The 55,272-nt window shown below is 73.0% G+C and carries 52 protein-coding genes and 2 pseudogenes (1 of these 54 only partly in view); 17 read left to right on the top strand and 37 right to left on the bottom strand.

Annotated elements, in window-relative coordinates:
• Positions 1–620 carry the 5' portion of a glycerophosphodiester phosphodiesterase gene (locus tag IF88_RS0100270; RefSeq protein WP_030706196.1) on the bottom strand. Its footprint begins 544 nt before the window's first position, so only the first 620 of its 1,164 coding nucleotides appear in the window; it begins with the start codon at positions 618–620; its stop codon lies off the left edge, out of view.
• A gap of 326 nt (positions 621–946) precedes the next feature.
• Here IF88_RS0100270 and IF88_RS0100265 point away from each other — a divergent pair, with 326 nt between their 5' ends.
• Complete coding sequence (locus tag IF88_RS0100265) at positions 947–1,576, top strand: lysophospholipid acyltransferase family protein (RefSeq protein WP_037805411.1); 630 nt, start codon at positions 947–949, stop codon at positions 1,574–1,576.
• 13 nt (positions 1,577–1,589) lie between these two features.
• Here IF88_RS0100265 and IF88_RS0100260 read toward each other — a convergent pair whose 3' ends face one another.
• The 3 genes from IF88_RS0100260 to IF88_RS0100250 all read right to left on the bottom strand — a co-directional run bounded on the left by IF88_RS0100260 (position 1,590) and on the right by IF88_RS0100250 (position 5,227).
• Positions 1,590–3,065, bottom strand: a complete 1,476-nt coding sequence (locus IF88_RS0100260; protein ID WP_030706191.1) for a hypothetical protein — start codon at positions 3,063–3,065, stop codon at positions 1,590–1,592.
• Between the two features lie 69 nt (positions 3,066–3,134).
• Complete coding sequence (locus IF88_RS0100255) at positions 3,135–4,679, bottom strand: MFS transporter (RefSeq protein ID WP_030706190.1); 1,545 nt, start codon at positions 4,677–4,679, stop codon at positions 3,135–3,137.
• Positions 4,676–5,227 (bottom strand): TetR/AcrR family transcriptional regulator, encoded by a 552-nt coding sequence (locus IF88_RS0100250; RefSeq protein ID WP_030706189.1) that lies wholly within the window; start codon positions 5,225–5,227, stop codon positions 4,676–4,678. The genes IF88_RS0100255 and IF88_RS0100250 overlap by 4 nt, the downstream gene beginning before the upstream one ends.
• A gap of 90 nt (positions 5,228–5,317) precedes the next feature.
• On the opposite strand from IF88_RS0100250, the gene IF88_RS0100245 reads away from it, so the two are divergent.
• Positions 5,318–5,851 carry an HAD domain-containing protein gene (locus IF88_RS0100245; protein ID WP_030706188.1) on the top strand — a complete coding sequence of 178 codons (534 nt, stop codon included), beginning with the start codon at positions 5,318–5,320 and terminating at the stop codon, positions 5,849–5,851.
• 119 nt (positions 5,852–5,970) lie between these two features.
• Here the strand turns inward: IF88_RS0100245 and argH are convergent, their stop codons facing one another.
• Together argH and IF88_RS0100235 are read right to left on the bottom strand one after the other, a co-directional pair.
• Entirely contained in the window at positions 5,971–7,398 is a 1,428-nt protein-coding gene (gene argH / locus IF88_RS0100240) for an argininosuccinate lyase (protein WP_030706186.1), read from the bottom strand.
• Positions 7,399–7,504: 106 nt separating this feature from the next.
• Complete coding sequence (locus IF88_RS0100235) at positions 7,505–8,698, bottom strand: argininosuccinate synthase (protein ID WP_030706184.1); 1,194 nt, start codon at positions 8,696–8,698, stop codon at positions 7,505–7,507.
• Between the two features lie 164 nt (positions 8,699–8,862).
• Here IF88_RS0100235 and IF88_RS0100230 point away from each other — a divergent pair, with 164 nt between their 5' ends.
• Genes IF88_RS0100230 through IF88_RS0100220 form a run of 3 tightly spaced genes read left to right on the top strand, consistent with a single transcriptional unit; the run spans position 8,863 to position 11,675 of the window.
• Positions 8,863–10,395 carry a hypothetical protein gene (locus tag IF88_RS0100230; protein ID WP_051836215.1) on the top strand — a complete coding sequence of 511 codons (1,533 nt, stop codon included), beginning with the start codon at positions 8,863–8,865 and terminating at the stop codon, positions 10,393–10,395.
• Between the two features lie 5 nt (positions 10,396–10,400).
• Positions 10,401–10,982, top strand: coding sequence for a pyridoxamine 5'-phosphate oxidase family protein (locus IF88_RS0100225; protein ID WP_030706180.1), 582 nt, complete (start codon positions 10,401–10,403; stop codon positions 10,980–10,982).
• 6 nt (positions 10,983–10,988) lie between these two features.
• Positions 10,989–11,675, top strand: coding sequence for a L,D-transpeptidase family protein (locus IF88_RS0100220; RefSeq protein WP_030706178.1), 687 nt, complete (start codon positions 10,989–10,991; stop codon positions 11,673–11,675).
• Here IF88_RS0100220 and IF88_RS0100215 read toward each other — a convergent pair.
• From IF88_RS0100215 to IF88_RS0100175, 10 genes and pseudogenes are all read right to left on the bottom strand, one after another.
• A complete protein-coding gene (locus IF88_RS0100215; RefSeq protein WP_030706177.1) occupies positions 11,662–12,561 on the bottom strand; it encodes a hypothetical protein in 900 nt (299 codons plus the stop codon). The genes IF88_RS0100220 and IF88_RS0100215 overlap by 14 nt on opposite strands.
• A gap of 65 nt (positions 12,562–12,626) precedes the next feature.
• Entirely contained in the window at positions 12,627–13,163 is a 537-nt protein-coding gene (locus IF88_RS0100210; protein ID WP_030706175.1) for an arginine repressor, read from the bottom strand.
• A gap of 7 nt (positions 13,164–13,170) precedes the next feature.
• Positions 13,171–14,376 carry an acetylornithine transaminase gene (locus IF88_RS0100205; protein ID WP_030706173.1) on the bottom strand — a complete coding sequence of 402 codons (1,206 nt, stop codon included), beginning with the start codon at positions 14,374–14,376 and terminating at the stop codon, positions 13,171–13,173.
• Positions 14,373–15,317 carry an acetylglutamate kinase gene (gene argB, locus IF88_RS0100200; RefSeq protein WP_030706170.1) on the bottom strand — a complete coding sequence of 315 codons (945 nt, stop codon included), beginning with the start codon at positions 15,315–15,317 and terminating at the stop codon, positions 14,373–14,375. Before argB ends, IF88_RS0100205 begins: the two co-directional genes overlap by 4 nt.
• On the bottom strand, positions 15,314–16,471 hold the full coding sequence (gene argJ, locus IF88_RS0100195) for a bifunctional glutamate N-acetyltransferase/amino-acid acetyltransferase ArgJ (protein WP_030706169.1): 1,158 nt from the start codon (positions 16,469–16,471) through the stop codon (positions 15,314–15,316). The genes argB and argJ overlap by 4 nt, the downstream gene beginning before the upstream one ends.
• Positions 16,468–17,496 (bottom strand): N-acetyl-gamma-glutamyl-phosphate reductase, encoded by a 1,029-nt coding sequence (gene argC, locus IF88_RS0100190; RefSeq protein WP_030706167.1) that lies wholly within the window; start codon positions 17,494–17,496, stop codon positions 16,468–16,470. Before argC ends, argJ begins: the two co-directional genes overlap by 4 nt.
• A gap of 164 nt (positions 17,497–17,660) precedes the next feature.
• Positions 17,661–18,134: a hypothetical protein gene (locus IF88_RS39875; RefSeq protein WP_420710886.1), complete on the bottom strand. Its 474-nt coding sequence runs from the start codon at positions 18,132–18,134 to the stop codon at positions 17,661–17,663.
• Positions 18,131–18,325 (bottom strand): hypothetical protein, encoded by a 195-nt coding sequence (locus tag IF88_RS49500; protein WP_051836213.1) that lies wholly within the window; start codon positions 18,323–18,325, stop codon positions 18,131–18,133. Before IF88_RS49500 ends, IF88_RS39875 begins: the two co-directional genes overlap by 4 nt.
• Before the next feature lie 41 nt (positions 18,326–18,366).
• Positions 18,367–18,943: pseudogene (locus IF88_RS39870) on the bottom strand (histidine phosphatase family protein).
• Between the two features lie 71 nt (positions 18,944–19,014).
• Positions 19,015–20,442 (bottom strand): PLP-dependent aminotransferase family protein, encoded by a 1,428-nt coding sequence (locus tag IF88_RS0100175; RefSeq protein WP_030706164.1) that lies wholly within the window; start codon positions 20,440–20,442, stop codon positions 19,015–19,017.
• Here IF88_RS0100175 and IF88_RS0100170 point away from each other — a divergent pair.
• Both IF88_RS0100170 and IF88_RS0100165 read left to right on the top strand, forming a co-directional pair.
• Positions 20,441–21,346 (top strand): DMT family transporter, encoded by a 906-nt coding sequence (locus IF88_RS0100170; RefSeq protein WP_030706162.1) that lies wholly within the window; start codon positions 20,441–20,443, stop codon positions 21,344–21,346. The genes IF88_RS0100175 and IF88_RS0100170 overlap by 2 nt on opposite strands.
• Before the next feature lie 57 nt (positions 21,347–21,403).
• A complete protein-coding gene (locus IF88_RS0100165) occupies positions 21,404–21,601 on the top strand; it encodes a DUF1918 domain-containing protein (protein ID WP_030706161.1) in 198 nt (65 codons plus the stop codon).
• Position 21,602: 1 nt separating this feature from the next.
• Here the strand turns inward: IF88_RS0100165 and IF88_RS0100160 are convergent, their stop codons facing one another.
• Positions 21,603–22,850 (bottom strand): glycoside hydrolase family 10 protein, encoded by a 1,248-nt coding sequence (locus IF88_RS0100160; RefSeq protein ID WP_030706159.1) that lies wholly within the window; start codon positions 22,848–22,850, stop codon positions 21,603–21,605.
• A 159-nt stretch (positions 22,851–23,009) separates the two neighbouring features.
• On the opposite strand from IF88_RS0100160, the gene IF88_RS0100155 reads away from it, so the two are divergent.
• Positions 23,010–23,882: a 3-hydroxybutyryl-CoA dehydrogenase gene (locus IF88_RS0100155; protein WP_030706157.1), complete on the top strand. Its 873-nt coding sequence runs from the start codon at positions 23,010–23,012 to the stop codon at positions 23,880–23,882.
• Between the two features lie 16 nt (positions 23,883–23,898).
• Here the strand turns inward: IF88_RS0100155 and IF88_RS0100150 are convergent, their stop codons facing one another.
• The 10 genes from IF88_RS0100150 to infC form a co-directional block, all read right to left on the bottom strand.
• Positions 23,899–24,426 (bottom strand): NUDIX hydrolase, encoded by a 528-nt coding sequence (locus IF88_RS0100150; protein WP_376619435.1) that lies wholly within the window; start codon positions 24,424–24,426, stop codon positions 23,899–23,901.
• Between the two features lie 62 nt (positions 24,427–24,488).
• Positions 24,489–25,829 carry a hypothetical protein gene (locus IF88_RS0100145; RefSeq protein WP_030706154.1) on the bottom strand — a complete coding sequence of 447 codons (1,341 nt, stop codon included), beginning with the start codon at positions 25,827–25,829 and terminating at the stop codon, positions 24,489–24,491.
• A gap of 308 nt (positions 25,830–26,137) precedes the next feature.
• Positions 26,138–27,115 carry a PP2C family protein-serine/threonine phosphatase gene (locus IF88_RS0100140; RefSeq protein WP_078892611.1) on the bottom strand — a complete coding sequence of 326 codons (978 nt, stop codon included), beginning with the start codon at positions 27,113–27,115 and terminating at the stop codon, positions 26,138–26,140.
• 139 nt (positions 27,116–27,254) lie between these two features.
• Positions 27,255–29,783, bottom strand: coding sequence for a phenylalanine--tRNA ligase subunit beta (gene pheT, locus IF88_RS0100135; protein WP_030706152.1), 2,529 nt, complete (start codon positions 29,781–29,783; stop codon positions 27,255–27,257).
• Positions 29,783–30,910, bottom strand: a complete 1,128-nt coding sequence (gene pheS, locus IF88_RS0100130; RefSeq protein WP_030706150.1) for a phenylalanine--tRNA ligase subunit alpha — start codon at positions 30,908–30,910, stop codon at positions 29,783–29,785. Before pheS ends, pheT begins: the two co-directional genes overlap by 1 nt.
• Before the next feature lie 151 nt (positions 30,911–31,061).
• Positions 31,062–32,423: a sensor histidine kinase gene (locus IF88_RS0100125; protein ID WP_078892639.1), complete on the bottom strand. Its 1,362-nt coding sequence runs from the start codon at positions 32,421–32,423 to the stop codon at positions 31,062–31,064.
• 55 nt (positions 32,424–32,478) lie between these two features.
• On the bottom strand, positions 32,479–33,339 hold the full coding sequence (locus tag IF88_RS0100120) for a TrmH family RNA methyltransferase (RefSeq protein ID WP_030706146.1): 861 nt from the start codon (positions 33,337–33,339) through the stop codon (positions 32,479–32,481).
• A gap of 172 nt (positions 33,340–33,511) precedes the next feature.
• Positions 33,512–33,898: a 50S ribosomal protein L20 gene (gene rplT / locus IF88_RS0100115; protein ID WP_007263143.1), complete on the bottom strand. Its 387-nt coding sequence runs from the start codon at positions 33,896–33,898 to the stop codon at positions 33,512–33,514.
• 101 nt (positions 33,899–33,999) lie between these two features.
• A complete protein-coding gene (gene rpmI / locus IF88_RS0100110; RefSeq protein ID WP_030012385.1) occupies positions 34,000–34,194 on the bottom strand; it encodes a 50S ribosomal protein L35 in 195 nt (64 codons plus the stop codon).
• Between the two features lie 104 nt (positions 34,195–34,298).
• Complete coding sequence (gene infC / locus IF88_RS0100105) at positions 34,299–35,018, bottom strand: translation initiation factor IF-3 (protein ID WP_037805393.1); 720 nt, start codon at positions 35,016–35,018, stop codon at positions 34,299–34,301.
• A gap of 325 nt (positions 35,019–35,343) precedes the next feature.
• Between infC and IF88_RS0100100 the strand changes: the two are divergent.
• A pseudogene (locus tag IF88_RS0100100) lies at positions 35,344–35,589 on the top strand (DUF1844 domain-containing protein); the annotation flags it as partial.
• A gap of 43 nt (positions 35,590–35,632) precedes the next feature.
• On the opposite strand, the gene IF88_RS0100095 reads toward IF88_RS0100100, so the two are convergent.
• The 3 genes from IF88_RS0100095 to IF88_RS0100085 are packed head-to-tail and all read right to left on the bottom strand — an operon-like array spanning position 35,633 to position 38,418.
• A complete protein-coding gene (locus tag IF88_RS0100095) occupies positions 35,633–36,373 on the bottom strand; it encodes an SseB family protein (protein ID WP_030706139.1) in 741 nt (246 codons plus the stop codon).
• Between the two features lie 21 nt (positions 36,374–36,394).
• Positions 36,395–37,618, bottom strand: a complete 1,224-nt coding sequence (gene mycP, locus IF88_RS0100090; RefSeq protein WP_051836209.1) for a type VII secretion-associated serine protease mycosin — start codon at positions 37,616–37,618, stop codon at positions 36,395–36,397.
• Positions 37,615–38,418 carry a hypothetical protein gene (locus tag IF88_RS0100085; protein WP_030706130.1) on the bottom strand — a complete coding sequence of 268 codons (804 nt, stop codon included), beginning with the start codon at positions 38,416–38,418 and terminating at the stop codon, positions 37,615–37,617. The genes mycP and IF88_RS0100085 overlap by 4 nt, the downstream gene beginning before the upstream one ends.
• A 143-nt stretch (positions 38,419–38,561) precedes the next feature.
• On the opposite strand from IF88_RS0100085, the gene IF88_RS0100080 reads away from it, so the two are divergent.
• Entirely contained in the window at positions 38,562–39,764 is a 1,203-nt protein-coding gene (locus IF88_RS0100080) for an amino acid deaminase/aldolase (protein WP_030706128.1), read from the top strand.
• A gap of 12 nt (positions 39,765–39,776) precedes the next feature.
• On the opposite strand, the gene IF88_RS0100075 is transcribed toward IF88_RS0100080, so the two are convergent.
• The 4 genes from IF88_RS0100075 to IF88_RS0100060 form a co-directional block, all read right to left on the bottom strand.
• A complete protein-coding gene (locus tag IF88_RS0100075; protein WP_030706126.1) occupies positions 39,777–41,060 on the bottom strand; it encodes a haloacid dehalogenase-like hydrolase in 1,284 nt (427 codons plus the stop codon).
• A 117-nt stretch (positions 41,061–41,177) separates the two neighbouring features.
• Positions 41,178–41,972, bottom strand: coding sequence for a 3-oxoacyl-ACP reductase (locus IF88_RS0100070; RefSeq protein ID WP_030706124.1), 795 nt, complete (start codon positions 41,970–41,972; stop codon positions 41,178–41,180).
• Between the two features lie 5 nt (positions 41,973–41,977).
• Positions 41,978–43,357 carry an aldehyde dehydrogenase family protein gene (locus IF88_RS0100065; RefSeq protein ID WP_030706122.1) on the bottom strand — a complete coding sequence of 460 codons (1,380 nt, stop codon included), beginning with the start codon at positions 43,355–43,357 and terminating at the stop codon, positions 41,978–41,980.
• Positions 43,358–43,406: 49 nt separating this feature from the next.
• A complete protein-coding gene (locus IF88_RS0100060; protein WP_030706119.1) occupies positions 43,407–44,771 on the bottom strand; it encodes a glutamine synthetase family protein in 1,365 nt (454 codons plus the stop codon).
• Between the two features lie 77 nt (positions 44,772–44,848).
• Between IF88_RS0100060 and IF88_RS0100055 the strand changes: the two genes are divergently transcribed.
• The 3 genes from IF88_RS0100055 (at position 44,849) to IF88_RS0100045 (ending at position 47,984) form a co-directional block, all read left to right on the top strand.
• Entirely contained in the window at positions 44,849–45,595 is a 747-nt protein-coding gene (locus tag IF88_RS0100055; protein ID WP_030706118.1) for a FadR/GntR family transcriptional regulator, read from the top strand.
• A gap of 148 nt (positions 45,596–45,743) precedes the next feature.
• Entirely contained in the window at positions 45,744–47,225 is a 1,482-nt protein-coding gene (eat, locus tag IF88_RS0100050; RefSeq protein WP_030706116.1) for an ethanolamine permease, read from the top strand.
• Positions 47,226–47,270: 45 nt separating this feature from the next.
• Positions 47,271–47,984 carry a gamma-glutamyl-gamma-aminobutyrate hydrolase family protein gene (locus IF88_RS0100045; protein WP_030706114.1) on the top strand — a complete coding sequence of 238 codons (714 nt, stop codon included), beginning with the start codon at positions 47,271–47,273 and terminating at the stop codon, positions 47,982–47,984.
• Between the two features lie 340 nt (positions 47,985–48,324).
• Here the strand turns inward: IF88_RS0100045 and IF88_RS0100040 are convergent, their stop codons facing one another.
• Positions 48,325–49,248, bottom strand: a complete 924-nt coding sequence (locus IF88_RS0100040; protein WP_030706113.1) for a LysR family transcriptional regulator — start codon at positions 49,246–49,248, stop codon at positions 48,325–48,327.
• 70 nt (positions 49,249–49,318) lie between these two features.
• Between IF88_RS0100040 and IF88_RS0100035 the strand changes: the two genes are divergently transcribed.
• A complete protein-coding gene (locus IF88_RS0100035) occupies positions 49,319–50,434 on the top strand; it encodes a TDT family transporter (protein WP_051836207.1) in 1,116 nt (371 codons plus the stop codon).
• Between the two features lie 39 nt (positions 50,435–50,473).
• Here the strand turns inward: IF88_RS0100035 and IF88_RS0100030 are convergent, their stop codons facing one another.
• Both IF88_RS0100030 and IF88_RS0100025 read right to left on the bottom strand, forming a co-directional pair.
• A complete protein-coding gene (locus IF88_RS0100030) occupies positions 50,474–51,190 on the bottom strand; it encodes a helical backbone metal receptor (RefSeq protein ID WP_030706109.1) in 717 nt (238 codons plus the stop codon).
• A gap of 4 nt (positions 51,191–51,194) precedes the next feature.
• Complete coding sequence (locus IF88_RS0100025; RefSeq protein WP_030706107.1) at positions 51,195–51,743, bottom strand: helix-turn-helix domain-containing protein; 549 nt, start codon at positions 51,741–51,743, stop codon at positions 51,195–51,197.
• A gap of 282 nt (positions 51,744–52,025) precedes the next feature.
• Between IF88_RS0100025 and IF88_RS0100020 the strand changes: the two genes are divergently transcribed.
• The 3 genes from IF88_RS0100020 to IF88_RS0100005 all read left to right on the top strand — a co-directional run bounded on the left by IF88_RS0100020 (position 52,026) and on the right by IF88_RS0100005 (position 55,130).
• Positions 52,026–52,931, top strand: coding sequence for a 5'-3' exonuclease (locus IF88_RS0100020; RefSeq protein WP_030706106.1), 906 nt, complete (start codon positions 52,026–52,028; stop codon positions 52,929–52,931).
• A gap of 49 nt (positions 52,932–52,980) precedes the next feature.
• On the top strand, positions 52,981–53,820 hold the full coding sequence (locus tag IF88_RS0100015; RefSeq protein ID WP_030706104.1) for a siderophore-interacting protein: 840 nt from the start codon (positions 52,981–52,983) through the stop codon (positions 53,818–53,820).
• A gap of 350 nt (positions 53,821–54,170) precedes the next feature.
• Entirely contained in the window at positions 54,171–55,130 is a 960-nt protein-coding gene (locus IF88_RS0100005; protein WP_030706103.1) for an RluA family pseudouridine synthase, read from the top strand.
• The last annotated feature ends 142 nt before the right edge of the window (positions 55,131–55,272 follow it).

The following is a 55,272-nucleotide window of genomic DNA, read 5'->3' as shown; positions in this document are numbered from 1 at the left end:
GGCTCCTCCAGGCCGAGGCCGAGGCCGCGGAAGTGGCTGGGGTGCTTGGTCTCGACGTGCAGCCAGACCCGCTTGCCGCGCCGCTTGCCCTCGCGGTCGGCCCAGCGCAGCACCTCCTCGAAGGTGGGCACGGCCCACTGGCCGTCGTAGAGCGTGTTGCGCTGGCGGACGGCGGGGATGCGTTCCTTCGCGCGCAGGGTCTTCAGCTCGGCGAGGGTGAAGTCCTCGGTGAACCAGCCGGTGACGGAGACCCCGTCGACGGACTTGGTGGTGCGCCGGGCGGCGAACCCGGGGTGGTCGGCGACGTCCGTGGTGCCGCCGATCTCGTTCTCGTGCCGGCACACCAGGTGCCCGTCCTTCGTCGGGACCAGGTCCTGCTCCACGACGTCGGCGCCCAGGTCGAGTGCCAGCTGGTAGGAGCCGAGCGTGTGCTCCGGCCGGTAGCCGCTGGCACCGCGGTGGCCGATGACCGTGGGGTGGGGGAGGTCCCGGTACCCTCCGTCGCCGTGCCCGCCGCTCGTGGCGGACGCGGATCCCGCCGCGAGTCCGGCCATGCCGCCCCCGGCCGCCAGGACGGCCGCCCCCAGGACCGTGCGCCGTGCTGCCCCACCCTGTGTCATGAGTGCCACTCCTCGTCGTCGTGACGGGCCCGCGGTCCCGGGATCTCTGATGTCCCGGCATCTCGCGGCCCGTGACCGGCCTGCCGATGGTAGGCAAAACGCGGTGGCCGGAGGGGGTGCGGCGACGGCACATCCGGGGAACTTGGCGGAAACCTGTGTCAACACTCCGTATCCGACACGTGAACCCGATGTGCGCTCGGACGTGACCCGCGAGTATCGTCCTCACCTGCACCACCGTCGTGTGGTGGGTGCCAGAACCGCTTTTCGATGCCGGAGGGCCCACGTTGTTCCGTACGCGCCTCATCAAAGCCACTGTCGGACCGGTCATGCGCATGATGTTCCGCACCCGTGTGGAGGGCATCGAGAACATCCCCGGCGACGGCCCGGTGATCCTGGCGGGCAACCACCTCACCTTCATCGACTCCATGATCCTTCCGCTGGTGTGTGACCGTACGGTCCACTTCATCGGCAAGGACGAGTACGTGACGGGCAAGGGCATCAAGGGCCGCGCGATGGCCTGGTTCTTCACCGGCTCCGGCATGATCCCCGTCGACCGTGACGGCGCCAACGGCGGAGTCGCGGCCCTGATGACCGGCCGCCGGATCCTCGAAGAGGGCAAGATCTTCGGCATCTACCCCGAGGGCACCCGCTCCCCCGACGGCCGCCTCTACCGCGGCCGCACCGGCATCGCCCGCCTGACCCTGATGACCGGCGCCCCCGTGGTGCCGTTCGCGATGATCGGCACCGACAAGCTCCAGCCCGGCGGCGCCGGCATGCCGCGCCCGGGCCGGGTGACCGTCCGCTTCGGCGAGCCGATGGAGTTCTCCCGCTACGAGGGCATGGACCGCGACCGCTACGTGCTGCGCGCCGTCACCGACTCCGTGATGGCCGAGGTCATGCGGCTCTCGGGCCAGGAGTACGTGGACATGTACGCCACCAAGGCGAAGGCCGCGTAGTCCCCCGTCGTTCCTACTGCCGCTGGAGTGACCGGCTGACGCCCGCCGCCGTGGTGGTGGCGAGGATCCAGCCGGTCACGATCAGCAGGTACGACAACCACTGGTACCAGCCGCTCGGCGCGTAGGCGGACTCCTGCCCGAAGCCGATGATCGGCAGCATCAGGTCGATCGTGTAGAAGACCGCGTTGAAGTCCGGCGCCTCGCCCTGCTTGAGCGGGCGGGGCGGGGCGAGCGAGTAGGCGATCGTCCCGGTCAGCAGCAGCGCCAGCAGCCAGCCCGCCGCGCGCAGCGGCCGGAAGCCGTAGCCGACGGTGACGTCCTGGAGCAGCCCCCAGAGCCGGGCGGGCCGGGGCAGGGTGCGGCGGTGCCTGCGCAGCTTGGCGAGCAGCACCGTGCGGGCGGCCGGCTCGTCGCCCGCCGTACGGTAGGCCGCGGCGAGCTGTTCGTAGGCGTACGGGACGTACCCCGACTCCTCGCGCTCCAGAGCGGGCAGCCGCTCCTCCGCGGGCAGGTGCGGGGCGAGCGTGCGGTAGGTGAGCCCGTCGATGCGGATCGTTTCCGGCCAGGTTTCGGGCTGCATGTGCAGCATGTCGAACTGGGAGCGCCGCAGGTTCACCCCGCCCCGGAGGGTCTCGCAGTGCCTCAGCCACACCTCGCCGACGACACAGCTGGAGGCGCGCAGGGCGATCCCGTCGGGGTTGTCGAAGACGGCGCGGCTGAGGTAGAGCTGGCCCGGTATGCGCGAGCCCGTGAGGTTGACCAGGCCGCGGGCCTCCAGCCGGTGACCCCGCAGGTCGGTGCCGACGCTGAGGTTCTCGGCGTGCAGGGCGATGCCGCCGGGGGCGAGCAGGCGGGACTCGTTGAGGTTGACCTGGCCGCCGACGGTGGCTCCGTTCATGCGCGTCTGGCCGTGGACGGTGAGGTCCATGGCGATGATGTCCGTGCCGATGTCGACGTGGTTGAGCTGGAGCGCCGGCTCGTCCGCCTCCTCACCGGCCGAGGGGCCGATCACCGCCCCCTGGAGGAAGAGTCCGCCGGAGATCCTGGCACCCTGCAGGCGGACGGGGCCCGTGATCCGGCAGCAGGAGAGCCGCAGGACCACGTCGACGCGCAGGGTGGCCGCGGTGAGGCCGGGGAGGGTGGAGTAGCCGAGCACGAGGGCGCGCAACTGGGCGCCGTACAGCAGGGGTTTGCGCTCGAACCAGCAGTCGCGCAGCCGGATGGGATGGTCGACGACGGCGTACCGCAGGTCGAGCTTCCCGACGATCTTCGCGCCCTTGACCTTGAGTCCGGCGACCCGGCCCTCCTCGACGCGGCCGGCGCCCAGCAGCAGGGCGCGCAGCACCTCGGCGCGGACGGTCCGGTCCGGCCCCCAGCCGGCTCCGTCCACGGAGCTGTCGTCGGGCTGTTCGCGGAAGTCGACGCCCTCGCCGCGCGGGAAGGCGTCCCATATGCGGCGCTCGGCCGGGGTCAGGTCGTTGATCTCCATCGCCGGGATGGTGTCCCGCGGTTCGACGGACTGTCAACCACGGCCGGGACACCACCCGCTGGCGGGGCGTCAGTGCTCGATGCCGTCCTGGAGCCGCTGGCCCTTCAGCAGGAACCAGGCGGCCGCGGCGGTGGCCAGCAGTACGGCGGCACCGACGCCGGAGGCGAGACGCAGGCCGTCGACGAAGGCGTCCTGGGCGGCGTCCACCATCTGCGTGGCGGTGGCCGGGTCCAGTGACCTGGCGGCTTCGACGGCCCCGCCGAGGGACTCGTGCGCGGCGTCGGCCACCGGCCCCGCGGCGCCGGCCGGGGCGGTGAAGCCCTGGTAGACGCCGGTGACGACGGAGCCGAGCAGGGCGATGCCGAGGGCGGCGCCGAGTTCGTACGCGGTCTCGGAGACGGCGGAGGCCGAACCGGCCTGCTCCTTGGGCACGCTGGAGAGGATGACGTCGGCGGTGACGGTGAAGGAGAAGCCGGCGCCGAGGCCGACGACGAGCAGCGCCGCGCCGAGCACCGGGTAGCCGCTCTCCTTGTGGATCACGGTCAGGACGGCCAGGGCCAGGCCGATGGCGGCGAGGCCGCCGGCCACGACGGACCGTACGGAGTACTTGCGGGCGTACCTGCCCGCGATCAGGCCGGTGACCACCGCGCCGACAGCGGCGGGCAGTTCGGCGAGGCTGGCCTCCAGCGGGCCGCGGCCCTGCACGAGCTGGAGGAACTGCGAGAGGAAGAAGACCAGTCCGGATAGGCCGAAGACGGTGAGCAGGTCGGCGAGGACCGCGCCGGAGAAGCCGCGGTGCTTGAAGAGCCGCATGTCGAGCAGCGGGGACGGCAGGGTGAACTGGCGGCGGACGAAGGCGTACAGGGCGCCCGCGCCGAGCCCGGCGGTGGCCACGACCTCCCAGGTCAGGCCGTGGGTGGCGACTTCCTTGACGGCGTAGACCACGCTGATGACGCCGACGAGGGAGAGGCCGACGCTGACCAGGTCCCAGGGGCCGGCGACCGGGTTCTTGGACTCCGGCAGCAGCTTGATGCCGACGAGGACCAGGGCGATCATCACGGGCAGGTTGATGAGGAAGACCGAGCCCCACCAGAAGTGCTGGAGCAGGGCTCCGCCGACGACGGGGCCGACGGCCGCGCCGGCCGAGGCGGTGGCGCCCCAGATGCCGATGGCGAGGCTGCGCTCCTTGGGGTCGTGGAAGATGTTGCGGATCAGCGCGAGGGTGGACGGCATCAGGGTGGCGCCGGCCACGCCGAGCAGGGCCCGGGCGACGATCATCATCTCGGGGCTGGTGGCGTAGGCGTTGAGGACCGAGACGGCGCCGAAGGCGGTGGCGCCGACGAGGAGCAGCTTCTTTCGGCCGATGCGGTCGCCGAGGCTGCCCATCGACACCAGGAGTCCGGCGATGACGAAGGAGTAGATGTCGCCTATCCACAGCAGCTGGGTGCCGGACGGCTTGAGGTCCTCGCTGAGGGAGGGGGTGGCGAGGCCGAGTACGGTGGCGTCGACCGCGACCAGCAGCACGGCCAGGACGAGCACGGAGAGCGCGAGCCAGCGTCCCCTGCTCTTCTCCTCCGTCCCCGTCCGCCTGCTCAGCTGTTCGGTACGGCTCATTTCTCCACACTCCGTCTGGCGCCACCGAGCAGCAGCTCGATGATCATGTACTGAAAGTCCTTGGCGGCGACCCGGCCGTCCATGACGGCCCAGGCGCAACTGCCGATGAGGCCGTAGAGGGCCTCGGTCAGCCATGCGGGGCTCAGGTCGATCCGGATGTCGCCCTCTTCCTGGCCGCGCCGGAACAGGGCGGTGACGCGGGCGTCGAGCCGGGACCATCCCTCGTTGATCTGGTCGCCTTCGAAGAGCTGGTTCTCGGTGACGAGGAAGGCCAGCAGTTCGGCGTTGGGCTCGGCTTCGGCGACGAGGCGTCTGAGCGCCTCCACGGCCGTGCCCTCGTCGAGGCGGGCGTTGTCGAACGCCACCTCGAACTCCCGGATGCCGAGCTCTTCGAGGGCCCGTACGAGGGCGTCGCGCCCGGCGAAGTGCCGGTGGAGGGTCGCGCGCCCGATTCCGGCGGCGCGGGCGACCTCGTCCATCGTGGCGGTCGATTTGCGGGAGAGCAGGGCGGCCGCGTCGCGGAGCACCTGGTCACGATCCATGGCCATGAGACAAGCATACCCCGAATGAGACGTCAATGTCTCATTCGGCTCGAAAAATGCGCTGCCCTAGGGCGGCCGGAACGGAATCCTGCCGTGATGAAGCCACTCCTGCTGATCGACGTCGACGGACCACTGAACCCCTACGCGGCCAAGGCCCAGCGCCGCCCCGAGGGCTACACCACCCACCGGATGCGGCCGACGGGCTGGCGTGAGGCGGAGAGCGCGAAGCCGTTGCGGGTCTGGCTGAATCCCGCCCACGGGGAGGAACTGCTCGCCCTGGCGGACGCGTACGAACTGGTGTGGGCCACGACCTGGAAGGACGAGGCGAACGACTGGATAGGCCCCCACCTCGGCCTGCCCCGGCTGCCGTTCATCGACTGGCCGTCGATGCACGGCCGGGCGCCGCGCGGCACCTTCTGGAAGACGCAGTACATCCTCGAATACGCGGGCGAGCGGCCCTTCGCGTGGATCGACGACGACATCGGGGCCATGGACCGCGAGTACGTCGAGCGCCACCACCCGGCGCACGCGCTGCTGCTGCGGATCGACGAGCGGATCGGCCTGGTCCGCGAGGACTTCGACGCCCTGGCCGCATGGGCGGCTCCACAGCCGGACGGACGCGCATGGTGATTCGATCACCGCTGCCCGCGGCCGTTCTCGATCACCGCCGTCTGCCTGTAACGCCGAAGGGGCGGGGGAGCCCATCCGCTCCCCCGCCCCCGGCCGCGCTCGGGACCACCGCTCGTCGGCTACTGCTTGTGGATCGCCCAGGCGTGCTGGATGACCAGGTCGGCCTTCAACTCGGTCAGCTGGACCGCTACCGCCGAGGGGGCGGTACCGCCGCGGCCGTTGCGGGAGGCGAGGGCGCCCTTGACGTCGAGGACGGTGCGGACCTCGGGGGTCAGGTGCTCCGAGATCTTCGCGAACTGCTCGTCCGTGAGCTCGTCCAGCTCGATGCCGAGCGCCTCGCACTCCTTGACGCACTCGCCGGCCACCTCGTGCGCCACCCGGAACGGCACGCCCTGCTTGACCAGCCACTCCGCGATGTCGGTGGCGAGCGAGAAGCCCGCCGGGGCCAGCTCCTCCATCCGCTCCCGGTTGACCGTGAGGGTGGCCATCATGCCGGTGAAGGCCGGCAGCAGGACTTCGAGGGTGTCGCAGGAGTCGAAGACCGGCTCCTTGTCCTCCTGGAGGTCCCGGTTGTACGCCAGCGGCAGCGCCTTGAGCGTGGCGAGCAGACCGGTCAGGTTGCCGATGAGGCGGCCCGACTTGCCGCGCGCCAGCTCCGCGATGTCCGGGTTCTTCTTCTGCGGCATGATCGACGAGCCGGTGGAGAAGGCGTCGTGCAGGGTCACGAAGGAGAACTCCTTCGTGTTCCAGATGATGATCTCCTCCGCGATCCGGGACAGGTTGATCCCGATCATCGCGGTGACGAAGGCGAACTCCGCGACGAAGTCGCGCGAGGCCGTGCCGTCGATGGAGTTGCCGACCGAGCCCCGCTCGAAGCCCAGGTCGGCGGCGACCGCCTCCGGGTCCAGGCCCAGCGAGGAGCCGGCCAGCGCCCCCGATCCGTACGGGGAGACCGCGGTCCGGGTGTCCCACTGCCGCAGCCGCTCCGCGTCCCGGGACAGGGACTGCACGTGGGCCAGTACGTGGTGGGCGAAGAGCACCGGCTGCGCGTGCTGGAGGTGGGTCCGGCCCGGCATGGCCACGTCCGCGTGGGTCTCGGCGAGGCCGACCAGCGCGTCCTGGAGGTCCGCGATCAGACCGCCGATGATCCGGGCGTGGTCGCGCAGGTACATCCGGAAGAGGGTGGCCACCTGGTCGTTGCGGGAGCGCCCGGCGCGCAGCTTGCCGCCGAGGTCGGCGCCGAGCCGCTCCAGCAGGCCCCGCTCCAGGGCGGTGTGCACGTCCTCGTCGGCGATGGTGCCGGTGAAGGAGCCGTCGGCCACGTCGGCCTCCAGCCGGTCCAGTCCGGCGATCATGCGGTCGAGCTCTTCGGCCGTGAGCAGGCCCGCCTTGTGGAGCACGCGGGCGTGGGCGCGCGAGCCGGCGATGTCGTAGGGCGCGAGGCGCCAGTCGAAGTGGACCGACGCGGACAGCTTCGCGAGGGCCTCGGCGGGACCGTCGGCGAACCGGCCGCCCCAGAGCCGGACGTCACCGTTGTTGCTGCTCACAGCTACTGCTCCTCAAGACTGCATGGCATGTACGGCATGCTTCTGGATGTGAAACCGCCTCCCCGCCGCGGAGGAAACGGGGAGGCGGTCACGTACTGCTGAACGGTCAGGCGAGGTCGCGCCGCGCCGCGATCTTCGAGGAGAGGCCGAAGATCTCGATGAAGCCCTGCGCCTTGGACTGGTCGAAGGTGTCGCCCGAGTCATAGGTCGCGAGGTTGAAGTCGTAGAGCGACTCGTCCGACCTCCGGCCGGTGACGACGGCGCGCCCGCCGTGCAGCGTCATCCGGATGTCACCGGTGACGTGCTGGTTGGCCTCGTTGATGAAGCCGTCCAGCGCCCGCTTGAGCGGGGAGAACCACAGGCCGTCGTAGACCATCTCGCCCCAGCGCTGCTCGACCTGCCGCTTGTAGCGGGCCAGCTCGCGCTCGACGGTGACGTTCTCCAGCTCCTGGTGGGCGGTGATCAGCGCGATCGCACCCGGGGCCTCGTACACCTCGCGGGACTTGATGCCCACGAGACGGTCCTCGACGATGTCGATCCGGCCGATGCCCTGGGCGCCGGCCCGGTCGTTGAGCTGCTGGATCGCCTGGAGCACGGTGACGGGCTTGCCATCGATGGCGACCGGGACGCCCTCCTTGAAGGAGATGACGACCTCGTCGGCCTCGCGCGGCAGGGCCGGGTTCGAGGTGTACTCGTAGATGTCCTCGATCGGGGCGTTCCAGATGTCCTCCAGGAAGCCCGTCTCGACGGCGCGCCCGAAGACGTTCTGGTCGATGGAGTACGGGGACTTCTTGGTGGTCGCGATCGGGAGCTGCTTCTCCTCGCAGAAGGCGATCGCCTTGTCGCGGGTCATCGCGTAGTCACGGACGGGGGCGATGCACTTGAGGTCCGGGGCGAGGGCGACGATGCCCGCCTCGAAGCGGACCTGGTCGTTGCCCTTGCCGGTGCAGCCGTGGGCGACGGTCGTGGCGCCGTGCTTCTTGGCGGCGGCGACCAGGTGCTTGACGATGGCCGGCCGGGAGAGCGCCGAGACCAGCGGGTACCGGTCCATGTAGAGGGCGTTCGCCTTGATCGCCGGGAGGCAGTACTCGTTGGCGAACTCGTCCGACGCGTCGGCGACCTCGGCCTCGACCGCACCGCAGTCGAGCGCGCGCTTGCGGATGACGTCCAGGTCCTCGCCGCCCTGGCCGACGTCCACGGCGACGGCGATGACCTCGGCGCCCGTCTCCTCGGCGATCCAGCCGATGGCGACGGAGGTGTCCAGGCCGCCCGAGTAGGCGAGTACGACGCGCTCGGTCACGGGTTTCTCCTTACGGTGCATTCAACGACAGGCATAACTATGCACTACTCCGTATGTTTCGTCAATCGACCCCACCGTGACGCTCCTGACCAGGGCGAATATGAGGCGCGCGAGGGCCCGGCCACCGCCTAGGCTCGCCGGGTACGCGTGGACAGGGGAGGAACATGAGTGCCCGGGAACGACAGGACGCGCAGAAGGGGCGGGCCGCCGCGGCGGGACTGCTCGGCGGCCGGCGCGTCGGGATCGGCGGAGTCCGCCTCCCCGACCGGCCGGCGGCCTGGACCGCGTTCGACGAGGAGGTCCGCCGGGCCCGCGCCCACGGCACCTCGCTGCCGTGCTTCGACCGCCCGGAGACCCGCCTGTGCCACCGGGACGGACGGATCCGCGAGGCCGCGCTCGACGGGCCGGACCCGGCGCTCCCGCTCGTCGCGATCCGGTGTGCCGACTGGGTCCCGGCGGTCCGCGAACGCGCCCGCCGGATCCTCGGCGAGGCCTTGGCCGCCGACCCCGCGCGGACGCTGACCGACCTGACCCCGCTGGTCCTGCGGCTGGGCCGGCGGGAGCAGGGCGCCTGGGCGCTGGAGCGGTTCGAGGCCGCCCTGCGCGCCGAGGACCCCGTCCTCGCGCCGTGGTGGCGGCCGGCCCGGCCCGCGACCTGGTGGCGGGCCGAGCGGCCCGCGCACACCCGCACCGGCGAGCAGCCAGACACCGTGCTGGCGTGGCTGCGGTGGAGCCCGGACCTGGCGACCCGGCGCTTCGCCACCCGGATCACCCTCGACCGCGGGTCGTTCGGCGTACGGGAACTGGCCCGGCGGGCCGCCGTCGAGCAGGACGCGGTGACGAGCACCCTGTGGACCGACGCCGCCCTGGCTGCGCTGGCCGCGGGGGCTCCGGGCGACGCGCCGGACCGGGCCGACGCGGACGCGGCCGTCGACGCCCTGCTGGGCGGCCACCTCCCGATGGTCCGGGCCTCCGGGGTCACCGCCCTGCGCCGGGCCGGGCGGGCCGCCGAGGCCGTGCGCCACCTCACCGACCGCTCCGGAACGGTCCGGGCCTGCGCCCGCTGGCTCCTGCGCCAGGACGGGGGCGATCCGTACGCGTACCTCCGCGCACTGGTCGAGGACCCGGACCGGATCACCCGGTACGCCGTGACCGGCTTCGCCGAGTGCGCCGGCCGCGCGGACGCCCCACTGCTGCGCGCCCTGCTCGACCACCCCTGCGGGGCGGTCCGGGCGGCGGCCGTCGCCGGGCTGCGCCACCTGGACGTCACCGACCTCGGGCTGCTGCGGCCGCTGCTGGACGACCCCTCGCCGGGCGTGGCCCGGGAGGCCTCCCTCAGCCTGCGCGCCTCGGCGGGGCAGCTGCCCGCCGACTGGCTGCTGGCCCGCATCGCCCCCGGCCTGCCGCGCCACACCCGCCTGGCGGCGTACCGCGTCCTGCACGCCCGGGGCGGCGTGCCCGGACTGCGGGCCTCCGTGGAACTGCTGACGGACGAGGACGCGGGGCTGCGCGTGCTCGCCGGGCAACGCCTCGGGAGCCTGTGGTCCCCCTACCGGCCGCCCGCCCTTCCGGTCCGGGATCCGGAGGTCGGCGCCCTGCTGGACCGCTGCACCGGAGTGTTCAGCGACCACGTCCTGGAGCGGATGCGCTCCCAGCTGGGGCTCCCCCGCACGGGAACCGCGACGGAAGGATACTGATCGACGTGGGAAAGCTCTACGAACGAATAGACGGCCGCCTGCGCAAGTTCATCGAAGCGCAGCCGGTCTTCTTCACCGCGACCGCACCACTGGCGGGTGACGGTCACGTCAACCTGTCCCCCAAGGGCCGCGCCGGGACCCTGGTGGTCATCGACGAACAGACGCTCGCCTACCTGGACTTCGGCGGCAGTGGCGCCGAGACCCTCGCGCACGTCCGCGAGAACGGCCGGATCACCCTCATGTGGTGCGCCTTCAGCGGCCCGCCGAACATCGTGCGCATCCACGGCGAGGGCGAGGCGGTCTTCCGCGACGACCCCCGCTGGGGCGAGCTGATCCCCCTGTTCGGCGACGCCGACGGGCCGTCCGCGCGGGCGATCGTCCTCGTCCACGCCCGCCGGATCGCGGACACGTGCGGGTACGCCGTCCCCTTCATGGAGTACGAGGGCGAGCGCACCCTCCACGCGGAGTACTTCGGCCGCAAGACGGACGAGGAGTTCGCCGCGTACTGCGAGAAGAAGGAGTTCATCGAGACGAGCCTCGACGGCCTGCCTGCGCTGCCTCTGCCCCTTCCGCCCCGTACCGTCTGACATGTGCTGCGTACCGCTCTCGTCACCGGCTCACTGATCGTCAGCAGCCTGCTCCCGCAGGCCCCCGAGCCCCTGCCGTCCCGGCTCGCCGACACCGGCGGCGGCAGTCAGCTGATCATCGCCGTCGCCCCCGCCCCCGGTTCCACCACCGGTCGGCTGACCTGGTGGGACCGGTGGTCCCGGGGCTGGCACGAGGCCGGGAGCGCGCCCGCCCGTTTCGGGTCGAACGGCCTCACCGAGGGCGCGACCCGGACGCAGGGCACGAGTACCACACCGACGGGCCTGTACGAACTCCCGTACGCCTTCGGGATCCGGCGGGCGCCGGCCGGCACGGAGGTCCGCTACCGGCGGGTGCGGGGCGACTCCTGGTGGTGCCAGGACAACGCGTCCGCCCACTACAACCGCTGGGTGGAGCCGCTGCCCGCGGACTGCGCGCCGGGCGAGGCCGAGCACCTGGTGACGTACGAGAAGCAGTACGCGCACGCGCTCCTCATCGCCTTCAACTACGAGCGGCCCGTGCGCGGCCGGGGCGCCGGGATCTTCCTGCACGTCAACGGCAAGGGCGCGACGGCCGGTTGCGTGTCCGTGCCCGAGCGGGCCATGCGGGCGATCCTGCGCTGGGCGAACCCGCGCCGGCACCCGCACATCGCGATCGGCACGGAGGACGGGCCGCTCGCCGTCACCCGCTACTAGGTCCGCGGGCCTCGGGCTCGTCCTCGTCGGAGGCCCGGTACTCGTACGCGTCCTCCCACCAGACCTTGTCGTCCAGCCACTCGTCGTCCTCGTCGTCGGACTCCTCCACGACAACCTGGTCGACACCTCGCCACCTGCTGTCGTCGGCGCTGCTCCGCAGCACCCGGAGCCGTTGCCCTTCGTCCAGCGCCTCGAAGGCCGGGTGCGCTTCGGTGCGGATCAGGTCGCCCAGCGGGTCGCCGCACTCCGTCCGGGCCCGGACCTCCCGGTGCGCCTTCTCGGCGCAGAGCAGCGCCACCAGGCCGAGGCCGGCCACCACGGCGCAGGCCCATTCCCGTATGCCGTGCGGGCGCTCGGCCACCAGCAGTACGCTCGCCAGGACCCAGAAGAACATCGTCAGGACGATGCCCACGCAGCCGCAGCAGGCCAGTAGTTGGTTCCCCTCGCCGTCCTGCATCTTCGGGAGATCGGGCAGCAGGTCCTGCCGTTCGTTCCCGTACGCGCCGCTCCGCCGCCGGTACTCCTCGTCGCACCAGTCGATCCAGCCGAGGGAGACGGGCTCGGGATCGTGGCGGCGTACCGCTTCCAACAGGGCGGCGGGCAGCGGGTGGGCGGGCGTGCGCGCGGGGTCGCGGCCCTCCTCGGTCAGGAACGCCGCGCCTTCCCCGTCGATCCGGAGATACCCGTCGAGGACGAGTTCGGCGCCGGCCGCCTCGGTCGACTCGCCCCGCAGCACGGCGGCGTGGTACGGCTCCAGGCGGACGGCGGCGACGAGCCGGAGGATCTCGCGGCGGACCCGGACCCGGCGCCGCCACCGCAGGGCGAGGGGCCCGTACACGGCGGCGGTCACGAGGGACACGGATATGGCGAGGACGAATCGGAGCACGCCCCGAGGCTATGTCGGCGGGTCCGGGTCCGGCACCGGATTTCCGGCGCCCCGGACCGCCCCGCTCAGCCCTCCTTCTGCGCCAGCCGCAGGAGGTGGTCGGCGAGGGCCTGGCCGCCCGCCGGGTCGCGGCTGATCAGCATCAGGGTGTCGTCGCCGGCGATCGTGCCGAGGATCGCGCGGAGCTCGGCCTGGTCGATCGCCGAGGCGAGGAACTGCGCCGCACCCGGCGGGGTACGCAGGACCACGAGGTTCGCGGAGGCCTCCGCCGAGATCAGCAGCTCCCCGGAGAGGCGCCGCATGCGCTCCTCCTTCGCGGACTCGCCGAGCGGTGCCTGCGGGGTGCGGAAGCCGCCCTCGCTGGGCACTGCGTAGATCAGCTCGCCGCCGGTGTTGCGGATCTTCACCGCGCCCAGCTCGTCGAGGTCGCGCGAGAGCGTCGCCTGGGTGACGCTCAGCCCGTCGTCGGCGAGCAGCTTGGCCAGCTGGCTCTGTGAGCGGACCGGCTGCCGGTTGAGGATGTCCACGATCCGGCGGTGGCGCGCGGTGCGGGTCTGCGGGACGGCCTGTCCGACTTGCTCGTTGTCCTGCGCCTGGCTCATCGTCGTCTCATTCTTCGGTTCCGTCCCCGTTGGCTGCGTCGAGGATGCCGGGCAGGGCCCGGAGGAACGCGTCAGCCTCGGCCTCGGTGAGTACGTACGGGGGCATGAGCCGTACGACGTCGGGGGCGGGCGCGTTGACCAGGAAGCCGGCGTCCTGAGCCGCCTGCTGCACCTGGGGTGCGAGCGGCTCGGTCAGCACGATACCCAGCAGCAGGCCCGCGCCCCTGACGTGGGAGACCAGCGCGTGCCCCGAGGACTCGATCCCGGAGCGCAGCCGCTCGCTCCGGGCCTTGACCTGGTCGAGCAGCCCCTCGGAGGCGATGGTGTCGATCACGGCGAGGCCGGCGGCGCAGGCGACCGGGTTCCCGCCGAAGGTGGTGCCGTGCTGGCCGGGCTGGAACAGGTCGGCCGCGGCCCCGAAGAGGGCCACCGCGCCGATGGGCAGACCGCCGCCCAGTCCCTTGGCGAGGGTGACGATGTCGGGCTCGACGTCCTCGTGGGCCTGGTGCTCGAACCACTGGCCGCACCGGCCGATGCCGGTCTGGACCTCGTCGAGGACGAGCAGGGTGCCGGTGGCGCGGGTGATCTCGCGGGCGGCCGTCAGGTACCCGGCCGGGGGCACGACCACGCCGTTCTCGCCCTGGATCGGCTCGATGACGACGAACGCGGTCTCCTCGGTGACGGCGGCCCGCAGGGCCTCGACGTCGCCGAAGGGGACGTGGGTGACGTCACCCGGCAGCGGCCGGAAGGGCTCCTGCTTCTTCGGCTGGCCGGTGAGGGCGAGGGCGCCCATGGTCCGGCCGTGGAAGCCGCCGTCGGTGGCGACCATGTGGGTCCGCCCGGTCAGCCGGCCGATCTTGAAGGCGGCTTCGATCGTCTCGGCCCCGGAGTTGCAGAAGAAGACCTTGCCGGGGCGGCCGAAGAGCTGGAGCAGCCGCTCGCCGAGCGCGACGACCGGCTCGGAGATGAAGAGGTTGGAGACGTGGCCGAGGGTGGAGACCTGCTCGGTCACGGCCGCCACGATCGCCGGGTGGGCGTGGCCGAGCGCGTTGACCGCGATGCCGCCGACGAAGTCGGTGTACTGCTTGCCGTCGGCGTCCCACACCTGGGCGCCCTCGCCGCGCACGAGCGCGATGGCGGGGGTTCCGTAGTTGTTGGTCAGCGCACCCTGCCAGCGTGCGCCGTATTCCTGGTTGCCGGTGCCCGTCGTCATTGCGCTCCCCCTGGCTGTTGTCCGGGCTGTGGGTCGGGCACGACCATCGTGCCGATGCCCGAGTCCGTGAAGATCTCCAGCAGGATCGAGTGCTGGACCCGCCCGTCGAGCACGCGGGCGGTGTTCACGCCGTTGCGCACGGCGTGCAGGCACCCCTCCATCTTGGGCACCATGCCGCTGGACAGCTCGGGCAGCAGCTTCTCCAGCTCGCTGACGGTGAGCCGGCTGATGACCTCGTCGCTGTGCGGCCAGTCCGCGTACAGCCCCTCGACGTCGGTGAGGACCATCAGCGTCTCGGCGCCCAGCGAGGCGGCGAGCGCCGCTGCCGCCGTGTCGGCGTTGACGTTGTAGACGTGGTGGTCGTCGGCGCTGCGGGCGATGGAGGAGATGACCGGGATCCGGCCGTCCGAGAGCAGCGCCTCGATCGCGCCGGTGTCGATGGCGGTGATCTCGCCGACCCGCCCGATGTCGATGACCTCGCCGCCGATCTGCGGGCTGTGCTTGGTCGCCGTGATGGTGTGGGCGTCCTCGCCCGTCATGCCGACGGCGAGCGGCCCGTGCTGGTTGAGCAGTCCGACCAGCTCGCGCTGGACCTGGCCCGCCAGGACCATCCGTACGACGTCCATGGCCTCCGGGGTCGTGACGCGCAGGCCGGCCTTGAACTCGCTGACCAGGCCCTGCTTGTCGAGCTGGGCGTTGATCTGCGGGCCTCCACCGTGCACGACGACCGGCTTGAGGCCGGCCTGGCGCAGGAAGACCACGTCCTGGGCGAAGGCCGCCTTGAGGTCCTCGTCGATCATGGCGTTGCCGCCGAACTTGATGACGACGATCTTGCCGTTGTGGCGGGTGAGCCAGGGCAGCGCCTCGATGAGGATCTGCGCCTTGGGCAGGGCGGTGTGCTTGCGGGCGGTGCCGGGCTGGCCGGCCTTCTCGTCGCTCATGAGGAGTACGCGCTGTTCTCGTGGACGTAGTCGGCGGTCAGGTCGTTGGCCCAGATGACGGCCGACTCGTCGCCGGTGGAGAGGTCGGCGGTGATGCGGACCTCGCGGTCCTTCATCGAGACCAGGTCGCGGTCCTCGCCGACCGAGCCGTTCTTGCAGACCCACACGCCGTTGATGGCGACGCCCAGCCGGTCCGGGTCGAAGGCGGCCTTGGTGGTGCCGATCGCGGAGAGCACCCGGCCCCAGTTCGGGTCCTCGCCGTGGATGGCGCACTTGAGCAGGTTGTTGCGGGCGATGGACCGGCCGACCTCGACCGCGTCGTCCTCGCTGGCCGCGCCGATGACCTCGATGCGGATGTCCTTGCTGGCGCCCTCGGCGTCGCCGATCAGCTGGCGGGCCAGGTCGTCGCAGACGGTGCGCACGGCCTCGGCGAACTCCTCGTACGCCGGCACTTGGCCGGAGGCGCCGGAGGCGAGCAGCAGCACCGTGTCGTTGGTGGACATGCAGCCGTCGGAGTCGACCCGGTCGAAGGTGGTGCGGGTGGCGGCGCGCAGCGCCTTGTCGAGGGTGGCGCTGTCCAGGTCGGCGTCGGTGGTGAGGACGACGAGCATGGTGGCGAGGCCCGGGGCGAGCATGCCCGCGCCCTTGGCCATGCCGCCGACGGTCCAGCCGCCCTGGGAGACGGTGGCCGTCTTGTGCACGGTGTCGGTGGTCTTGATGGCGATGGCGGCGGCCTCGCCGCCGTCCTCGGACAGGGCGGCGGCCGCGGTCTCGATGCCGGGGAGCAGCTTGTCCATGGGGAGCAGGACGCCGATCAGGCCGGTGGACGCGACCGCGACCTCCCCGGCGTTGAAGTCCTCGCCGAGGACGGCGGCCACCTTCTCGGCGGTGGCGTGGGTGTCCTGGAAGCCCTTGGGGCCGGTGCAGGCGTTGGCGCCGCCGGAGTTCAGGACGACCGCGCTGACGGTGGCGCCGCGCAGGACCTGCTCGGTCCAGTGCACGGGGGCGGCCTTGACGCGGTTGGAGGTGAAGACGCCCGCGGCTGCCAGTCGCGGCCCCTTGTTGACCACGAGGGCCAGGTCCGGGTTGCCGTTGGCCTTGATCCCGGCGGCGATGCCCGCCGCCGTGAATCCCTGTGCTGCCGTGACGCTCACGGTGCGACTCCGATCGTCGAAAGACCCAGGCTCTCGTGGAGCCCCAGGGCGATGTTCATGCTCTGCACCGCGCCGCCGGCGGTGCCCTTGGTCAGGTTGTCGATGGCGCTGACGGCGATGATCCGCTGGGCGGACGCGTCGTAGGCGACCTGGACGTGGACGGCGTTGGAACCGTGGACGGACTTGGTGGACGGCATCCGGCCCTCGGGCAGCAGGTGGACGAACGGCTCGTCGGCGTACGCCTTCTCGTAGGCGGCGCGCAGCGATTCGGTGGTGGTGCCGGGGAGGGCCTTGGCCGAGCAGGTGGCGAGGATGCCGCGCGCCATGGGCACGAGGGTCGGCGTGAAGGAGACGGAGACCCGCTGCCCGGCGATGGGGCTCAGGTTCTGCACCATCTCGGGCGTGTGCCGGTGGCCGCCGCCCACTCCGTACGGGGTCACCGAACCCATCACCTCGGCGCCGAGCAGGTGCGGCTTGAGGGCCTTGCCCGCGCCGGAGGTGCCGGTGGCGGCGACGATCACGGCCTCCGGCTCGGCGAGCTGGGCCTGGTAGGCGGGGTAGAGCGCGAGGGAGACGGCGGTGGGGAAGCAGCCGGGGACGGCGATGCGCTTGGTCCCCTCCAGTGCGGTGCGGCAGCCCGGCAGCTCGGGGAGGCCGTAGGGCCAGGTCCCGGCGTGCGGGGCGCCGTAGAAGGCATCCCAGTCGGCGGAGTCCTTGAGCCGGTGGTCGGCGCCCATGTCGACGACGAGGACGTCCTCGCCGAGCTCTGCGGCGACCGCGGCGGACTGACCGTGCGGGAGTGCGAGGAAGACGACGTCGTGGCCGGCGAGGACCTGGGCGGTGGTCGCCTCCAGGGTGCGCCCGGCGAGCGGCACGAGGTGTGGCTGGAGGGAGCCGAGGAGCTGTCCGGCGTTGGAATTGCCGGTCAGCGCGCCGATCTCCACTTCGGGGTGCGAGAGCAGGAGGCGCAGGACTTCCCCGCCCGCGTACCCGCTCGCTCCGGCCACCGCTACACGTACCACCATCGGACCCTCCTCATCGATGGCATGACTATACGTACGTCCGCACGTTTATGCAATGTTCTGGATCTCGGTGGGAGGGACGCACGGGAGGATCCGGCGCCTGTGGCGCCCTACGGAAGATGTCTAGCAGGAAAGGACCCGCTCCGGCGGCGATTCCGCCGGTCGCGTCAGCCTGTCGGTCCGGCCGCGCGCGGGGCCGTCCCGTCGACGAGACGGTGCCTGACCCATACGTTCGGCTCCACGTAGACGGCGTAACCCTGCTCCGGTTCGCAGTGCACCGGGGCCAGGGCGCCCGGCACGCGCACGGGGCCGGCGGCGTGGAAGGGCAGTCCGGTCCACTCGCGCCACTGGGCGAGCGAGCCGGTGATCGTCATCGACAGCGGCGCCACCGAGTGGACGACCCCGCCCGCGCGGACGTGGACGCGCAGCCACGGGTCGTGCGGGAGGCCGGCCGCGCGGGTCCGGTACGCGTACTCGTGCATCGAGGTGTCCGGCTCGGCCGGCTTCCCGCTGGGCCGGACCGGGGCCACCACCTCGGCGAAGCCACGGGCCCGGGCGTTGTCCCGCATCGCGGCCGGCATCAGCCCGGAGAGCCCCTCGCCCTGCCGGTCGGTGGCCACGGTGATCTCGATCGCGCTCACCGTGTCGGGCCGCACCCCGCGGCGCAGGTCGGAGAAGGCCCACAGTCGGCCAGCTCGGTCGTCATCCGCGGGTACAGCAGCCAGGCGAGCGCGTCATGGGCGGCGAACGGCGGCCACGGGTCCTTCATGTCCCAGAGCCGATCCGCCAGTTCGGGCCGCTCAACCAGTGTGGTGATGCGTATCGGGGTCACCCGGGCACCCTGACGACCTGACCGGCCCGTCTCGAACGCGTTTACGCCGGGGCCTGGAGGGAGAGGTACCAGCGGCGCGACCAGCCGGTGAGGGTCACGGTGGACAGCGGCCGGACGTCCACGTTCCAGTAGGTCAGCGGGGGCGCCTGCAACGCGTAGACCAGGGCCGCCCGGACCACCGAGGGCTCGGCCACCGCCACGATCGCGCCTCCGTCGTCGGCGGGCCGGGTGTCGAGCCAGCCGCCGATCCGGGAGATGAAGGCGAGCAGGGACTCGCCGCCGTGCGGGGCGGCCCGCGGATCACTGAGCCACAGGTCCACCGCGTCGGGTTCGCGGGCGGTCACCTCGGCCAAGGGTCAGCCCCCGCCAGCGGCCCATGTCGCACTCGCGCAGTGCGGGCTGCGCGAGGGGCGCGTACCCGAGGGCGTCGGCGGTGGCCCGGCTGCGCGGGGTCGGCGAGCAGTAGCGCAGCTCGGCCGCGCCCAGGGGCACGAGGTCCCGGGCGGCGGACTCCACCGACCGCCAGCCGGCTCCGTCCAGCGGGCGGTCGTCGTCGAAGCGCTCGGCGAGCAGCGAGGAACTACGGGCTGCGGCAACGAGCGAAACCCGAACATGCATGCGGTGATGGTGAGCCGCGAACGGCCGGGGGTCAAGCTTTCCGCAACGAGCCCGTCTGCGGGCCCGGGCGGCTACCCGCCCAGGCCCGCCCGCAGCCGCTGGACGGCCTCCACCAGCTCCCCCGGCCCCGACACCCCGGCGAAGCTCAGCCGGACGTACGGGCCGGGCGGTTCGGCGCAGAAGTACGGCCGGCCCGGGGCCACCGCGACCCCGGCGCGCAGGGCCGCCGCCGCGAAGGCCGCGTCGTCGGCTCCGTCGGCCATCCGCAGCCACAACTGGTAGCCGCCCGAGGGCAGGTGGCTCAGCGTCAGCCCGGGCAGCTCCCGGCGCAGGGCCCCCGCGAGCACGTCCCGCCGGTGCCGCAGCTCGGCGGCCACGGTGCGCAGGTGGCGCGGCCAGGCGGGCGCGCCGACCAGTTCCAGGGCTGCCTCCTGGAGCGGCCGGGACACGAAGAAGGTGTCCACGACCTGGATGGCGCGCAGCCGGTCCACCACCGGACCGCGGGCGGCCAGCGCACCCACGCGCAGGCTGGGCGAGGTGGCCTTGGTCAGGGACCGGACGTGCACGACGACCCCGTCGTGGTCCTCGGCGGCCAGGGTCGCGGGCAGCGGACCGGCGTCGTCGTGGCCCAGGGCGCGGGCGTAGTCGTCCTCGACCACGAAGGCTCCGGCGGCGTGCGCGATCCGCAGCACCTCGGCCCGCCGCGCGGGGGCCAGTACCGCCCCGGTCGGGTTCTGGAACAGCGGCTGGCATACGAACACGCGCGCCCCGGTCGCCTCGAAGGCGGCGGCCAGCAGCTCCGGCCGCACCCCCTCGGCGTCCACCGGGACGGGCACGGGCCGGCAGCCGGAGGCGCGGGCGATGGCCAGCAGCCCGGGATAGGTCGGGGACTCCACCAGGATCGGCGCCCCGGGCGGGGCCAGCGCCCGCAGGGCGGTGGTCAGCGCGCTCTGCCCGCCCGCGGTGACCAGTACGTCGGCGGCCGCGACGGCCCCGCCGATCTCGCGGGCGAACCAGTCGCGGAGCTCGGGCAGCCCCTCCATGGGCGGCCGGTCCCAGGCTCCGGGGCGCCGGCCGGCCCGGGCGAGCGCGGCCGCCATGGCCCGCTCGGGCTGGATGGAGGCGTGCAGGTAGCCGCTGTTGAGCCCGATCACGCCGGGCGGCGGTGCGGCGAGACAGGCCAGCACCCCGGAGGCGTCGACCGAGCGCGGCACGATCTCGCCGGGGGCCTCCGCACTGAGGGCGACCTCCTGCCAGGAGGTGTCCCCGGGCACGGCGGGCGCCGTGCGCGGGGAGGCGCGGAAGACCCCGGCGCCGGGCCGGGTGACGACGAGGCCCTCGGCGGCGAGCTGCGCCAAGGCCCGGGAGACGGTGACGGGGCTGACCCGGTAGCGCTCGACCAGGGCCCGGCTCGACGGGAGCTTTCCACCCACCGAGTAGCGGTTGAGCTCGGACCGCAGAGATTCCGCCAGCTCCGCCACACTGCTACGCTCGTTCATGACAGCACAGAATAGCGCTACTCTCCCAAGGGCGATAGCGGTCAAGAGTCCGGTGGGCCGCGGTACCGCCCTCGCCTCACTCGGCGTCCTCGCCTTCTCCCTGACCTTCCCCGCCACCGCGTGGGGCCTGGAGAGCTTCGGGCCGTGGTCCCTCGTCGCCCTGCGCAGCGTCCTCGCCGCCGTCATCGCCGGATCCTTCCTGCTGGCCCGCCGGGTCCCGCTGCCCGCCCGCGAGCACTGGGCCGCTCTCGCCGTGGTCGCCGGCGGGGTGGTCGTCGGCTTCCCGCTGCTCACCACCCTCGCGCTGACGACCTCCACCACCTCGCACGCCGCCGTCGTGGTCGGCCTGCTGCCGCTCACCACCGCCGCGCTGTCCGCGCTGCGCACCGGCGCCCGGCCCTCGCGCGCCTTCTGGGCGGCGGCCGTCGCCGGGGCCGCGGTCGTCATGGGCTTCACCCTCGCGCAGAGCGGCGGCGCCCTCTCGGCCGGCGACGCCTACCTGTTCGGCGCCCTGCTGGTGTGCGCCGCCGGGTACACCGAGGGCGGTCGCCTCGCCCGGACCCTGCCCGGCTGGCAGGTGATCGGCTGGGCGCTGGTCCTGTGCCTGCCGCTCAGCCTGGCCGGCTCCGCCCTCGGCCTCGCGTACGAGCCGGTGCACCTCGGCGGGCACGGGCTGGTCGGGCTGGTCTGGGTGGCGGCCGGCTCCACCTTCCTGGGCCTGTACGTCTGGTACCGGGGCATGGCCGAGATCGGCGCACCGCGCGCGAGCCAGCTCCAGCTCGCCCAGCCGCTGCTGACCCTGGTCTGGTCGGTGGCGGTGCTGGGCGAGCGGCTCACCCCCGCCGCGCCGGCCGCCGCCTGCGCGGTCCTCGTCTGCATCGCAGTCACCCAACGGGTCAAATAGCCCCGGTACGTCCTAAACTGCTAGCACCGGATCGGACCGCCACCGAGGAGGTCAGTTATGCGCGCGACCGAGGGCGACCAGCTGGTGCAGCACGGCAGGATCGTCGGACAGCACGACAAGGTGGGCGAGATCACCCAGGTGCTGGGCGAGAACGGAACCCCCCCGTACCGGGTCCGCTTCCAGGACGGACACGAGGCCCTCATGGCCCCCGGGCCCGACTGCGTGGTCCGTCACCCCGTAGAGCCCGACCTCTGAATCAGCGCGGGGGCACCGCCGAGCCGTAGTGGTCGGCGACCACCCGGGCCATCGCTCCATTGGGGTCCGCGGCCACGTACTTCGCCGAGAAGTACACGTGGCCGCGGACTTCCGGGTGTCCGGCGGCGAACCTCAGGTGCTTCGACAGCTCCCCCGGGTCGCGCCAGGCCGCAGTGTCGCTGGCCGCGTCGCAGCGGTACAGCGCCTCGCCCACGTACAGGTCCACGCCGGTGCCCGCCACGGTCCGCGCCCACCAGGGCACGACGTCGGCGTAGTCGGCGGTCGGGTGGCCGATGTGCCAGTACGCCTGCGGCACGATGTAGTCGATCCAGCCCTCCCGGACCCACTTGCGGGTGTCCGCGTACAGCTCGTCGTACGTGCCCAGGCCCGCCCGCGTCGGCGAGCCGAGCGGGTCCCGGTCGGAGTTGCGCCACACCGCGAAGGGGCTGATTCCGAACCGGACCGCAGGGCGCAGCGCCCGCAGCCGCGCGGACATCTCCTGGACCAGGGTGTCGGTGTTGTGGCGGCGCCAGTCGGCGCGCGACGCGAAGGAGCCCCCGTGCTCCTCGTACGCCTCGTCGTCGTCGAAGTACTCCCCCTCCGCCGGGTAGGGGTAGAAGTAGTCGTCCCAGTGCACCGCGTCCACCGGGTAGCGGGTGATGGCGTCGAACATGGCGTCCTGCACGAAGCGCCGCACCTCGGGCATGCCGGGGTTGTAGTAGAGCTTTCCGCCGTACTCGACGGTCCAGTCGGGGTTGCGCCGGGCGGGGTGGGCGGCGGCCAGCCGGTCGAGGTCGGTGTGGTTGGCCACCCGGTACGGGTTGAACCAGGCGTGCAGCTCCAGCCCGCGGGCGTGCGCCTCGGCGACCGCCGTGCCCAGCGGGTCCCAGCCGGGATCGGCCCCCTGTTCACCGGTCAGCCACTGCGACCAGGGCTCCAGCTTCGAGGGCCAGAGCGCGTCGGCCGCCGGCCGGACCTGGAGGACCACCACGTTGAGCCGGCGCTTGACCGCGGTGTCGAGGAGCCGCAGCAGTTCCGTGCGCTGCCGCTCGGCGGAGAGCCCGCTCTCGGACGGCCAGTCCACGTTGGACACGGAGGCGATCCACATCCCCCGGAACTCTGCGGTAGCGGCTCGGGCGGAGAGCCCGCCGGACGTGCGCCGGCCCGCCGCGGCGGCCGGTCCGGAGGTGGCGGCGGCGATCACCCCCACGGCTCCGGCCAGCAGTGCCCGTCGGCCGATGTACGTCATGTGACATCTCCGTTTCGCTGAGTGACATTGCGCGGTGTCCGCCCAGCATGCCCGCCCCGGCCCGCCTCCCGGCGCAAGGTCGGGAGTAACGTCGGGGGGCGTGGCGGGCGCCGGAATCGTACGGGGGACCCGCCGACGGAGAGCTGCGAAAGGCACGAAGTGACTGACCTCCCTTCCGACATCACACGGGTCGGCGTAGTGGGCTGTGGCCAGATGGGCGCGGGTATCGCCGAGGTGTGCGCCCGCAGTGGCCTTGAGGTCAAGGTCGCCGAGACCACCGGCGAAGCCCTGGAGATCGGCCGGACCCGGCTTCACAACTCCCTGACGAAGGCCGCCGAACGCGGCAAGATCACGGAGGAGGAGCGGGACGCCGCCCTCGCCCGCCTCACCTTCACCACCGACCTCGGCGAGTTCGCCGACCGTGACCTCGTCATCGAGGCGGTCGTCGAGAACGAGCAGGTCAAGACGGAGATCTTCCAGGTCCTCGATCAGGTGATCACCCGCCCGGACGCGATCCTGGCCTCCAACACCTCCTCGATCCCGCTGGTCAAGCTGGCCGTCGCGACCTCGCGGCCCGACCAGGTCATCGGCATCCACTTCTTCAACCCGGCTCCGGTGCAGAAGCTCGTCGAGCTGATCCCCGCGCTGACCACGGGCGAGGAGACCGTCAAGCGGGCCGAGGCCCTGGTGCGGAACGTGCTCGGCAAGCACGCGGTCCGCGCCCAGGACCGCTCCGGCTTCGTCGTCAACGCGCTCCTCGTCCCGTACCTGCTGTCCGCGATCCGGATGTTCGAGTCGGGCATCGCGAGCCGCGAGGACATCGACAACGGCATGGAGCTGGGCTGCGCCCACCCGATGGGCCCGCTCAAGCTGTCCGACCTGATCGGCCTGGACACCATCGCCTCGATCGCCGACTCGATGTATGCCGAGTACAAGGAGCCCCTGTACGCCGCTCCCCCGCTGCTCCAGCGGATGGTCGACGCGGGCCGCCTGGGCCGCAAGACGGGCGCGGGCTTCTACCCGTACGCCTGATCCCCGCCCCTGCCCCCTACGGCTGACCGAGCCGCAGGTGGTGCAGCAGGAGCAGCCCGGCCGCCATGTTGGCGGCCGGGATCTCCCCGCGCGCGATCATGTCCGGCACGAGTTTGAGCGGGACCCATTCCCGGCGCGAGGACTCGAACGCGTCCTCGGGATGGCCGATGTAGGTGGCCCCCTCCGCCCAGTAGAGGTGGTGGCGGGCGTCGGTCAGCCCGTTGGACGGCTCGACGGTCATCAGGTGGTGGAGCGGGCCGGGCCGCCAGCCCGACTCCTCCTCCATCTCGCGCGCCGCCGCGACCGCGATGTCCTCGCCGTCCTCGACCACTCCGGCGGGCAGTTCCCAGCCCCAGCTGTCGGTGATGAAGCGGTGCCGCCAGAGCAGCAGCACCTCGTTGGCCTCGTTGACGGCCGTGGCCACGGCGACCGGACGCAGCCGGATCACGAAGTGGTCCAAATGCCGGCCGTCGGGGAGTTCCACATCGGCGAGATTCACGTCGAACCAGCGGTTCTTGTACACAGTCTGCTCACTCAGGTTCATCCACTGCACGGCTGTGCCACCTTCCGTTCGAGTAGGTGGCAAACATGGCAGCAGCTGACCCGTCACAGCGGAACGCGCAGCGCCCCGTCAATGAGCTGTGCGGTCTCCTCCGCGCCCGAACAACCGCTGGTCAGCAGCTGTTCACGGACCGCCCGCAGCCGGTCGCGCAGCCGCAGCGACTCCATCCCCTTGGCCCGCTCGGCCATTTCCGCCGCGGACGCCGCGGCCCGGTCCGCCTCGCCCTGGCGCAGCTGGATCTCGCACAGCATCGCCAGCCGGTGCACCCGCCCGCGGTCGTGGGCCGGGGTGCCGACGGCGGCGGCCGCCTGGACCCGGGCCGCCTCCAGATCCCCCAGACTGAGCAGCGCCTCGGCGACCTGGACGTTGACGAGGCCGGGCTGTACGTAGCCGGTCTCGTCGGGTTCGGTGCCCGGGCGGATCCGCTCGGCGGCCGCCTCGGCGTTGCGGATGCAGGCCAGCGCCGCCCCGGTCTCGCCGAGTTGGGCGTACGCCTTGGCCTGCATGGCGTACAGGTCGGCGGCCAGCGCCGGGGTGGTGTGCGGGCCGGCGGCGCGCAGCGCGGCCTCGGCGAAGGCGACGGCCTGGCGGTACTCGCGCAGGTGCAGGGACTGGTTGACGATCAGCGCGATCACGTACGCCCCGAGCCCGCGGTCCCCGCTCGCCTTGGCCAGGCGCAGCGCCTGGTGGAAGTAGCGCTGGGCGAGGCCGTGGGCGTCCGAGTCGTACGCGCAGATCCCCGCCACCGCCACGAGGGAGCCCGTGGCCCGGTGCAGTTGGCGGCCGAGGGCGTCGGGGTAGCTGCCGCGCAGCATGGGCGCCGTCTCACTGCCAAGGAAGCGGACGATCCGGTCCCGGGTGGCCACTCCGCCGGCCCTGCGGTACATCAGCTCGTAGTGCGCGCGGGCGGCCTTCAGGATCTCGATGTGCTCGGGACCGATCCGGTTCGGGCCCTCGCGGGAGACGTCCGCGTCCTCGGGCGGGTTCTCCCATTCCCAGACCGGGATCACGGCGGGCGTTCCGGTGACCGCCTCGGCGGTGAGCAGCTGGGGCCGGGCCTGCCCGTCGGACCGCCACAGGGCGGCGGCCCGGTCCACGAACCCGCTGAGCGGGGAGGCGTGCAGGGAGACGGGCCGGTCGGCCGCCCCGAGCCCGATGTCGTCCAGCCCGACGGGGCGCCGCAGCCGGCCGCCGAGCACCTCGCAGATCAGGTCGGGGACCTGGCCCCGGGGCCGCTGGCCCTTCAGCCACCGGGCCACAGCGGTGTGTTCGTAGCGCAGGGCGAGTCCGCGGGTGCGGCCCGCCTGGTTCACGTAGGCGGCGAGTCCGGCATGGGACATGCCCGCCTCGGCGAGGAGGGCGTCGAGCAGGACATTGGGCTGCATGGGCCGCTCCCGTGGCTCGTCGGTCTCAGGCTAATGGGTGCGCCGTTCACACGGGGTGTGAACCGAGTACGCGCATAAATGCGATGCGCACTCTGCCGCACGGGCCGCCGTGGGCGCTTCACTTAAGGGCCTCGCCAAGAGGTGGCTCGGGTCGTCGGCTCCCCCTCGTACAGTGCGACGACCCGCACCGCGCCGCCCGTCCTGCTGTCTGCCCGACACTCCACGGCAGGCGGGCGGCGTGTCCGGCTCCGCCGGCGCCCGGTTGGTCGCCGGGCCCCGGCGGAGCCGGCCCCCCGGCACCGGGCCGGTCAGGACCGGTCGTTGCGGAGCACCAGCAGGGCGACGTCGTCGGCGAGTCGCCCGCCGGTGTGCCGGAGCAGGGCCGCGTGCACGCCCGCGACCAGCCGCGCGGGCGTCCGCGGGGCCGGGGCCTCCACGAGGACGCTCCGCAGGGGGAAGAACACGCCGGCGGCGTCCCGGGCCTCCTCGGCGCCGTCGGTGTGCAGGAACAGGGTCTCCCCGGGCCGCAGTTCCCCCACGGGGTGCGGCTCGGCTCCCACCGGCAGGGGCACCACCCCGAGCGGGGGCAGGGTCTCGCCCTCCAGAGCCCGCACGCCGGTAACCGGAGCCGGGCGGATCAGGTACGGCCAGGGGTGGCCGCAGTTCAGGGCCAGCAGGGTGTCGTCCGGGGCGATCTGGAGCAGGAGCACCGTCACGAACTCCTCCGCCGCCGGGGACTGCGGCTCGGCCTGACAGGCCGACGGGTGCTCGGCCCGCGCCCGGTCACGGACGTGCCGGCCCAGCGCCCGCTCCATCCGCCGCAGGACGCCGCCCAGCGTCGCCTCGTCGTACGCCGCTTCGCGGAAGGCCCCGAGCACGGCCGCCGCCGCACCCAGCGCCGGCAGCCCGTGCCCCCGTACGTCGCCGATGACCACCCGCACGCCGTACGCCGTCGGCACCGCCTCGTACAGGTCCCCGCCCACCGCCGCGCCCCGGCTCGCCGAGAGCTGCGCCGCGGCCGACGTCAGGCCGTCGATCCGCCCCGGCATCGGCCGCAGCAGCGCCCGCTGCGCGGCGCCCGCGATCTCCTGCGAGCGGCGCAGTTCGCCCAGCAGCCCGCGCCGGATGTGCAGGGCGCAGCCGGTGGCCAGCAGCAGGAAGGCCGCGCACGTGGCCAGGCTCGGCGCCAGCCGCCCCGGGGTGGCCAGCTCCCAGGACACCGCGACGCCGCCCCAGGCCACGACGCACACCCGGCGCAGCTGGGGCATCTCCCCGCGCGTGATCATCCGTAGGCTCCCCTCCGGCCGGATCGATTGTGTCGACCGACCGGTGCCCCGGACACGGGCCTCCGCGCTTCTCACCCGAACGAGTGAGGGCGCATCCGGTGGTCCGGATGCGCCCTCAACTGGCCTTACGCGGGTGCGGCTACGCGCCCCGGAGCACCGCCCCGGTCCGCTCGCCCGCCAGCGCCACCGCCGCGTCGCGCGCGGCCGTGGACTCCTCGGCGGTCAGCGTCCGGTCGGTCGCGCGGAAGCGCAGCGCATACGCCAGGGACTTCTTGCCCTCGCCGACCTGCTCACCGGTGAACACGTCGAACAGCCGCAGCGACTCCAGGAGTTCGCCCGCGCCCTTGCGCAGCGCGGCCTCCACGGAGGACGCCGGAACCGACGCGTCCACGATCAGCGCGACGTCCTGGGTCGCCACCGGGAAGGTGGAGATCCGGGGCGCCTGCAGGGCCTCGCCGCCGGCCGCCGCGAGGCGGTCCAGGTCGAGCTCCATGGCGCTGGTGCGGGCCGGCAGGCCCATGGCCTTGACCACCCGCGGGTGCAGTTCGCCGGCGTGGCCGATGACCTGCTCGACGCCGTCGATGGTGACGACGAGCTCGGCGCAGCGGCCCGGGTGCCAGGGGCCGTACTGGCCCTGGCGGACGACGAGCTCGGTGCCGGCCTCGACAGCCAGCGAGCGGGCGGCCTGGACCGCGTCCGCCCAGTCGGCCGGACGGCCCTTGCCCCACCAGCCGGCCTGCTCGCGCGCACCGGCCAGCACGACCGCGGCGTACCGCGGCTGCGCGGGCAGGGCCGCGTTCAGGGTGGCGACCTCCTCGTCCGTGGGACGCCGGTCGACGGGCAGCCGTACGGCGACGCCCGGCTGCGCGGCGGCCCGGAAGACCGAACCGGTCTCGAACAGCGCGAGGTCGTGGCTGCCCCGGCTGTCGTTGCGGCGCAGCGCGCCGAGCAGACCCGGCAGCAGCGTGGTGCGCAGCGCCGGCTCCTCGTCGGAGATCGGGTTGACGAGCTTGACCACCTGGCGCGACGCGTCGTGCGCCGGGAGCTGGAGCTGGTCGAAGACACCCTCGCCGATGAAGGGGTAGCTCAGCGCCTCGACGTAGCCCGCGCCGGCCAGCGCGCGGCCGACCCGGCGGTGCAGCTGCTGCCGGGCGGTCAGACCGCGGCCGGAGGGCACCTGCGGGAGGGTCGACGGGAGGTTCCCGTAGCCCTCCAGCCGGATGACCTCTTCGGCGAGGTCGTTGGGCGCGGCGAGGTCGGGCCGCCACGAGGGGACGGTGACGACGAGCTCGTCCTGGCCGTAGACGTCGCAGCCGATCTCCTGGAGGCGGCGCACGACGGTCTCGCGGCCGTACTCCATGCCCGCGACGCGGTCCGGGTGGTCCGCGGGCATGGCGATGGTGCGCGGCGCGCCCGGGGCGATGACCTCGGTGACGCCCGCCTCGGCGGTGCCGCCCGCGAGGAGCACGAGCAGGTCGACGGTCCGCTGCGCGGCCGCGGCGGCGGCCTGCGGGTCGACGCCCCGCTCGAAGCGCTTGGAGGCCTCGGAGGAGAGCTTCATGCGGCGGGCGGTGCGCGAGATCGACACGGAGTCGAAGTGCGCGGCCTCGATGACCACGTCGGTGGTCCCGGTGACCTGGCCGGTCTCGGGGTCGGTGACGGAGTCGGCGATCTCGGTGTTGGCGCCGCCCATGACACCGGCGAGCCCGATCGGGCCGCTGTTGTCGGTGATCACCAGGTCCTCGGCGTCGAGCGTGCGCTTGACCCCGTCGAGGGTGGTGAACTTCTCGCCCTGCTCGGCACGGCGGACACCGATGGTGCCCTCGATGCTGGAGCGGTCGTAGGCGTGCAGCGGCTGGCCGAGCTCGAGCATCACGTAGTTGGTGATGTCGACGGCGAGCGAGATCGGGCGCATGCCCGCCTTCTGCAGGCGGCGGGTCAGCCAGATCGGGGAGCGCGCGTCGGGGTCGAGACCGGTCACCGTGCGGGCGGTGAAGCGGTCGCAGCCGGCCGGGTCGTCGATCTTGACGGGGTAGCCGTACGAGTTCGGCTGGGGCACGTCGAGCAGCGCCGGGTCGCGCAGCGGCAGGCCGTAGGCGGTGGCCGCCTCGCGGGCGACACCGCGCATGGACATGCAGTAGCCGCGGTCCGGGGTGATGTCGATGTCGAGGACCTCGTCGACGAGCTGGAGCAGCTCGATCGCGTCGGTGCCGACCTCGTGCTCGTGCGGCAGCACGATGATGCCGTGCGTGCCGTCGTCGCCCATGCCCAGCTCGTCGCCGGAGCAGATCATGCCGTGCGAGGTGCGGCCGTACGTCTTGCGCGAGGCGATCGCGAAGTCGCCGGGCAGCACGGCGCCGGGCAGGACCACGACGACCTTGTCGCCGACGGAGAAGTTCCGGGCGCCGCAGACGATCTCCTGCGGTTCGCCGGTGCCGTTGGCCTGGCCGACGTCGACCGTGCAGAAACGGATCGGCTTGCGGAAGCCCTCGAGCTCCTCGATGGTCAGCACCTGGCCGACGACGAGCGGGCCCTTGAGCCCGCCGCCGAGCTGCTCGACGGTCTCGACCTCGAGGCCGGCGTCGACCAGCTTGGCGGCCACGTCACGGCCGGTCTCGCCCGCGGGCAGGTCGACGTACTCCCGCAGCCAGGAAAGCGGGACGCGCATCAGATCTCACTCCCGAACGGCCGGGTGAAGCGAACGTCACCCTCGACCATGTCTCGCATGTCTTCAACGTTGTGACGGAACATCAGCATCCGCTCGATGCCGAACCCGAAGGCGAACCCGCTGTACTTCTCGGGGTCCACACCGCAGGCGACGAGCACCTTGGGGTTGACCATGCCGCAGCCGCCGAGCTCGATCCAGCCCTCGCTGGAGCAGGTACGGCACGGGCGGTCGGGGTTGCCCACCGACTCGCCGCGGCACACGTAGCACTGCATGTCCATCTCGGCGGACGGCTCGGTGAAGGGGAAGAAGTGCGGACGCAGGCGCGTGGTCGTGCCCTCGCCGAACAGCTCCTGGACCATGTGGTCCATGGTGCCCTTGAGGTCCGCCATGGTGAGGCCCTCGTCCACGGCGAGCAGCTCGACCTGGTGGAAGACCGGCGTGTGCGTCGCGTCGAGCTCGTCGGTGCGGTACACCCGGCCCGGGCAGACGATGTAGACGGGGGGCTTGCGCTCCAGCAGCGAGCGCGCCTGCACCGGGGAGGTGTGGGTGCGCAGGACGACACCGGACTCGTCGCCCTCGGTGCCCTCGGGGCCCCGGACGAAGAAGGTGTCCTGCATCTGGCGCGCCGGGTGGTCGGGCGTGAAGTTGAGGGCGTCGAAGTTGAACCACTCCGCCTCGACCTCGGGCCCCTCGGCGACCTCGTACCCCATGGCCACGAAGATGTCCGCGATGCGGTCCATCAGCGTGGTCAGGGGGTGCCGGGCGCCGGCGGGGACGCGGTCGTAGGGCAGCGTGACGTCCACGGCCTCCTCGACCAGCACCCGCTCGTCGCGCTCGGCTTCGAGCTCGACCGTGCGGGCCCCGAAGGCCTTGTTCACGGCGCCGCGGGCCTGGCCCACGCGCTTGCCCGCCTCGGCCTTGGCCTGCGGGGGCAGGGCGCCGATCTCGCGGTTGGCGAGCGCCAGGGGCGAGCGGTCGCCCATGTGCGCGGTCTTCGCCTCACGCAGCGCGTCGAGGTCGCCGGCGGACGCGAAGGCGGCGAGCGCCTCGTCCCGCATGCGCTCGATCTCTTCCGGTTTCAGTGCCTCGACCTCGACAGGGTCGTACGACTTGTTCGGTGCCGACATCTCTTCCCGTACTTCCGATGGCTGGCTGGTGGGTCCCCGTACGGCACGATCAGACCGATCGACACAGAGACACAAAGGTGCCAAAGGACGAGTCTAAAGGCCGCTGGGGGTGAAGGAGCCCGTGGGCCGTCTGGCGAGATGCTCAGCAGGGCTACTGCGTGAGGTACGCCGGGGCGCTCACGGGCAGGATAAATCGGAACTCGGCGCCGCCGCCGGGGCCGCGGCCGACCGTGATGGTGCCGCCGTGGGCCTCCACGATGCCCTTGACGATGTACAGGCCCAGGCCGGTGCCGCCGCGCTTGCTCCCCCGCCAGAAGCGGGTGAAGACGCGGCCCATCGACTCCTCGGGGATCCCGGGGCCTTCGTCGGACACGGTGACGGCGGTTCCCTTCTCATGCGGCGATACCCCGATGGTGACCGTTCCCTCACCGTGGCGCACCGCATTTTCGAGGAGGTTGCCGAGGATCTGGTCGATCTTGTCCGGATCGGCCCACAGATCAGGGAGCGGACGGCTGACGCTCACGAGGAACCGCTCCGGGTCCTGCCCGTTCGCGGTGAGCGCCTGTACGTGACGGCCGACGGCGGTGGCGATGTCGACGGGCTGGCGGCGCACCTCCAGGCGGCCGGAGTCGATGCGCGAGATGTCGAGGAGTTCGGCGATGAGGCGGGTGACGCGGTTCGCGTCCGCGTCGACGGTCTCCAGCATCAGCCGCTTCTGGTCGTCGGTGAACCGTTCCCACTTGGCGAGCAGGGTGGCGGTGAACCCCTTGACGGAGGTCAGCGGGGAGCGCAGCTCGTGGGCGACGGTGGCGATCAGCTCGGCGTGGCTGCGCTCGGTGCGGCGGCGCGCCTCGGTGCCCCGCAGGGTGACCACGAGGCGGCGCAGCGGGCCGGTGGGGTGGGTGCGGACGTAGCTGGCGGAGACCAGCACCTCGCGGCCGCCGGGGAGCAGCAGGTTCCGCTCGGGCTGTCCGCGGCGGGTGGCGAGGCCCCCGTAAGGGTCGGTCAGCGCCCACCAGCGGCGGCCTTCGAGGTCCTCCAGCGGGAGCGCCCGGTCGATGCGGGCGCCGAGGGCCTGGGCGGGGTCGGTGGCGGTCATCCGGGCGGCGGCCCGGTTGAAGCAGATGACGCGGCCGGTGTGGTCGGCGACGACGAGCCCGTCAGGCAGGGTGTCGGGATCGATCCCGAAGCCGAGCCCCTCACCGGGGGCGTCGCCGTCCGGAGACGTCCCGGCCGTCCCGGCCGCCCCGACCGCCGTGCGGACCGCGGAGGCCGGGGAGCCGGCCCGCGGCGGTACGGAGCGCCGCGCGCGTGCGGCGCGCCCCGGGGATTCGGCGTCGGCGCGGGCGCCGGTGTCCGGGGGCACGCCCGGACGGGCGCCGGCCGGAGCCTGCGGCGGGACGCCGGCGAGGGCGTCGGCCCGCGGCGGGACCTGGGCGGGGCCGGGGCCGGCCGACACCGGTGGACCGGCCGTCGTGCCGGCCCCCGGTGAGCTGTTCGTACCGACCGTCATGTCCCCGTACCCCACATCTCCGAGTAGCGCAGTGGGCCCCCGGGCCGCCACATTACTAGCTGGAGGTCACGGAGCGGCACCCTCCGGGCGCCCGCTGTGCACGCGCGGACGCGTAGAGACACACGGCGGCGGCCGTCGCGAGGTTCAGGCTCTCCGCCTTCCCGTGGATCGGGACCCGCACCACGGCGTCCGCCAGGGCCCTGGTCTCCTCGGGCAGGCCCCAGGCCTCGTTGCCGAAGACCCAGGCGGAGGGCCCGCCCATGGTGCCCGCGTCCAGCTCGGCGTCGAGGTCGTCCTCGCCCGCGCCGTCGGCCGCGAGGATCCGTACGCCGGCCGCCCGCAGGCCCTCGACGGCCTGCTCCACCGGGACGCCGACCGCGACCGGGAGGTGGAAGAGGGAGCCCACGGAGGCCCGTACGGACTTGGGGTTGTAAAGGTCCACGGAGGCGTCGGTCAGCACCACCGCGTCGGCGCCGGCGGCGTCCGCGCAGCGAAGCACCGTACCGGCGTTGCCGGGGTCGCGGACGTGCGCGAGGACGGCGACGAGCTTGGGACCGGACTTCAGGATCTCCTCGAACGGGGAGTCCAGGAAGTGGCAGACGCCGACGAGGCCCTGCGGGGTGACGGTCTGCGAGACCTCGGCGAGCACCTCGTCGGAGGCGTAGTGCACGCGGGCACCCGCGTCCAGGGCGGCGTCGATGATCTCGGCGTAGCGCTCGGCCGCCTCGACGGTGGCGAACAGCTCGATCAGGGTCGACGCGCCGGTGGGTCCGCGGTGCTCGACGGCCTCGCGGACCGCCTGCGGGCCCTCGGCGATGAACCGGCGCTCCTTGGTGCGGAAGTTGCGCCGCGCCAGTCGCCTGGCGGCGGCCACCCGCGGGGATCGGGGGGAGATCAGCTCGGCGGGGGTACCCATGGTCTCAGCGGTTCTCTCTCGGGGTTCCGAAGCGCGCGGGGCGCGGGAAAGCGGGGGCGCCGGGAAGCGGGGCGCCGGGAAGCGCGGGGCGCGGGGTGAAAGCACACGGACCCGCAGGCGAATGCCTGCGGGTCCGTGGGGGCCGGCCGCGTCAAGCGGGGCCGGCTAGCCCTTAGGCAGCGGCCTTGGGGGCGTTGACGTCGGCCGGAAGCGCCTTCTGCGCGACCTCGACCAGCGCGGCGAACGCGTTGGCGTCGTTGACGGCGAGCTCGGCGAGGATCTTGCGGTCCACCTCGATGTTGGCGGCCTTCAGACCCTGGATGAGGCGGTTGTACGTCATGCCGTTCTGGCGGGCAGCGGCGTTGATGCGCTGGATCCACAGCTGACGGAAGTCGCCCTTGCGCTTCTTGCGGTCGTTGAAGTTGTAGACCAGCGAGTGGGTGACCTGCTCCTTGGCCTTGCGGTACAGGCGCGAACGCTGACCGCGGTAGCCGGAGGCCGCCTCGAGGATTGCCCGGCGCTTCTTGTGGGCGTTTACTGCCCGCTTGACGCGTGCCACTTTTTAACTCCTTGTAGCGGGGCCGTGGGTGTCTTCACACGGCCCGAATTCGATGGGGTCCCGGTCTTGACGTCCCGCTCCCTCGAGGGGAGCGGAGGACATCAGATGCCGAGAAGCTTCTTGATCTTCGCGGCGTCGCCGGGGGCCATCTCCGCGTTGCCGGTGAGGCGGCGGGTGACACGGGACGACTTGTGCTCGAGCAGGTGGCGCTTGCCGGCGCGCTCGCGGAGCACCTTGCCGGAGCCGGTGACCTTGAAGCGCTTCTTGGTACCGCTGTGCGTCTTGTTCTTCGGCATGGCGCCGTTATCTCCTCGTCGGTGGCGCTCCCACCGGTCCGTTGCGGGACCGGCTCGCGGGAGCGTCATGTTGTGTCGGTGATCCGAGACGGGCTGCCTCGGGATCAGGCCTCGGCGTTCGTCTCGTCGGCGGGGGCCTCGGTGACGTCGGCGGAGGCGACCTCGGTGGTCTCCTCGACCTCGACGGCGGCGTCCTCGGAAGGAGCCTCGTCGTCGGCGTGGGCGACACCCTGGCGCTCGGCCTTGCGGGCGGCCTGCGCCTCGCGGGCTTCGGCCATCGCCTCGGTCTTCTTCTTGTGCGGACCGAGGACCATGATCATGTTTCGGCCGTCCTGCTTCGGGTTCGACTCGATGAACCCGAGGTCCTCGACGTCCGAAGCGAGGCGCTGCAGCAGTCGGTAGCCGAGTTCCGGCCGGGACTGCTCGCGACCACGGAACATGATCGTGATCTTGACCTTGTCGCCCTGCTTGAGGAACCGAACGACGTGACCCTTCTTGGTGTCATAGTCGTGCGGGTCGATCTTCGGCCGGAGCTTCATTTCCTTGATGACCGTGTGCGCCTGGTTCTTGCGCGCCTCACGGGCCTTCATGGCCGACTCGTACTTGAACTTGCCGTAGTCCATGAGCTTGCAGACCGGCGGGCGTGCGGACGCCGCGACCTCGACCAGGTCGAGGTCGTACTCCTGCGCGAGCTCAAGCGCCTTGGCAAGCGGCACGATGCCGACCTGCTCGCCGCTGGGACCGACAAGCCGTACCTCGGGAACGCGAATCCGGTCGTTGATGCGGGGCTCGGTGCTGATGGATCCTCCTCGGTAGCACCACACGACTGCCTGGCAGACAGCCGCTGACGTGTATTTCCGTCAGACCGACCACAGCGGGAAACCAAAAAAGCCCCGCCGGGCACAGGCAGGGGCTCCAATACAACCGGAACACCGTCGCGTGCGAACCGCGGGGCGTAGACTCGGGCAGCTTTCCATCGTCCGTACGGAACGATGGATGCCACCTGACCGGTGACCCGCCGTCCCGGAGGACGGTCAGGTGGGAGAAACGGAGCCTCCACTTGTGGGCCGGGCACAGAAGTGTCCGGCCGGTCGATGTACATACTAGCACCCGCGTTGCAAGCCCGCCGCACGGCATATCGTGGGGCGCATGACTGACGCGACACCCTCCACCGACCCCGCTGCCGACGGCGCCCCCGACTACGACGCCATGACCCGCGACATCGCGGACGTGCCCGCCGTCGAGGTGATCACCACGGTGGCCGTGCACCTGCTGAGCGCCGCGGCGGTCAACCTGGGCCTGGACAAGCCGGACTCCGAACACAAGGACCTCGACGAGGCCCGCAAGCTGATCACGGCCCTGGCCGGCCTGGTCACCGCGAGCGCCACCGAGATCACACGGGAAGTCCCCCGTGTGACCCGCCTCTCCTCTTGTCTTCTCAGCGGGTGAACAGCGCCTCGCCGGGCGGCACCGGCGCGTCCGGCGGCAGCAGCGCCAGGTCCAGCCCGCGCACCAGCCGGGCCCGCAGGGTGGTGTCCGCCGCCAGGGCCTCGGCGACGCGGCGGGCCGCGGCGGGCGCCTGCGCCCCGCCGGCCAGCACGATCGCGAGGGTGCCGTCGGCGTCGGCGCCGCCCGGGCCGAGGTGGGCGCGGAGCACGGCCGGCTCCGCGGACACGGCGTCCCGTACGGCCTCCCGTACGGCGGGGTCGGCCAGCGGGTCCGCGTCCGTACGGCCCTCGGCGAGGGCCAGCAGCGCCGGGCCGGTCAGCTGGTAGGCGACGGGCCCGGCCAGGTCCAGGACCACGGTGTCGGCCTTCTCGTGCGCGGCGGCGGCCAGCGCCTGGTGCAGCGGGACCGCCACCGGTCGGGCGGCCGGGTCCCAGAGCGCGAGCGAGGCGGTCGAGGTGAAGGCGGGCAGGGCCCGCCGGTCGCCGGCCCGGAGCGTCGGGACGGCCATGTCGCTGGTCTTCTCGCGCTTCAGGCCCGTCTCCGGGTCGGTCTCCACCTCGCCGAGGACGGCGACGACGGGGACCAGCAGCCGGGCCCCCTTGAGAGCGGCCAGCACCTCGGGCTCCTTGGCCCGGTCCTCGGACCAGGCGGCCAGGGCCGCGGTCAGCCGGGGATCGGCCGAACCGTCGTCGTCGGAGAAGCCCGGGTCGGGAATGTTCTTGTTCGCCATGTTCGCCACAGTTACCCGACCCTACTGTGCCGGGTGCGACGGTGCCGTGAGGGGCCCGCGGTCGCGACCCCGGGCACCCCGCCGAGGGCGCCGGCCCAGTACGGCGGCCAGTACGAGCAGCACCGCTCCGGCGACCGCGGCCGCGGGGGCGCCGAGCCGGGCGTTCCGCTCGGGCGGGCGGGCCGGCTCGGGGCCGGGGCCGAAGTACGTGCGCCCTGCCGCGGCGGGGGCGGGCACCGCGGCGTCCGCCTGCATCGACTCCGCGGCCTGGAGGGCGGCGACGGGATCCACCGTGCCGTGGCCGCGGGCGTCGTCGCGGCCGCCGGCCGGGGAGTCGGAGGCGGTGTCCTCCAGCAGCTTCTTGATCTGGGCAGGGGACAGGTCCGGGTGCTCGGCCTTGATCAGGGCCGCGGCGCCGGAGACGAAGGCCGCGGCGGCGCTGGTGCCCCAGCCCTCGTAGTACGAGCGGTCGGGGTCGGCGATGACCACGTCGACGCCGGGGGCGCTGACGGTGGCGTACCAGTTGCGGGTGGAGAACTTGGCCTTCTTGCCGCGGCGGTCGACGGCGGTGACGGCGATCACCCCCGGGTACGCGGCCGGGTAGGAGACGCGGTCGCCCGTCTCGCCGCCATTGCCGGCGGAGGCGACGACGACCACGCCCTTGGCGAGCGCGTACTGGACGGCCTCGTCCTCGCCCGCCTCGTGGTGGGCGGAGTCGCTGTCGTCGCCGAGGGACAGGTTGATCACGTCGGCGCCGTGGTCGGCGGCCCAGCGGATGCCCTCCGCGAGGGCCCCGCCCTTGCTGTCGCGGGCCTGGCCCCGGCCCGGGTCGCCCTCTTCGAGGATCACCCGGACCGGCAGGATCCGCGCCTGCGGGGCGAGGCCGAGGACGCCCTGGCCCCGGCTGGGTCCGTGGCCGTGCCCGGCGATGATGCTCGCCATGGCGGTGCCGTGTCGGGCCCACGCCCGGTCGCCGCGGCCGGCGCCCATGCCGATGAGGTCGGTGCCTTCGAGGACCTGGCCCGCGAGGTCGGGGTGGGAGTCGTCGACCCCGGTGTCGAGGACGGCGACGGTCACCCCGTCGCCCCGGGTGGTGCCCCAGGCCTCCTCGGCGCGGAGCGCGAGCAGGCCCCACTGGCGGTCGCGGGTGGTGTCGGCGGCGGCCGGGAACGTGGTGGCGGCCGTGAGGAGGGCGGCGGCGGTCAGGGCTGCGGCGGCCCGCCCGAGCGCCCGTCGCGGGGTCATCGGCCGGCCTTCGGCGCGGGCGTGGCGGGCGGTGCGGCGAGCAGTGCCACGCCGTCCCCGATGCGGGCGGCGACCGCTTTGGCCTCGTGCCCGAGGCCCGCCCTGGCGGCGGCTCCGGTGGCGTCCTTCTTCATCAGGTCCTCGGCGGGGCGGGGCGCGTCCAGCGGGCGGCCGTCGGCGAAGGCGGAGACGGCGTAGACCACGACGGGGGCCTCGTCGCGTACGGACGCGGTCCAGGCGGCGCGCTGGCCGTCGGCGAACCCGTACGCGGGCGGAGCGGTGATCCGGCCGGTGAGGGCGGTCATCCCGGGGGCGTCGGCGGGGGTGAAGACCAGGCCGACGGTGATCAGGGAGCTGCGGGTGGCGTCGGTGTAGGTGGCGCGGAGCACGCGGGTGCAGCCGGTGGCGGCCAACAGGCCCTGCCAGTCGGCGGCCAGGGCGGCCGCGCAGTCGGCGTCGGGTGCGAGCGCGACGCGGGTCCAGGTCCGGTCGGAGCCGCCGGGGCCGGCCGCGGGGCCGGCCAGGACGGGCGGGAACAGGCTGTCCACGGGCGCGGCCCGCCACAGCGACTCGGCCTTGCGGTAGGCGGCGTCGGCGGGCAACGGGCGGTTCGCGGCGCGGTGTTCGGCCCAGGTGGTGACGGCGGCTCCGCCGACGAGGCCGCTGCCCAGGAGGAGGCAGAGCGCGGCGGCGAGGACGCGTCCGGGGTGGCGGCGCGGCGGGGCGTGCGCGGGCTGGGGCGGCGGGGACCACGGATCGGGCTCGCCCGGGATCGTGGTCCGCGGTGTCGTCGTGGTCATCCGGCGGCTCCGCCCCCCGTTCCGTACGGCTGCCTGCCCGTACTCTACGGGGTCCCCGGCGGGGCTCCGCGGGCCCGGTGTCCCCGCCTCCGGCTGTCGCCGCCCCCTACCCACCGGTAGAGACCTCTGGCAAGCTGCCGCCCATGAACTCCCCTGCCGCCGACCGCGCCCGGTACGACCGGGCGACCGGGCACCTGGACGCGCCGCTGGCCGTCGTGGACCTCGACGCCTTCGACGCCAATGCCGACGACCTCGTGCGCCGGGCCGGCGGGAAGCCGGTCCGGGTCGCCAGCAAGTCGGTCCGGTGCCGCGCGCTGCTCGAACGCGTGCTGGCCCGGCCCGGGTTCGCCGGGATCATGTCGTACACGCTGGCCGAGTCGCTGTGGCTGGCCCGGTCCGGGTTCGAGGACGTGCTCCTCGCGTATCCCTCCGCCGACCGGGCCGGCTTCGCCGAGCTGGCGAACGACGCCAAGCTGGCCGGCGCGGTCACGGTGATGGTCGACGATCCCGCGCAGCTGGAGCTGATCGACGGGGCCCGCGACGGGGGCGCCGAGGAGATCCGCGTCTGTCTGGAACTGGACACCGCCCTCCAGCTGTTCGGCGGCCGGGTCCGGGTCGGGGCCCGCCGGTCCCCGCTGCGCGAGCCGGCGCAGCTGGCCGCGCTGGCCCGTACGGTCTCCGCCCGGCCGGGGTTCCGGGTGGTGGGCCTGATGGCGTACGAGGGCCACGTCGCCGGGGTCGGGGACGCGCTGGCCGGCCGGCCGCTGCGCTCCCGGGTCATCCGGCTGATGCAGGGCGCGGCCCGCAGGGAGCTCGCGGCGCGGCGGGCCGAGGTGGTGCGGGCCGTGCGGGCCGTCGTACCGGACCTGGAGTTCGTCAACGGCGGCGGGACCGGCAGTGTGCAGCACACGGTCGCCGAGGACGCGGTGACGGAGGTGGCCGCCGGGTCGGGGCTGTACGTGCCGCGCCTGTTCGACAACTACACCTCCTTCAGCGGGCGCCCGGCGGCGCTGTTCGCGCAGCCGGTGGTGCGCAGGCCCGGTGTGGGCGTGGTGACGGTGCTCGGGGGCGGCTACCCGGCCTCGGGAGCGGCCGGCGCGGACCGGCTGCCGGTTCCGTACCTGCCGCGGGGGCTGCGCTACGACCCCCAGGAGGGGGCCGGCGAGGTGCAGACCCCGCTGCTGGGCGGCCCGGCCGACGACCTGCTGATCGGCGACCGGGTGTGGTTCCGGCACGCGAAGGCAGGCGAACTGTGCGAGCGCTTCGACACGCTGCACCTGGTGGAGGGGGACCGGGTGACGGCCACCGCCCCGACCTACCGTGGCGAGGGCCGCACGTTCCTCTAGGGGTGTCCTCTCCTAGCGGGTCGGGTCCTGGAACACCGAGTCCGTCTGGTCGGGGATGACGCTGGTGTCGCCGCGCAGGACCGGTCCCTTGGTGCCGTCGTGGTCGACGTAGCCCGTCGTCGCGCACGGGTAGGGGCCGGTCTTCTGCTTCTTGGGCTCGATGAACATGGGGTTGACGATCCAGCGGCCGTCGCTGTTGTCGTACGCCCGGCACATCAGCTCGTTCTTGTTGCGGTTCACGACGAGCCGCAGGGCGGTGGCGTCGCGCAGGAAGGAGATGTCGGTGTCGGAGTCGCCGGCGGCGAACACCTGGCGGCGGGCGGCGGGCCGGACCCTCTCGGCGGCCGCGCCGCGCACCCCGAAGACCTCCTTGTTGATCCAGCAGCGCTTGCCGTCGATGTAGGTGATCATCGTGTCGGCGCCGTCCCGGACGGATCCACAGCCCTGCAGGCGGGAGGTGAACCGCCCGCCGTGGGTGGTGGTGTTGCGGATGCCGATGACGTGGTCCGCGCCGATGCCGACGCCCTCGGCCCACACCTCGACGACCGGCTGGGGCGAGGCCGAGCTGATCCAGACGTCGAAGCCGGACTTCCGCAGCGTGCCGATCAGGTCCTTCTGCTGCTCGTAGTAGCGCACCCAGCCGGTGGCGGTACCGCTGCCGACCTGCTGCACGGCGCCGACGGGCGCGGCGAGGTTCTCGGCGCGGGCGGCGGCGGCGAAGCCGCGGATCTCGTGGGCGGTCCAGCCCTGCATGAGCTGGGGCAGCCAGGCGTACGAGGGCTCGGTGGTGCGGCGGTCCCAGCCGGCGAAGGCGGCGGCGCCGGCGCGGGTCGCGGCGGATCCGTAGACGGCGTTGATCTCGTCCGCGCAGCCGGCTCCGCCGCGAGTCCCGGTGGGCAGCGGGGCGCCGGGGCGGGCGAGGGAGTCGCAGGCGCCGGCGAGGGCGGTGGCGGCGGCCGGGGTGAGGAAGCGGCTGGTGGCGGCCCAGTCGGCGGGGCGGCGGATCTTCCCGTTGCGCAGCATCCAGAACATGGTGGCGTCGCCGACGTCGTTCTTGACGACGGTGTTGTCCCAGTCGAAGACGGCGACGGGTTTGGCGCGGGTGGGCCGGTACGGGTCGCAGCTTCCGTACTGGTCGACGAGCTCCTGGAGCCGGGCCTGGTTGTCGCCGTACCAGCCGGAGCCGACCGTCGCCCGGCGGCAGTGGCTCTGGTCCGCCTCGGCGGGCGGGGCCAGCAGCAGTCCGGAGCCGGCGGCCGCGATGAGGGCGAGGGTGGCGGTTCTGTTGCTGCGCATGCTGCTCCTCGGGGGTCGGGCACGCAGCGGCCGGGCGCCTCACGGCGCCCGGCCGGCCCGGGACGGGGTGGTCTGCGGCGGGGTGGTCTGCTCCGCGGCGGTCTGGGCGGCGGTGGTCTACAGCGGGGTGACGTACGCGCCGGAGATCCCGCCGTCGACGAGGAAGTCGGTGGCGTTGATGAAGGAGGAGTCGTCGCTGGCGAGGAAGGCCACGGCGGCGGCGATCTCGGTGGGCTCGGCGAAGCGGCCCAGCGGGATGTGCACCAGACGGCGGGCGGCGCGCTCGGGGTCCTTGGCGAACAGCTCCTGGAGCAGCGGGGTGTTGACCGGCCCCGGGCACAGGGCGTTGACGCGGATGCCCTCGCGGGCGAACTGCACGCCGAGCTCGCGGGACATGGCCAGGACGCCGCCCTTGGAGGCGGTGTAGGAGATCTGCGAGGTCGCGGCGCCCATGATCGCGACGAAGGAGGCGGTGTTGATGATCGAGCCGCGGCCCTGGCGCTGCATGTAGGGCAGGGCGGCCTTGCAGCACAGGTAGACGGAGGTGAGGTTGACGTCCTGGACGCGCCGCCAGGCGTCGAGCTCGGTGGTGAGGATGGAGTCGTCGTCCGGGGGCGAGATGCCCGCGTTGTTGAAGGCGATGTCGACGGAGCCGTAGGTGTCGAAGGCCGTCTTGAAGAGCGCGTCGACCTGCTCCTTGTCGGTGACGTCGACCTTCACGTAGGTCCCGCCGACCTCCTCGGCGGCGGCCTTGCCGGCCGTCTCGTCGATGTCGCCGCAGACGATGTCGGCGCCCTCGGACGCGAGGCGCCGGGCGGTGGCGAGGCCGATGCCGCTGCCGGCTCCGGTGATGACGGCGGTACGGCCGACCAGGCGGCGGCAGACGATCTCTTCAGGGGTCTGGCTGGTCATGTTCTTCAGGCCTCCGTGCTGATGAAGACGTTCTTGGTCTCGGTGAAAGCGGTGAGGGCGTCGGGGCCGAGCTCGCGGCCGAGGCCGGACTGCTTGTAGCCGCCGAAGGGGGTCCAGTAGCGGACGCTGCTGTGGGAGTTGACGGACAGGTTCCCGGCGGCGACGGCGCGCGAGACGCGCAGGGCGCGGCCGATGTCGCGGGTCCAGAGGGAGCCGGAGAGCCCGTACTCGGTCGCGTTGGCCAGGCGTACGGCGTCCTCCTCGTCCTCGAAGGGCAGGACGACGGCGACCGGTCCGAAGACCTCCTCGGCGGCCACGGGTGCGGTGGGGGCGACGTCCGTGACGAGGGTCGGCGGGTACCAGAAGCCGGGGCCCTCGGGGGCGGTGCCGCGGATCGCGGTGAGGTCGTCGGTGACGAAGGACCGTACGCGGTCCAGCTGGGTCCGCGAGATCAGCGGGCCCATCTGCGTCTTCTCGTCGAGCGGGTCGCCGACGGCCACGGCGGCGATGCCGGGGGCGACGAGCTCCAGGAAGCGGTCGTGGACGGAGCGCTGGACGAGGATGCGGGTGCGGGCGCAGCAGTCCTGGCCGGTGTTGTCGAGGAAGGACATCGGGGCAGCGGCCGCGGCGGCCTCCAGGTCCGCGTCGGCGAAGACGATGTTGGGGCTCTTGCCGCCGAGTTCGAGGGTGACGCGTTTCACCCGGTCGGCGCACTTGGCCATGATCTGCTTGCCGACACGCGTGGAGCCGGTGAAGACGATCTTGGCCACGCCGGGGTGTTCGACGAGCGCGTCGCCCGCGACCGCGCCGTGACCGGGGAGCACCTGGAAGAGGTGCTCGGGGATCCCGGCTTCGAGGGCGAGTTCGGCGAGGCGCAGCGCGGTCAGCGGAGTGGTCTCGGCGGGCTTGAGGATGACGGCGTTGCCGGCGGCGAGGGCCGGGGCCAGGCCCCAGGCGGCGATCGGCATGGGGAAGTTCCACGGGGCGATCACGCCGATGACGCCGAGGGGTTCGAGGAAGGTGACGTCGATGCCGCCGGCGACGGGGATCTGGCGGCCGGAGAGCCGCTCGACTCCCCCGGCGGCGAAGTCGAGGAGGTCGCGTACGTTGCCGGCTTCCCAGCGGGCGTTGCCGATGGTGTGGCCGGCTTCGCGGACCTCCAGCTGCGCCAGTTCCTCGATGTGGCCGTCGACGACCGCGGCGAAGCGGCGCAGCAGCCGGGCCCGGTCGGCGGGGGCGGCGGCCGCCCACGCGCGCTGGGCCGCGGCGGCCCGGGCGACGGCGGCGTCGACATCGTCCCGTGTGGCGGCCGGGACGATGGCGACGGTTTCCTCGGTGGCCGGATTCAGCACTCGCAGATGGAGTGGGGCCAGCTCATCGGACACGTGTTGCCTCACAGACTTTCGATGGTTCGGCGGTGCGGTGCCGGACGGATCACAGGCGTTCGAAGGAGCGGCGCAGCTCCCAGTCGGTCACCGCGGAGTCGTACGCGTCGAGTTCCACGCGGGCCATGTTCCGGTAGTGGGCGACCACTTCGGGGCCGAAGGCGGCCTTGGCGATCTCGCTGTTCTCCCAGAGCTCGGCGGCCTCGCGCAGGGTGGCCGGCACGTGCGCGTATTCGGCGGTGTAGGCGTTGCCGCCGCACGCCTCGGGCAGCTCCAGCCGGTTCTCGATGCCGTAGAGCCCGGCCGCGACCAGGCCGGAGACGGCGAGGTACGGGTTGACGTCGCCGCCGGGGAGGCGGTTCTCGAAGCGCATGGAGCGGCCGTGGCCGACCACTCGGAGCGCGCAGGTCCGGTTGTCCACGCCCCAGGCGACGGCGGTCGGCGCGAAGGATCCCGGCCGGAAACGCTTGTACGAATTGATGTTGGGGGCGTAGAGAAGGGAGAAGTCGCGCAGCGCGGCCAGCTGGCCGGCCAGGAAGTGCCGCATCACCGGTGACATTCCGCCTGGTCCGTCCCCGGCCATCGCGTTGCGTCCGTCGGCATCAGCGAGCGAGAGGTGGATGTGACAGGAGTTGCCCTCGCGCTCGTCGAACTTCGCCATGAAGGTCAGCGAGACGCCTTCCTGGGAAGCGATCTCCTTCGCCCCGGTCTTGTAGACGGAGTGCTGGTCGCAGGTGGTCAGCGCCTCGTCGTAGCGGAAGGCGATCTCGTGCTGGCCGAGGTTGCACTCCCCCTTGGCCGACTCGACGATCAGGCCCGCGGCCTGCATCTCGTTGCGGATGCGGCGCAGCAGGGGTTCGATGCGGCCGGTCCCGAGGACGGAGTAGTCGATGTTGTACTGGTTGGCGGGCGTCAGACCGCGGTAGCCCGCGTTCCAGGCCTGTTCGTAGGTGTCCTGGAAGACCATGAACTCCAGCTCGGTGCCGACCATCGCGGTGAACCCGTGCTCGGCGAGGCGCTCCAGCTGGCGGCGCAGGATCTGCCGGGGCGCGGCGACGACGGGCGAGCCGTCGTTCCAGGCGAGGTCGGCGATGAGGAAGGCACTGCCCGGGTTCCAGGGGATGCGGCGCAGGGTGGCGAGGTCGGGGTGCATGGCGAAGTCGCCGTAGCCCCGGTCCCAGGAGGACATCTCGTACCCGTCGACGGTGTTCATGTCCGTGTCGACGGCGAGAAGGTAGTTGCAGCCCTCGGTGCCGTGCTCGAGGACCTCGTCGAGGAAGAACTGTGCGGCGAACCGCTTGCCCTGGAGCCGCCCCTGCATGTCGGGGAAGGCCAGGACCACTGTGTCGATCTCGCCGCTGGCGACGAGGACGCGGAGCTCCTCGGTCGCGAGCGGCGGCGTGCGGTCTACCACGGGAATCTCTCCTTCGGTGAGCCGAGTGCGCCTAAGGTATTGAATAGAACCATTGCTTGGGAAGGGGCGGAGCCGAGATGACCGATACGGCGAGTGAAGGCGACGCGATCGCGCGGCTGAATCCCGTGCTGCGGCAGGTGCGGGCGGGCAACGGGTTCGAGGAGGCACTGGAGCAGATCCTCCAGGTGGTCCGACTGGGCCTGGTGCCGGGCGGCGAACGGCTGCCGCCCGAGCGGGAACTGGCGGAGCGGATGGGCATCAGCCGGGTCACCCTGCGCGAGGTGCTGAAGGTACTGCAGGACCAGGGCCTGGTGGAGGCCCGGCGCGGGCGGTACGGCGGAACCTTCGTGCTGCCCCGCCCCGACACCCCGGCGGGCGGCGCCGAGGAGGAGCTGCGCCGGCGCGTCGCGGGGGTGGACATCGAGGACGCGCTGCGCTTCCGCGAGGTGCTGGAGGTGGGGGCGGCCGGCCTGTGCGCCTCGCAGGGGCTGACCGAGGAGGGCGCCGAACGGCTGCTCGCCGCACTGGGGGCCACGCACGACGCCCCGCTCGCCGACTACCGCCGCCAGGACACGCTCTTCCACCTGACCCTGTGCGAGCTCGCCGGATCCGCCACCCTGACGGCCCAGTACGCGGCCGTCCGCGCCACCGTCAACGACCTGCTGGACTGCATCCCGCTGCTCGTGCGCAACCTGGAGCACTCCCAGCAGCAGCACACCGCACTGGTGGAGTCGGTGCTGGCGCGGGACGCGGCAGGGGCGCGCGAGACGATGCGCGAGCACTGCTGCGGCACGGCGGCGCTGCTGCGGGGCTTCCTGGCCTGAGCGGATCCGGAAGGGGGCCGGGAGCGGAACCGGAACGGGGGGCCCGGGAGGGTTTCGTAACTTCTGTTTAACGCAGAGGTCTTGCGCTCTCCACTCCACAAGAGCAAAGGTACGCCCCACAACCATTGCCCTGAGGCAGGAGCGCACGATGGCCGACGACATCGAGGCACGGCTGACAGCCGTACCCGCACCCACCAAGTCCGCCGAGGGCGGCGGCCCAGGCGCGGACGACTACCTGGAGCGCCGCACGCTGCGCCGCGGCAGCGCCGGCTGGCTGCTCCTGACCGGTCTCGGCGTCGCCTACGTCGTCTCCGGCGACTTCTCCGGCTGGAACGTCGGCCTCGACAAGGGCGGCTTCGGCGGCCTCGCCATCGCCACCGTCCTCATGGGCGCGATGTACGCCTGCCTGGTCTTCTCCCTCGCGGAACTGTCCACCATCCTGCCGACCGCGGGCGGCGGCTACGGTTTCGCCCGCCGCGCACTGGGCCCCTGGGGCGGCTTCCTCACCGGAACCGCCATCCTCATCGAGTACATCCTGGCCCCGGCCGCGATCGTCATCTTCATCGGCGACTACGTCGAATCCCTCGGCCTCTTCGGCCTCACCTCCAGCTGGCCGGTCTACCTCGGCTGCTTCGTGGTCTTCATCGGCGTCCACCTCTGGGGCGTGGGCGAGGCGCTCCGCTTCAGCCTCGTCGTGACCGCGATCGCCGTCGCCGCGCTGCTCATCTTCGCCGTGGGCGCGTTCACCGAGTTCAGCGCCGCCGGCCTCAACGACATCCCGGTGGACGCGAGCGCCTTCGGCTCGAACTCCTGGCTGCCGCTGGGTGTCCTCGGCATCTGGGCCGCGTTCCCCTTCGGGATGTGGTTCTTCCTCGGCGTGGAAGGCGTACCGCTGGCGGCCGAGGAGGCGAAGGACCCGGTCCGCTCCATGCCGAAGGCGCTCGCCATCTCGATGGGCATCCTCGCCCTGCTGGCCCTGATCACCTTCTTCGCCGCGACCGGGGCCCAGGGCGCCGACGCCGTCAAGGCGGCCGGCAACCCGCTGGTCGTCGCCCTGGAGGGCGACGACGGACCGACCGCCCTCAGCCGCTTCGTGAACTACGCGGGCCTGGCCGGCCTGGTGGCCTCCTTCTTCTCCCTCATCTACGCGGGCTCGCGCCAGCTCTTCGCCCTCTCGCGGGCCGGCTACCTGCCCCGCTTCCTCTCGCTCACCTCGAAGCGCAAGGCCCCGTACCTCGGCCTCGTCATCCCCGGCGCCATCGGCTTCGCGCTGGCCGCCGCCACCGGCAACGGCGCTCGCATGCTGAACATCGCGGTGTTCGGCGCGACCATCTCCTACGCCCTGATGGCCCTCTCGCACATCGTGCTGCGCCGCCGGGAGCCGGACCTGGAGCGCCCGTACCGCACCCCGGGCGGGATCCTGACCTCCTCGGTGGCCTTCGTACTCGCCCTCTCGGCCCTGGTCGCCACCTTCCTGGTGGACAAGGACGCGGCGTTCATCGCGCTGGCCGTGTACGCCGTCGCCCTCGCCTACTTCGCGATCTACAGTCGGCACCACCTCGTGGCCTCGGCGCCCGAGGAGGAGTTCGCGGCTCTGGCGGAAGCCGAGGCGGAACTGAGCCGTGACTGAAACCCTGTTCCTGCCCTGCCCTGCCCCCTGCTGGAGGTAACGAACGTGCCCAGGCCGCTCATCGGCATCACCACCTACGTCGAGGAATCCACCCGCTACGGGGTGTGGGACCTCCCGACGTCCCTCGTACCGACCGGGTACTACGAACTCGTCCAGGCGGCGGGCGGCGCGGCCGTGCTGCTCCCGCCGGACGAACCGGGGTCGGCGGCGGAGGTGCTGAGCCGGGTGGACGGCCTGGTGGTCGCGGGCGGCCCGGACGTGGACCCGGTCCACTACGGCGCCGCGCGCGACCCCCGTACGGGTGCCCCCGCGACGGTCCGCGACCACTGGGAACTGGCCCTGATCGCGGCCGCGCTCGACTCCGACACGCCCCTGCTCGGCATCTGCCGGGGCATGCAGGCGCTGAACGTGGCCCTCGGCGGCACGCTGATCCAGCACATCGACGGCCACGTCGACGCACCGGGCGGCACGTCCTGGCACCCGGTCCGCCCGGTCCCGGGCACCCGGTACGCGGAACTGGTCCCGGAGGAGGCACAGGTCCCGACCTACCACCACCAGGCCGTGGACCGCCTGGGCCGCGGCCTGGTCGTATCGGCCCACGCGCTGGACGGCACGGTGGAGGCGATCGAGGTCCCCGACCCCGACCGCTGGATCCTGGGCGTCCAGTGGCACCCGGAACGGGACAGGGACACCCGCGTCATGGCCTCCCTGATCGAGGCCGCCCAAGCCCGCGCCCCCCTCCCGGTCCCGGTCCCCTGACCGCCGCCGACGGGCGGGTGTGCCGGTGCGGCGCCGGTGCGGGGGCCCTGCCCCCCGAACCCCCGCGCCTCAAATGCCGGCGGGGCTGGGTGGTCCCGCCCCAAACCCCGGCGACGCTGGATTCGGCTCATGCCATCCGCCAGGCGCGGCTGGATTGCCCGCAGGGCAATTCCAGCCCCGCCGGCGATTGAGGCGCGGGGTGGGGGGCGGAGCCCCGGTTCTTGTGCCCGCACGTGTGACTCAGGCGGGCAGATCCAGCCCCGCCGGCGATTGAGGCACGGGGTGCGGGGCGGAGCCCCAGCAGCCGGGCAGCACGCGGTCCACCCCCGGGCGGGAGCCGTCAGGACTGGCCGCGCGTCAGCGACAGGAGGTCGCGGGCCGGCCCCGCCGGGCGGGAGCCCGTGGGCCAGACGGCACGCAGGGCCCGCCCCAGCGCCGCACCGGCCACCGGCACCTCCACCAGCCGCCGCGCCGCCAGTTCGTCCCCCACCGCCAGCTCCGACAGGACGCACGGCCCCGCACCGCTCAGCGCCGCCGCCTTGACCGCGGTGGTCGAGGCCAGTTCCAGCAGCGGCGCGGCCAGCCCCCCGCTCCCGGCCAGCGCGGCGTCCAGGACCTGCCGCGTCCCCGACCCCCGTTCCCGCAGGATCAGCGGCATCGCGGCCAGTTCCGCCGCCCCGACCCCCCGCGAGCGCCGCGCCCACGCGTGCCCCGGCGCCACCGCCACCACCAGCCGGTCCTGCGCGATCACCGCCGAGTCCAGTCCCTCCGGCACCGTCAGCCCCTCCACGAAGCCGAGGTCGGCCTCGTGCGTGAGGACCCGTTCGGCGACGACCGCCGAGTTCCCGGCGTGCAGGGACACCGCCGTGTCGGGCCGTTCCCCGCGCAGCGCGATCAGCCACCCCGGCAGCAGGTACTCCGCGATCGTCATGCTGGCGGCCACCCGCAGCCGCGAATCCCGCCGACCCCGCAGGGCCTGCGCGCCGGCGTCGAAGGCCTCCGCCGCCTCCACCACCCGTCGGGCCCAGTCCGTGACCAGCGCGCCCTCGGCCGTCAGCGTCGACCCCCGCGGCGAACGGTCCACCAGGGCCACCCCGAGCCGCGTCTCCATCGCCCGGATCCGGCTGCTCGCCGCGGGCTGCGTGATGCCCAGCCGCCGGGCGGCGGCGCTCAGGCTGCCGACCCGCGCGACCGCGAGCAGCAGTTCCAGCGCGCCCAGGTCCGGCACCCGGTGCGCCAGCGGAACCCACTCCTCATTACCCATAACATCAGTTTATGGCCTCATAGGGAGATGACCTCTGCCGCGCCGCCCGCCCCGGCGCGAGGCTGGGTCCATGGCCACCACCCTCGTGCGACCCCGCACCCACACCACCGCGGCCCGGGCCCACAAGGCCCCCGCGCTGCGGCACCTCGGCCCCAACTGGTACGCCTCCGTCATGGGCACGGCGATCATCGCCAACGCGGGCGCGACGCTCCCGTACCAGCTGCCCGGCCAGCGCGTGGCCTGCCAGCTCCTCTGGGCGCTGTCCGCCGCCGTCCTCGCCGTCCTGCTCACCGCCCGCGCCGGCCACTGGATCCACCACCGCGACCAGGCCCGCGCCCACCTCCTCGACCCCGCCGTCGCCCCCTTCTACGGCTGTCTGTCGATGGCGCTGCTGGCCGTCGGCGGCGGCACCCTCATCGTCGGCAAGGACCTCGTGGGGACCGGCGCGGCCGTCGCCGTGGACGCCGTCCTGTTCACCGCCGGCACCGCGATCGGCCTGGTCATGGCCGTGGTCGTGCCCTACCTGATGGTGGTGCGCCACAAGGTCGAGCCCCGCCAGGCAACCCCCGTCTGGCTGCTGCCCCTGGTCGCCCCCATGGTCTCCGCGGCCGTCGGCCCCCTGCTGGTCCCCCACCTGCCCGCCGGCCAGCCCCGCGAGGCCCTGCTCCTCGCCTGCTACGCCATGTTCGGCATCAGCCTCCTCGCCACCCTGCTGATGCTCCCCCTGATCTTCGGCCGGCTGATCGTCGGCGGGCCCCTCCCCCTGTCCCTGACCCCCACCCTCTTCCTCGTCCTCGGCCCCCTCGGCCAGTCCACCACCGCCGTGAACCAGCTCGCCGACGTCGCCCACGAGTCGATCGGCACCCCCTACGCCGGAGCGCTGAGCGCCTTCGCCGTCGTCTACGGGGTCCCCGTGATGGGATTCGCGCTGCTGTGGCTGGCCCTCGCCGCCGCCCTGCTGGTCCGCGCCGCCCGGGGCGGCATGGGCTTCGCCATGACCTGGTGGGCCCTGACCTTCCCCGTCGGCACCTGCGTCACCGGCGCCACCGGCCTGGCCCACCACACGGGCCTGACCGCCTTCGCCTGGCTCGCCACCGCGCTCTTCCTCGCCCTGGTGACCGCCTGGCTGCTGGCCACTGCCCACACCCTGCGCGGCCTCGTCAGCGGCGTGCTGCTGCCCCGCTGACCGGGCGCTGACCGAGGCCCGACGGGCCCTGCGCACGGCTCAGCGGGCCGCCCGCAGGGCCTCGGCCAGTACTGCCGGGGCCTCGGCCAGCGAAGGCCCGTACCAAGTGAGGTGACGGCCGCTGAGCAGGGCGGCGGGCAGGCCCGGGAAGGCCTCCGGCCCGTCCTCGGCCGTGAAGCGGTACGGCTCGTCCGGGAGCACCACCAGATCGCAGCCGGCCGCCGCGAGCTCCTCCACGGGAACGCGCGGATACCGCTCCGGGTGCCCGGCGTACGCGTTGCGGACGCCCAGCCGCGCCAGCAGGTCCCCCGCGAAGGTGTCCCGCCCCAGCACCATCCACGGCCGCCGCCAGATCGGCACGAAAGCGGTGAGCGCTCCGACCGGCTCCGCCCGGGCCCACGCGCGCTCCGCGTCCGCCAGCCACCCCGGCCTCGTCAGCCCCAGCGCCCCCACCAGCACCCGGTCCAGCTCCCGCAGCGCCTGCGGGAGGTCCCGTACCTCGGTGACCAGCACCTCCAGCCCGGCCGCCCGCAGGGCCGCGAGGTCCGGGGCCCGGTTCTCCTCCTCGTTGGCGATGACCAGGTCGGGGCGCAGCTCCGCGATCCTCCGTACGTCGGGGTTCTTCGTCCCCCCGATCCGCACCGCGTCCCCGAGGTCGGCGGGGTGCGTGCACCAGTCCGTGACCCCGGCCAGCAGGCCGGGGGCGCTCACCGCCACCGCCTCCGTCAGCGAGGGCACCAGCGAGACGACGCGCACCGGCTCAGTGCTCGGGCGAGGGCGGCTCGGAGGTGGCGTGGATGTGCTCGCCCACCGCGACCACCAGGAGCCGGGTGTCCTCGGTGACGGCCCGCCAGCGGTGGCGCACGCCCCCGGACAGGAACAGCGCGTCCCCGCTCTCCAGCCGGTACGCCCGCCCCTCCGCCTCCACCTGGCAGGCGCCCTCGACCACGTACATCAGTTCGTCGTTGCGGTGCTGGTACTCGCGGCCGGCGTCCTGGTCCCCGGTGAACTCCAGCGCGTGCAGTTGGTGGTGCCCGCGCACGAGGGGCCGTACGCCGTGGACCGGGCCCAGCCCGGACTCGTCGCCGGCCCGTACGAGGTCCACGGTGCGCGCGGTGTCGGAGGCGGCCAGCAGCTCCACGGCCGTGGTCTCCAGCGCGTCCGCGACCCGCTCCAGGGACCGCATGCTGGGCCGGGCCCGCTCGTTCTCTATCTGGCTCAGGAAGGGCACCGACAGGCCGCTGCGCGCCGACACGGCGGCCAGCGTGAGGTGCAGCGCGCGGCGCCGCTTGCGCACGGCGACTCCCACGCGCAGCGGCTCCTTGCCGTCCTTGTCCTTGCTCTTCTCGTCCCTGTCGGTCAGCTTGTCGCGCAGGCCGTCCGTACCGTCCGTACCGTCCGTACCGTCGGTGCCGTCCCTGTCGTTCATGTCGGGGCTGCCCTCCCCATGTCCGTCGCACATCGGTGTGCTGTAAGCACCTTACGCAGCAACCGCCCCCTGTTTCGCGAGCACGGCCCTTCCCGTACCCGACCGCTCACGGTCCGTACCGGGGCTTGCGGCATCATCGTGTCCGTGACGACACGACGCCTGATGCTCCTGGACACCGCCTCCCTCTACTACCGCGCCTACTTCGGCGTGCCGGAGTCCGTGAGGGCCCCCGACGGCACTCCGGTCAACGCGGTGCGCGGGCTGCTCGACTTCATCGGCCGGCTCGTGCAGGACCACCGTCCGGACGATCTGGTCGCGTGCATGGACGCCGACTGGCGGCCGCACTGGCGGGTGGAGCTGATCCCCTCCTACAAGGCCCACCGGGTCGCCGAGGAGACCGAGAGCGGACCCGACGTCGAGGAGACCCCGGACACGCTCGCCCCCCAGGTCCCCATCATCGAGACGGCGCTGGACGCCTTCGGCATCGCCCGGGTGGGCGTCGCCGGGTACGAGGCGGACGACGTGATCGGCACGCTGACGGCCCGCGCCGACGGCCCGGTGGACATCGTCACGGGCGACCGCGACCTCTACCAGCTGGTGGACGACGCCCGGCAGCGCCGGGTCCTGTACCCCCTGAAGGGCGTCGGCACCCTCCAGGTGACCGACGAGGCCTGGCTGCGCGAGAAGTACGGTGTCGACGGCCCCGGATACGCCGACCTGGCGCTGCTGCGCGGGGACCCGAGCGACGGCCTGCCGGGCGTTCCCGGCATCGGCGAGAAGACGGCCGCCAAGCTCCTCGACGCGTACGGCAGCCTGGCCGGGATCATCGCGGCGGTCGACGACCCGAAGTCGAAGCTGACCCCCGCTCAGCGCAAGCGGCTGGACGAGTCCCGACCGTATCTGGCGGTTGCCCCGAAGGTGGTCCAGGTGGCCTCGGACGTGCCGCTGCCGCCGTTCGATCCGGCCCTTCCGACGGCCCCCGCGCAGCCGGAACTGGTGGAGGCCCTAGCCCATCGGTGGGGTCTCGGTGGAGCAGTCTCCCGGCTGAGCGGTGCACTGCTCCGCTGAGGTGCTAACTTAGGTAAGGCTAAGTTTCAGGGGAGTCAGGGGAGACACCGTGGCAGAAGGACGCGCCCGCACCGTCGGCACCGCCGTCGTCGTACGCACCGAGCGGCTCTCGCCGCACATGGTGCGGCTCGTGCTGGGCGGTGAGCGCCTGGCGGAATTCGGCGCGGGCGAGTACACCGACCATTACGTCAAGATCCTGTTCCCCCCGGCAGGCGTCGCCTATCCCGAGCCCTGGGACTTGGAGGAGATCCGCGCGCACTTCCCGCGGGCGCAGTGGCCGCGCCAGCGCGCGTACACCGTACGCAGCTGGGACCCGACGCAGCTGGAGCTGACCCTCGACTTCGTCGTCCACGGCGACGAGGGCGTGGCCGGCCCCTGGGCGGCGCGGGTGCAGCCGGGCGAGCGCGTGCACTTCCTCGGCCCCGGCGGCGCCTACGCCCCGGACCCGAAGGCCGCCTGGCACCTCCTGGTCGGCGACGAGAGCGCGCTGCCGGCGATCGCCGCGGCGATGGAGCGGATGCCGAGGGGCGCGCGCGTCCACGCCTTCGTGGAGATCGAGGGCCCGGAGGACGAGCTGAAGGTCGCCACCCCGGACGGCGTCGTCCCGGTCTGGCTCCACCGCGCCGGCCGCCCCATCGGCGAGGCCCTGGTGGAGGCGGTCACCGCCCTGGAGTTCCCCTCCACGGACGTCCACGCCTTCGTCCACGGCGAGGCCGGCTTCGTCAAGGACCTCCGCCGCCACCTCCGCCTCGAACGCGGCATCCCCCGCGAACGCCTCTCGATCTCGGGCTACTGGCGCCTGGGCGAAACGGACGAGGGCTGGCGCGCGATCAAGCGCGACTGGAACGCCACGATCGAAGCCGAACAGGACCACGCCGCAGCGGCGTAACCCTCCGGGGGCAAGCCCAGCCCCGCCGGCGAATCCAGCCCCGCCGGGGGCAATCCAGCCCCGCCGGCGTTTGAGGCGCGGGGTCTGGGGCGGAGCCCCAGCAGCGGCGCCGCACCCGCACACGCACCCGCCGCCAGGCACCCGCCAGCCCGGCGGGAGCCACCCGGCGGGAGCCACCCGGCGGGAGCCACCCGGCGGGAGCCAGGCCGCGCGCTCCCACCCGTCCGGCAGGACGATGGCGGTCGGCCGCACCGCGGTGTTCTTCGCCGACGGCACCCTCCGCGTCGAGTACCTCGACGCCGAGCACCTGGGCACCTTCACCCAGCAGTAGCCGCATAGCCTGTCCCCCGATGAGACGCAGAGCCCAGGCACCCCCCTCGCCCCTCCCCCAGCGGGCCGGCATCGACCCGGTCCGGCTGCGGCTGCCGCCCGACCCGGACGGGATCTGGCCGGACCTCGGCGGCTACCTCGCCGACCGCTACGCCGGCACCCGCGGCGCCGATTCCATCGCGCGCCTGCTGGCGGCCGGCCGGGTGCTCGGGCCCGGCGGGCGGGTCCTGCACGCCCGGGACCCGTACGAGCCGGGCGGCTACCTGTGGTTCCACCGGGACATGGAGCCCGAGCCTCCGGTGCCCTTCGCGATCCGCGTCGTCCACCGGGACCCGCACCTGCTGGTCGTGGACAAGCCGCACTTCCTGGCGACCACCCCGCGCGGCAGCCACATCACCGAGACCGCCCTGGCCCGGCTCCGCGAGGAGCTGGACCTGCCCGCGCTCAGCCCGGCGCACCGCCTGGACCGGCTGACGGCCGGCCTGGTGATGTTCAGCATCCGGCCCGAGGACCGCGGTGCGTACCAGCTGCTCTTCCAGCGGCGCGAGGTCCACAAGGAGTACGAGGCCCTGGCGGTCCACGACCCGGCGCTCGCCCTGCCGCGCACGGTCCGCAGCCGCATCGAGAAGGCCCGCGGGGTGATCGCGGCGACCGAGGTCCCGGGCGCCGAACCCAACGCCGAGAGCCTGATCGAACTGACCGGCACCCGGGGGGACCTGGGCCGCTACCGGCTGACCCCGCGCACCGGACGCACCCATCAGCTGCGCGTGCACATGAACGGCCTGGGCCTGCCGATCCTGGGCGATCCGGTGTATCCGGAAGTGACCGATCCGGCCCCGGACGACTACCGCCGACCCCTGCAGCTGCTGGCCCGGGTCCTGGAGTTCACCGATCCGGTCACCGGCGCCGTCCACCGCTTCGAGAGCGGCCGCACCCTCCAGGCCTGGGACGACCGCGCGGCCTGGGAGGCCGGCCCCTAGCCCCCTGCCCGGGCGGACAGGGCCTGGGTGGAGACGGCCTAGATGTTCTGTCCAGGGAGGTTGTGGACGGGTGATGCAGGTCTCGGCTGAGGGATCTTGAACGAGTGAGGGCCTTCCGGGTTCGGTGTGGATTGCGACGTCT

This window comes from Streptomyces sp. NRRL F-2580 (assembly GCF_000720115.1).
Lineage (GTDB): Bacteria > Actinomycetota > Actinomycetes > Streptomycetales > Streptomycetaceae > Streptomyces.
Note: the sequence above shows the minus strand (reverse complement) of the source record. Positions and strands in the feature narration are given on the sequence as shown.

Bases quoted from the DNA above. Each gene is read 5' to 3' on its own strand.
- mycP (WP_051836209.1), bottom strand. From the start codon at position 37,618: ATGACCCCGCGACGGGCGCTCGGGCGGGCCGCCGCAGCCCTGACCGCC.
- IF88_RS0100075 (WP_030706126.1), bottom strand. From the start codon at position 41,060: ATGCGCAGCAACAGAACCGCCACCCTCGCCCTCATCGCGGCCGCCGGC.
- IF88_RS0100120 (WP_030706146.1), bottom strand. From the start codon at position 33,339: ATGGGTACCCCCGCCGAGCTGATCTCCCCCCGATCCCCGCGGGTGGCC.
- IF88_RS0100040 (WP_030706113.1), bottom strand. From the start codon at position 49,248: ATGGGTAATGAGGAGTGGGTTCCGCTGGCGCACCGGGTGCCGGACCTG.
- IF88_RS0100150 (WP_376619435.1), bottom strand. From the start codon at position 24,426: ATGAACCTGAGTGAGCAGACTGTGTACAAGAACCGCTGGTTCGACGTG.
- IF88_RS0100205 (WP_030706173.1), bottom strand. From the start codon at position 14,376: ATGACGACGGGCACCGGCAACCAGGAATACGGCGCACGCTGGCAGGGT.
- IF88_RS0100145 (WP_030706154.1), bottom strand. From the start codon at position 25,829: ATGCAGCCCAATGTCCTGCTCGACGCCCTCCTCGCCGAGGCGGGCATG.
- IF88_RS0100140 (WP_078892611.1), bottom strand. From the start codon at position 27,115: ATGATCACGCGCGGGGAGATGCCCCAGCTGCGCCGGGTGTGCGTCGTG.
- IF88_RS0100265 (WP_037805411.1), top strand. From the start codon at position 947: ATGCGCATGATGTTCCGCACCCGTGTGGAGGGCATCGAGAACATCCCC.
- IF88_RS0100020 (WP_030706106.1), top strand. From the start codon at position 52,026: ATGCTCCTGGACACCGCCTCCCTCTACTACCGCGCCTACTTCGGCGTG.
- argB (WP_030706170.1), bottom strand. From the start codon at position 15,317: ATGAGCGACGAGAAGGCCGGCCAGCCCGGCACCGCCCGCAAGCACACC.
- IF88_RS0100125 (WP_078892639.1), bottom strand. From the start codon at position 32,423: ATGACGGTCGGTACGAACAGCTCACCGGGGGCCGGCACGACGGCCGGT.
- IF88_RS0100245 (WP_030706188.1), top strand. From the start codon at position 5,318: ATGAAGCCACTCCTGCTGATCGACGTCGACGGACCACTGAACCCCTAC.
- eat (WP_030706116.1), top strand. From the start codon at position 45,744: ATGGCCGACGACATCGAGGCACGGCTGACAGCCGTACCCGCACCCACC.
- IF88_RS0100210 (WP_030706175.1), bottom strand. From the start codon at position 13,163: ATGAGCCAGGCGCAGGACAACGAGCAAGTCGGACAGGCCGTCCCGCAG.
- IF88_RS0100170 (WP_030706162.1), top strand. From the start codon at position 20,441: ATGACAGCACAGAATAGCGCTACTCTCCCAAGGGCGATAGCGGTCAAG.
- IF88_RS0100255 (WP_030706190.1), bottom strand. From the start codon at position 4,679: ATGAGCCGTACCGAACAGCTGAGCAGGCGGACGGGGACGGAGGAGAAG.
- IF88_RS0100165 (WP_030706161.1), top strand. From the start codon at position 21,404: ATGCGCGCGACCGAGGGCGACCAGCTGGTGCAGCACGGCAGGATCGTC.
- IF88_RS0100055 (WP_030706118.1), top strand. From the start codon at position 44,849: ATGACCGATACGGCGAGTGAAGGCGACGCGATCGCGCGGCTGAATCCC.
- pheT (WP_030706152.1), bottom strand. From the start codon at position 29,783: ATGCGCGTCCCGCTTTCCTGGCTGCGGGAGTACGTCGACCTGCCCGCG.
- IF88_RS0100095 (WP_030706139.1), bottom strand. From the start codon at position 36,373: ATGGCGAACAAGAACATTCCCGACCCGGGCTTCTCCGACGACGACGGT.
- IF88_RS0100250 (WP_030706189.1), bottom strand. From the start codon at position 5,227: ATGGCCATGGATCGTGACCAGGTGCTCCGCGACGCGGCCGCCCTGCTC.
- IF88_RS0100070 (WP_030706124.1), bottom strand. From the start codon at position 41,972: ATGACCAGCCAGACCCCTGAAGAGATCGTCTGCCGCCGCCTGGTCGGC.
- pheS (WP_030706150.1), bottom strand. From the start codon at position 30,910: ATGTCGGCACCGAACAAGTCGTACGACCCTGTCGAGGTCGAGGCACTG.
- IF88_RS0100230 (WP_051836215.1), top strand. From the start codon at position 8,863: ATGAGTGCCCGGGAACGACAGGACGCGCAGAAGGGGCGGGCCGCCGCG.
- argC (WP_030706167.1), bottom strand. From the start codon at position 17,496: ATGGTGGTACGTGTAGCGGTGGCCGGAGCGAGCGGGTACGCGGGCGGG.
- rpmI (WP_030012385.1), bottom strand. From the start codon at position 34,194: ATGCCGAAGAACAAGACGCACAGCGGTACCAAGAAGCGCTTCAAGGTC.
- IF88_RS0100080 (WP_030706128.1), top strand. From the start codon at position 38,562: ATGAACTCCCCTGCCGCCGACCGCGCCCGGTACGACCGGGCGACCGGG.
- IF88_RS0100085 (WP_030706130.1), bottom strand. From the start codon at position 38,418: ATGACCACGACGACACCGCGGACCACGATCCCGGGCGAGCCCGATCCG.
- IF88_RS0100260 (WP_030706191.1), bottom strand. From the start codon at position 3,065: ATGGAGATCAACGACCTGACCCCGGCCGAGCGCCGCATATGGGACGCC.
- IF88_RS0100005 (WP_030706103.1), top strand. From the start codon at position 54,171: ATGAGACGCAGAGCCCAGGCACCCCCCTCGCCCCTCCCCCAGCGGGCC.
- IF88_RS0100175 (WP_030706164.1), bottom strand. From the start codon at position 20,442: ATGAACGAGCGTAGCAGTGTGGCGGAGCTGGCGGAATCTCTGCGGTCC.
- IF88_RS0100160 (WP_030706159.1), bottom strand. From the start codon at position 22,850: ATGACGTACATCGGCCGACGGGCACTGCTGGCCGGAGCCGTGGGGGTG.
- IF88_RS0100035 (WP_051836207.1), top strand. From the start codon at position 49,319: ATGGCCACCACCCTCGTGCGACCCCGCACCCACACCACCGCGGCCCGG.